47 protein-coding genes and 1 other RNA gene (2 of these 48 running past the window's edge) are annotated in these 57,671 nt (G+C 62.2%); 34 read left to right on the top strand and 14 right to left on the bottom strand.

Annotation, left to right across the window (positions count from 1 at the left end):
- Positions 1–1,433: the 5' portion of a penicillin-binding protein activator gene (locus FV139_RS02250; RefSeq protein WP_187276360.1), read on the bottom strand. 397 nt of this gene lie to the left of the window's left edge; the window shows 1,433 of its 1,830 coding nt (coding positions 1–1,433); it begins with the start codon at positions 1,431–1,433; its stop codon lies off the left edge, out of view.
- Positions 1,434–1,540: 107 nt separating this feature from the next.
- Between FV139_RS02250 and rsmI the strand changes: the two genes are divergently transcribed.
- From rsmI to mutT, 22 genes are all read left to right on the top strand, one after another.
- The gene (gene rsmI, locus FV139_RS02245) at positions 1,541–2,374 is read left to right on the top strand and encodes a 16S rRNA (cytidine(1402)-2'-O)-methyltransferase (RefSeq protein ID WP_148066606.1); all 834 of its coding nucleotides are present in this window, start codon (positions 1,541–1,543) and stop codon (positions 2,372–2,374) included.
- A 70-nt stretch (positions 2,375–2,444) separates the two neighbouring features.
- Positions 2,445–2,806: RNase P RNA component class A (gene rnpB, locus FV139_RS02240), an RNA gene on the top strand.
- A 345-nt stretch (positions 2,807–3,151) separates the two neighbouring features.
- Positions 3,152–3,607 (top strand): division/cell wall cluster transcriptional repressor MraZ, encoded by a 456-nt coding sequence (gene mraZ / locus FV139_RS02235; RefSeq protein WP_148066605.1) that lies wholly within the window; start codon positions 3,152–3,154, stop codon positions 3,605–3,607.
- A 9-nt stretch (positions 3,608–3,616) separates the two neighbouring features.
- Positions 3,617–4,534 (top strand): 16S rRNA (cytosine(1402)-N(4))-methyltransferase RsmH, encoded by a 918-nt coding sequence (gene rsmH / locus FV139_RS02230; RefSeq protein ID WP_148066604.1) that lies wholly within the window; start codon positions 3,617–3,619, stop codon positions 4,532–4,534.
- Positions 4,534–4,845: a cell division protein FtsL gene (gene ftsL / locus FV139_RS02225; RefSeq protein WP_148066603.1), complete on the top strand. Its 312-nt coding sequence runs from the start codon at positions 4,534–4,536 to the stop codon at positions 4,843–4,845. The genes rsmH and ftsL overlap by 1 nt, the downstream gene beginning before the upstream one ends.
- Positions 4,842–6,572, top strand: a complete 1,731-nt coding sequence (locus tag FV139_RS02220; RefSeq protein WP_148066602.1) for a peptidoglycan D,D-transpeptidase FtsI family protein — start codon at positions 4,842–4,844, stop codon at positions 6,570–6,572. Before ftsL ends, FV139_RS02220 begins: the two co-directional genes overlap by 4 nt.
- The gene (locus tag FV139_RS02215) at positions 6,572–8,062 is read left to right on the top strand and encodes a UDP-N-acetylmuramoyl-L-alanyl-D-glutamate--2,6-diaminopimelate ligase (protein WP_213003994.1); all 1,491 of its coding nucleotides are present in this window, start codon (positions 6,572–6,574) and stop codon (positions 8,060–8,062) included. The genes FV139_RS02220 and FV139_RS02215 overlap by 1 nt, the downstream gene beginning before the upstream one ends.
- Complete coding sequence (locus tag FV139_RS02210; RefSeq protein WP_148066601.1) at positions 8,059–9,426, top strand: UDP-N-acetylmuramoyl-tripeptide--D-alanyl-D-alanine ligase; 1,368 nt, start codon at positions 8,059–8,061, stop codon at positions 9,424–9,426. The genes FV139_RS02215 and FV139_RS02210 overlap by 4 nt, the downstream gene beginning before the upstream one ends.
- Positions 9,427–9,428: 2 nt before the next feature.
- Positions 9,429–10,511: a phospho-N-acetylmuramoyl-pentapeptide-transferase gene (gene mraY / locus FV139_RS02205; RefSeq protein WP_148066600.1), complete on the top strand. Its 1,083-nt coding sequence runs from the start codon at positions 9,429–9,431 to the stop codon at positions 10,509–10,511.
- Between the two features lie 40 nt (positions 10,512–10,551).
- Positions 10,552–11,907, top strand: a complete 1,356-nt coding sequence (murD, locus tag FV139_RS02200) for a UDP-N-acetylmuramoyl-L-alanine--D-glutamate ligase (RefSeq protein WP_235898491.1) — start codon at positions 10,552–10,554, stop codon at positions 11,905–11,907.
- A complete protein-coding gene (ftsW, locus tag FV139_RS02195) occupies positions 11,904–13,055 on the top strand; it encodes a putative lipid II flippase FtsW (protein WP_235898489.1) in 1,152 nt (383 codons plus the stop codon). Before murD ends, ftsW begins: the two co-directional genes overlap by 4 nt.
- Entirely contained in the window at positions 13,052–14,146 is a 1,095-nt protein-coding gene (gene murG / locus FV139_RS02190) for an undecaprenyldiphospho-muramoylpentapeptide beta-N-acetylglucosaminyltransferase (protein ID WP_148066598.1), read from the top strand. Before ftsW ends, murG begins: the two co-directional genes overlap by 4 nt.
- The gene (murC, locus tag FV139_RS02185) at positions 14,143–15,579 is read left to right on the top strand and encodes a UDP-N-acetylmuramate--L-alanine ligase (RefSeq protein ID WP_148066597.1); all 1,437 of its coding nucleotides are present in this window, start codon (positions 14,143–14,145) and stop codon (positions 15,577–15,579) included. The genes murG and murC overlap by 4 nt, the downstream gene beginning before the upstream one ends.
- Positions 15,576–16,517, top strand: coding sequence for a D-alanine--D-alanine ligase (locus tag FV139_RS02180; RefSeq protein WP_148066596.1), 942 nt, complete (start codon positions 15,576–15,578; stop codon positions 16,515–16,517). Before murC ends, FV139_RS02180 begins: the two co-directional genes overlap by 4 nt.
- 23 nt (positions 16,518–16,540) lie before the next feature.
- Positions 16,541–17,350 carry a cell division protein FtsQ/DivIB gene (locus tag FV139_RS02175; RefSeq protein WP_187276359.1) on the top strand — a complete coding sequence of 270 codons (810 nt, stop codon included), beginning with the start codon at positions 16,541–16,543 and terminating at the stop codon, positions 17,348–17,350.
- 22 nt (positions 17,351–17,372) lie between these two features.
- Positions 17,373–18,614 (top strand): cell division protein FtsA, encoded by a 1,242-nt coding sequence (ftsA, locus tag FV139_RS02170; RefSeq protein WP_148066594.1) that lies wholly within the window; start codon positions 17,373–17,375, stop codon positions 18,612–18,614.
- A gap of 106 nt (positions 18,615–18,720) precedes the next feature.
- The gene (ftsZ, locus tag FV139_RS02165) at positions 18,721–19,890 is read left to right on the top strand and encodes a cell division protein FtsZ (RefSeq protein WP_148066593.1); all 1,170 of its coding nucleotides are present in this window, start codon (positions 18,721–18,723) and stop codon (positions 19,888–19,890) included.
- A gap of 77 nt (positions 19,891–19,967) precedes the next feature.
- Positions 19,968–20,882, top strand: coding sequence for a UDP-3-O-acyl-N-acetylglucosamine deacetylase (gene lpxC / locus FV139_RS02160; protein WP_148066592.1), 915 nt, complete (start codon positions 19,968–19,970; stop codon positions 20,880–20,882).
- Between the two features lie 296 nt (positions 20,883–21,178).
- Positions 21,179–22,111 carry a M23 family metallopeptidase gene (locus FV139_RS02155; RefSeq protein WP_148066591.1) on the top strand — a complete coding sequence of 311 codons (933 nt, stop codon included), beginning with the start codon at positions 21,179–21,181 and terminating at the stop codon, positions 22,109–22,111.
- Positions 22,112–22,184: 73 nt separating this feature from the next.
- Positions 22,185–24,923, top strand: a complete 2,739-nt coding sequence (secA, locus tag FV139_RS02150; protein ID WP_148066590.1) for a preprotein translocase subunit SecA — start codon at positions 22,185–22,187, stop codon at positions 24,921–24,923.
- Positions 24,924–25,031: 108 nt separating this feature from the next.
- Positions 25,032–26,258, top strand: a complete 1,227-nt coding sequence (gene argJ, locus FV139_RS02145; RefSeq protein WP_148066589.1) for a bifunctional glutamate N-acetyltransferase/amino-acid acetyltransferase ArgJ — start codon at positions 25,032–25,034, stop codon at positions 26,256–26,258.
- A complete protein-coding gene (mutT, locus tag FV139_RS02140; RefSeq protein ID WP_148066588.1) occupies positions 26,258–26,659 on the top strand; it encodes an 8-oxo-dGTP diphosphatase MutT in 402 nt (133 codons plus the stop codon). Before argJ ends, mutT begins: the two co-directional genes overlap by 1 nt.
- A gap of 53 nt (positions 26,660–26,712) precedes the next feature.
- On the opposite strand, the gene coaE is transcribed toward mutT, so the two are convergent.
- The 4 genes from coaE to pilB all read right to left on the bottom strand — a co-directional run bounded on the left by coaE (position 26,713) and on the right by pilB (position 31,243).
- Complete coding sequence (coaE, locus tag FV139_RS02135; RefSeq protein ID WP_148066587.1) at positions 26,713–27,306, bottom strand: dephospho-CoA kinase; 594 nt, start codon at positions 27,304–27,306, stop codon at positions 26,713–26,715.
- A gap of 12 nt (positions 27,307–27,318) precedes the next feature.
- A complete protein-coding gene (locus FV139_RS02130; protein ID WP_148066586.1) occupies positions 27,319–28,185 on the bottom strand; it encodes a prepilin peptidase in 867 nt (288 codons plus the stop codon).
- Between the two features lie 23 nt (positions 28,186–28,208).
- On the bottom strand, positions 28,209–29,432 hold the full coding sequence (locus FV139_RS02125; RefSeq protein WP_148066585.1) for a type II secretion system F family protein: 1,224 nt from the start codon (positions 29,430–29,432) through the stop codon (positions 28,209–28,211).
- 95 nt (positions 29,433–29,527) lie between these two features.
- Positions 29,528–31,243, bottom strand: coding sequence for a type IV-A pilus assembly ATPase PilB (gene pilB, locus FV139_RS02120; protein WP_148066584.1), 1,716 nt, complete (start codon positions 31,241–31,243; stop codon positions 29,528–29,530).
- A gap of 413 nt (positions 31,244–31,656) precedes the next feature.
- Here pilB and FV139_RS02115 point away from each other — a divergent pair, with 413 nt between their 5' ends.
- The 4 genes from FV139_RS02115 (at position 31,657) to FV139_RS02100 (ending at position 37,012) form a co-directional block, all read left to right on the top strand.
- Positions 31,657–32,136: a pilin gene (locus tag FV139_RS02115; protein ID WP_148066583.1), complete on the top strand. Its 480-nt coding sequence runs from the start codon at positions 31,657–31,659 to the stop codon at positions 32,134–32,136.
- Positions 32,137–32,251: 115 nt separating this feature from the next.
- Complete coding sequence (locus tag FV139_RS02110; RefSeq protein ID WP_148066582.1) at positions 32,252–34,222, top strand: hypothetical protein; 1,971 nt, start codon at positions 32,252–32,254, stop codon at positions 34,220–34,222.
- The gene (locus FV139_RS02105; protein WP_148066581.1) at positions 34,219–36,132 is read left to right on the top strand and encodes a hypothetical protein; all 1,914 of its coding nucleotides are present in this window, start codon (positions 34,219–34,221) and stop codon (positions 36,130–36,132) included. Before FV139_RS02110 ends, FV139_RS02105 begins: the two co-directional genes overlap by 4 nt.
- 4 nt (positions 36,133–36,136) lie before the next feature.
- On the top strand, positions 36,137–37,012 hold the full coding sequence (locus tag FV139_RS02100) for a glycosyltransferase family 2 protein (protein ID WP_148066580.1): 876 nt from the start codon (positions 36,137–36,139) through the stop codon (positions 37,010–37,012).
- Between the two features lie 66 nt (positions 37,013–37,078).
- Here the strand turns inward: FV139_RS02100 and FV139_RS02095 are convergent, their stop codons facing one another.
- Complete coding sequence (locus FV139_RS02095; RefSeq protein WP_148066579.1) at positions 37,079–37,558, bottom strand: winged helix-turn-helix transcriptional regulator; 480 nt, start codon at positions 37,556–37,558, stop codon at positions 37,079–37,081.
- A 193-nt stretch (positions 37,559–37,751) separates the two neighbouring features.
- Between FV139_RS02095 and ald the strand changes: the two genes are divergently transcribed.
- Positions 37,752–38,891: an alanine dehydrogenase gene (gene ald, locus FV139_RS02090; protein ID WP_148066578.1), complete on the top strand. Its 1,140-nt coding sequence runs from the start codon at positions 37,752–37,754 to the stop codon at positions 38,889–38,891.
- 204 nt (positions 38,892–39,095) lie between these two features.
- Here ald and FV139_RS02085 read toward each other — a convergent pair whose 3' ends face one another.
- The 3 genes from FV139_RS02085 to FV139_RS02075 all read right to left on the bottom strand — a co-directional run bounded on the left by FV139_RS02085 (position 39,096) and on the right by FV139_RS02075 (position 44,695).
- Complete coding sequence (locus tag FV139_RS02085; RefSeq protein ID WP_148066577.1) at positions 39,096–41,276, bottom strand: malate synthase G; 2,181 nt, start codon at positions 41,274–41,276, stop codon at positions 39,096–39,098.
- Positions 41,277–41,442: 166 nt separating this feature from the next.
- Positions 41,443–42,555 carry a PepSY-associated TM helix domain-containing protein gene (locus tag FV139_RS02080; RefSeq protein WP_148066576.1) on the bottom strand — a complete coding sequence of 371 codons (1,113 nt, stop codon included), beginning with the start codon at positions 42,553–42,555 and terminating at the stop codon, positions 41,443–41,445.
- Positions 42,556–42,571: 16 nt separating this feature from the next.
- Positions 42,572–44,695, bottom strand: a complete 2,124-nt coding sequence (locus FV139_RS02075) for a TonB-dependent receptor (RefSeq protein WP_235898487.1) — start codon at positions 44,693–44,695, stop codon at positions 42,572–42,574.
- A gap of 311 nt (positions 44,696–45,006) precedes the next feature.
- Between FV139_RS02075 and FV139_RS02070 the strand changes: the two genes are divergently transcribed.
- A complete protein-coding gene (locus tag FV139_RS02070; RefSeq protein WP_148066575.1) occupies positions 45,007–46,602 on the top strand; it encodes an ABC-F family ATP-binding cassette domain-containing protein in 1,596 nt (531 codons plus the stop codon).
- 60 nt (positions 46,603–46,662) lie between these two features.
- On the opposite strand, the gene FV139_RS02065 is transcribed toward FV139_RS02070, so the two are convergent.
- A complete protein-coding gene (locus FV139_RS02065; protein ID WP_148066574.1) occupies positions 46,663–47,619 on the bottom strand; it encodes a LysR family transcriptional regulator in 957 nt (318 codons plus the stop codon).
- 159 nt (positions 47,620–47,778) lie between these two features.
- Between FV139_RS02065 and FV139_RS02060 the strand changes: the two genes are divergently transcribed.
- The gene (locus tag FV139_RS02060; protein ID WP_148066573.1) at positions 47,779–49,548 is read left to right on the top strand and encodes an acyl-CoA dehydrogenase; all 1,770 of its coding nucleotides are present in this window, start codon (positions 47,779–47,781) and stop codon (positions 49,546–49,548) included.
- 29 nt (positions 49,549–49,577) lie between these two features.
- Positions 49,578–50,054 (top strand): ribonuclease E activity regulator RraA, encoded by a 477-nt coding sequence (gene rraA, locus FV139_RS02055; RefSeq protein ID WP_148066572.1) that lies wholly within the window; start codon positions 49,578–49,580, stop codon positions 50,052–50,054.
- A gap of 17 nt (positions 50,055–50,071) precedes the next feature.
- Here rraA and nadC read toward each other — a convergent pair whose 3' ends face one another.
- On the bottom strand, positions 50,072–50,905 hold the full coding sequence (gene nadC / locus FV139_RS02050) for a carboxylating nicotinate-nucleotide diphosphorylase (RefSeq protein ID WP_148066571.1): 834 nt from the start codon (positions 50,903–50,905) through the stop codon (positions 50,072–50,074).
- A gap of 135 nt (positions 50,906–51,040) precedes the next feature.
- On the opposite strand from nadC, the gene ampD reads away from it, so the two are divergent.
- The 3 genes from ampD (at position 51,041) to FV139_RS02035 (ending at position 54,714) form a co-directional block, all read left to right on the top strand.
- Positions 51,041–51,589 carry a 1,6-anhydro-N-acetylmuramyl-L-alanine amidase AmpD gene (gene ampD, locus FV139_RS02045; RefSeq protein WP_235898486.1) on the top strand — a complete coding sequence of 183 codons (549 nt, stop codon included), beginning with the start codon at positions 51,041–51,043 and terminating at the stop codon, positions 51,587–51,589.
- A gap of 93 nt (positions 51,590–51,682) precedes the next feature.
- Positions 51,683–53,260, top strand: a complete 1,578-nt coding sequence (locus FV139_RS02040; protein WP_148066570.1) for a sigma-54-dependent transcriptional regulator — start codon at positions 51,683–51,685, stop codon at positions 53,258–53,260.
- A complete protein-coding gene (locus FV139_RS02035; protein WP_148066569.1) occupies positions 53,260–54,714 on the top strand; it encodes a serine/threonine-protein kinase in 1,455 nt (484 codons plus the stop codon). The genes FV139_RS02040 and FV139_RS02035 overlap by 1 nt, the downstream gene beginning before the upstream one ends.
- Before the next feature lie 52 nt (positions 54,715–54,766).
- Here FV139_RS02035 and FV139_RS02030 read toward each other — a convergent pair whose 3' ends face one another.
- A complete protein-coding gene (locus FV139_RS02030) occupies positions 54,767–55,657 on the bottom strand; it encodes a 2-dehydropantoate 2-reductase (protein WP_148066568.1) in 891 nt (296 codons plus the stop codon).
- A gap of 90 nt (positions 55,658–55,747) precedes the next feature.
- Here FV139_RS02030 and FV139_RS02025 point away from each other — a divergent pair, with 90 nt between their 5' ends.
- Positions 55,748–56,230 (top strand): YajQ family cyclic di-GMP-binding protein, encoded by a 483-nt coding sequence (locus tag FV139_RS02025; protein ID WP_148066567.1) that lies wholly within the window; start codon positions 55,748–55,750, stop codon positions 56,228–56,230.
- A gap of 411 nt (positions 56,231–56,641) precedes the next feature.
- Here FV139_RS02025 and FV139_RS02020 read toward each other — a convergent pair whose 3' ends face one another.
- Both FV139_RS02020 and pnuC read right to left on the bottom strand, forming a co-directional pair.
- Positions 56,642–57,535: a choline kinase family protein gene (locus FV139_RS02020; RefSeq protein ID WP_187276358.1), complete on the bottom strand. Its 894-nt coding sequence runs from the start codon at positions 57,533–57,535 to the stop codon at positions 56,642–56,644.
- A protein-coding gene (gene pnuC, locus FV139_RS02015; protein ID WP_187276357.1) for a nicotinamide riboside transporter PnuC crosses the window boundary here: on the bottom strand, positions 57,502–57,671 show its final stretch. 457 nt of this gene lie beyond the right edge of the window; the window shows 170 of its 627 coding nt (coding positions 458–627); its start codon lies beyond the right edge, outside the window; it ends in the stop codon at positions 57,502–57,504. The genes FV139_RS02020 and pnuC overlap by 34 nt, the downstream gene beginning before the upstream one ends.

Below are 57,671 nucleotides of genomic sequence, written 5' to 3'. Positions count from 1 at the left end.
CTGCCGGAGAGCAGGAAGATGGCGTCAAAATCCTGGCGCCGGCGGGCGGTTGCCTCGATGTTGGTGGCCAGCATGCTGCGGATTTCCCGCGCCCGCGCCTCACTGGCGTCGAGCTGGAAGGCCTGTTTGATGGTGTCGGAGTAGGCCTCGGCGCTGGCGTAGGTGGCGGTGGTGGCGATCTCGCCGCCCAGTGCCTGCCACTGCTGCCTCAATATCTGGTCGAGCTTGTCGCCCCACTCACCGCCGGGGCGGACGATCAGCGCCCGGCGGGCGCCACGGCCCCAGGCCTGCTCGACCAGGGTTTCCACCTCGTCCTCCGGCGACAGGGACAGCTGTACCAGGGCCGTGGGGCCGGGCGGGGCGGGTTCGTCACTGCGGTTCAGTGCCAGCACCGGTACCGTGCGCTCCTGCAGCTGACCGAGCTCCGCCACTGCCTGTTTGCTGAGGGGGCCCACCACCATGCTGGCGCCCTGGCGAACGGCGTCCTGGTAGGCGGCGATGGCATCCGGGTAGGCATTGGTGTCGAGCACCAGCAATTCCTGCCGTCGCTTGCCCGCGCTGGCCCGGTAGAACGCCGCCAGGTAGCCGTCGCGCACGGCTTTGGCCGCAGGTGCGAGACGCCCGCTCAGGGGCAATAGCAGGGCCACGGTGTCAAATTGCAGTGGCTGTTCCAGTAGTGCGTCGAGACCGCCGGGCAGGGGGTTGGCGGCGGGGTGTGCGGGGTGGTCGGCGCGCCAGTCCACCAGCGCCTGTTCCAGTTCATCCGCGGTGCCGGCTTCGGCGGTGATCCGGGCCAGCGTCAGCCAGGCATTCCAGTCGGGGTTGTCGGTATCCCCCTCGGCAATGGCCAGCTGCTCCGCCGGGACCCTTTCCAGGTCTCGCCAGATGCTGCGTTTAAGGGCCGCCGCGCCGGGCTGCATGGGGTCGTTGGACAGCAGTTGGCTGCCCTGGCGCGCACTGGCGAGGTAGTCGCCCTGCAGGTCGCCCATGTAGCGCTGGAAGTTGATGATTTTTTCCTGCAATGCCAGGGCGGTGCCCGGAGCGGGCAGCTCCACCAGCATCGCCGCGGCCTGCTGCGGCTGGCCGTGCTGCCAGGCGATACGGGCCTGCAGGTAACTCAGGTAGGCCCGGTCGTTGAGATCCAGTTCCTCCGGGAGTGTGCTCAGTACGTCCCCGGCGTGCAGCCAGTCGTTGTTCGCCAGCAGCGACTCCGCCTGGCTGAACTCGGCGGCGTAGATGCTGCCCGGCAGCTCGCGGTCGACGGTGGGCAGGTCGGGTACGGTGGTCGTGGGCGGCTCGATGGTCTCTGGCGGCGGCTCCACGCTGGTGGTCTGCACCGGGGTTTCGGCACAGCCGGCGAGTAGCAGAAGGCCGGCGAGCAGTGCGGTGGGAAGCGCGCGGCGAGCCGGCGGGGTTGTCAGGTAATCTGTCATGCTATCCTTCGTGGCTTTCTGATGACCCTTATGGCCCTCAGGGCCGCCACCGCGGTGAACGGTGGCGGCCATTATAGAGTGATTGTGTGGAAGGTGCTGGCTTGGAAATGGAATCCGGACTTTACGTGGTGGCTACCCCCATCGGCAACCTGGGAGACATTACCCAGCGTGCGCTCGATGTGCTGGCTGCGGCCGACCTGGTGGCTGCCGAAGATACCCGCACCACCCGCGGCCTGCTGGCGCGCTTCAATATCGACAATACCGTGTTCGCCTACCACGACCACTCAGATCCGCGGGCCGCACGGCGCATCGTCGACTGTGTGGCGGGTGGCGGCGTGGTGGCACTGGTGTCGGACGCGGGAACGCCGCTGATATCCGATCCCGGTTACCGCCTGGTGCGGGAACTGCAGGAAGCCGGGTTACCGGTGATCCCGGTGCCGGGCGCCTGCGCGGCGGTGGCGGCCCTGTGTGCTTCGGGCCTGCCCACCGACCGTTTCCTGTTCGAGGGTTTTCTGCCGGGTAAGGCGGCGGGCCGCCAGGCTCGCCTGCAGGCGCTGGCCGAGCGCCAGGAGACCCTGGTGTTCTACGAGGCGCCCCACCGGGTGCTGGACTGTGTGGGGGATATGCGCGCCGCGTTTGGCGACGCGCGCGAGGCCCTGCTGGCGCGGGAAGTCACCAAGGCCTTTGAAACCCTCCGCCGGGCCCCCCTGGCGGAGCTCGAGGCGTTCATCGCCGCCGATCCCAACCAGCAGCGCGGTGAGATCGTGCTGGTGGTCGCCGGACAGCGGGAGAAAGAGACGACGATCGACGCCGATACCGCCCGCCTGCTGCGCCGCCTCGCCGAGGAACTGCCGCCGAAACGGGCCGCGGCGGTGGTGGCGGAACACACGGGGCTGCGGAAGAAACAGCTCTATGACTTCCTCCTGCAGGATCAGGGCTAGCGCCCGAGCCTGTCATAACGGGCCTACTGTAGCGCTTGCCTTCCTGGCGGGCCGCGCGTAGTCTTGCCGCCGAGTCGGTCAGGCGATCGCTCTGCCATCGGTTTCGGTCGTTGGCGGGGAGGAAAGTCCGGGCTCCATAGGGCAGGGTGCCAGGTAACACCTGGGGGGCGCGAGCCTACGGAAAGTGCAACAGAAAGGAAACCGCCCGGCCGTTCACGCGGCCAGGTAAGGGTGAAATGGTGCGGTAAGAGCGCACCGCGCGGCTGGTAACAGGCGCGGCGATGGTAAACCCCACCCGGAGCAAGACCAAATAGGAATCCTGTAGCTGCGGCCCGCAGTGGATTCGGGTAGGTCGCTTCAGGCAGGCGGTGACGCCTGTCGCAGATGAATGATCGTCCACGACAGAACCCGGCTTATCGACCGACTCAACTTTCATCAAGGCCGGTGTTCGCCCAGAAGCGGGCACCGGCCTTCCTATATGCTTTTTCGGCCTTTTACCGACCACATTTCAGAAAAAAATAAACTGGAACTTAAAGTAAGTTCTTAGCATGTGTGGTTACGCTCATGTTTTCTGTCATTTTTTGAACTCGCTTCCTTTACAGATGCCCGCGTACCGAACTGCGAAACGGCGCTAATTTACTGAAATTACAACGTTTTTTAGAGAGGGCCTCGCTTGACACCCCCTTTGAGGCACACCTATAGTGTCGCAAAGTGGGAATAAGTGGATAAATCTGGCTTTTTGTGGAAAACAAAGTCGGATGAGTGGGGGAAATTGGCGTGTTTCGCGGAGTACAGCACATCAACATGGACGCGAAGGGGCGGCTGGCAATGCCAGCGCGCCAGCGCGAGCCATTGTTGGCGCTCTGCGAAGGACAAATTGTCGTTACCATTGATACCCAGACGCGCTGCCTGGTGATCTACCCCCTGCCCGAATGGGAAGTGATCGAAGAGAAGATCCAGTCCCTGCCCTCACTGAACAAGGCCACCAAGCGCTTCCAGCGCCTGCTGCTGGGTTATGCCACCGACATCGAGCTGGATGGCAATGGCCGCATGCTGTTGCCCCAGTCCCTGCGTGACTACGCCGGGCTGGAGAAAAAGCTGGTGCTGGTGGGGCAGGGCAAGAAGCTGGAGCTCTGGTCCGAGGCCCTGTGGCAGGCGGAATGCGAACAGGCGCTGGAGGAATCCGGGCCCGAGGCGGAACTGCCAGACGAATTGTTGTCGCTGACCCTGTAGGTGAGTGATATGCATCAAACGGTGATGTTACGAGAGGCGGTGGACGCTCTGGTGACGACAAGCAGTGGTTTTTACGTCGATGGCACCTTCGGACGCGGTGGGCACAGTCGCGCCGTGCTCGAGGCCCTTGACGAAAACGGCCGCCTGCTGGGGGTGGACAAGGATCCGACCGCCGTAGCAGAGGCCGAAAAGTTGGCGATGAGCGAACCCCGGTTCACCTTCTATCACGGGTCATTCGCTCAGCTTCCCCGTCAACTGCGTGGGATGGGGATCGACGCAGTTGACGGTATTCTCCTGGACCTGGGCGTTTCCAGCCCGCAGCTGGACGAGGCCGAACGCGGCTTCAGTTTTCAGCACGATGGTCCCCTCGACATGCGCATGGATACCAGTAGCGGCGAAACCGCCGCCCAGTGGCTGGCCCGTGCCGACGAGGCCGACATTGCCGATGTGCTCTACGACTACGGCGAAGAGCGCTTTTCCCGGCGTATCGCCCGGGCCATCGTTGCCCAGCGCGCTATCGATCCCATCACCACGACGGGTCGCCTGGCGTCGATCGTCTCCGAGGCCAACCCGCGCTGGGAAAAGCACAAGCACCCGGCTACCCGCTCTTTTCAGGCCATCCGGATTTATATCAACAGGGAACTGGAAGACCTCCAGGACCTGCTCGGCTCCGCCCTGGACCTGCTGGGTGAAGGCGGGCGCCTGGTGGTGATCAGTTTCCATTCGCTGGAAGACCGTATCGTCAAACGCTATATGCGGGATATGTCCCGGGGCGAACAGTTGCCCCGCGGCCTGCCAGTGCCCGACAGCGCCCTGAACCGGCGCATGAAACTGGTGGGCAAGGCGGTGCGTGCCGGCAAGGAGGAAGTTGCCGGCAACGTGCGTGCGCGCAGCGCCATACTGCGTGTAGCGGAGAAGATCGCCTGATGGCCGCTCGGGGTAACAGGCCTGCCGGGGCGCCTGCCGACGGGCGGGCCCTCAACCTGTTGTGCACTGCGGCCATGGTGGCGGTAGTGCTGTCGGCGTTTTTTGTTATCCACTCCTCCCACGCCTGTCGCCAGTTGTATGCTGAACTGCAGGGGCTGGAGGCAGACCAGTGGTTCCTGCAGGAAGATTACAGCCGCTTACTGCTCGAGGAGAGCGCCTGGGCTTCCCACCACCGGGTGGAGAAAGTCGCCACCGGTGAGCTCGATATGCATTCTCCGGCGATGCAGGAACTGAAAGTGGTGGCGCCATGAGCCGCAAGGTGCCAAGGGAGGCAGTCGCTCCGTGGCGCTTCTACGTGGTCGCCGCCCTGTTGCTGGCCCTGCTCGGCCTGTTGCTGGGGCGTATCCTGATGCTGCAGGTCATCAGCAGTGATCGCGGGCGCGAATTCCTGCAGGACCAGGGGGAAATGCGCGCCGTCCGCACGGCGGAGATACCCGCCTACCGCGGGGTGATCACCGATCGTCGCGGGGAGCCGCTGGCGGTGAGTACCCCGGTGATTTCCATCTGGGCCGATCCCACCCAGCTGGCGGGCTCCGAGCGCCTGCCGGAACTGGCCCTCGCGCTGGATATGCCCCTGTCGGAACTGGACGAGCGGCTGGAGCGATACGCGGGCAAGCGTTTCATGTACCTGCAGCGCCACCGGGTGCCCGGTGAGGCGCGGGAAATCCTGGCCCGGCGTTTCCCCGGGGTGTACGGTGAGCGCGAATACCAGCGCTATTACCCGGCGGGGGAAGTGGCTTCGCAACTGGTCGGCTTCACCAATGTCGATGGCGCGGGTATCGCCGGCCTGGAGCTGTCCTATGAGGACTGGCTGCGCGGAATACCCGGCAAAAAGCAGTACATCAAGGACCTGCACGGTGATGCGGTGCGCGATATCGGGGTACTGGAGCCGGCGCGCCCCGGCCGTGACCTGCGCCTGTCCATCGACCTGCGCCTGCAGGTACTGCAGCACCGGGAACTGCAGCGCGCCGTGGCCAAAACCGGTGCCGACTCCGGCACGGTGGTCACTCTGGACGCCCATACCGGTGAGGTATTGGCCATGGTCAACTACCCGGTCTACAACCCCAACAGTCGCAAGAAGATCGACCCGGGCAGCACTCGCAACCGGGCCATGACCGACGAGTATGAGCCCGGCTCGACCATGAAGCCACTGACCATGGTGGCGGCGCTGGAAAGTGGCAAGTACACCACCGATACCGTGATCGACACCTCCCCCGGCCGCATTCGCGTCGGCCGTAAGACCCTGCCCGACCCGCGCAATTACGGCGCGATCACCGTGTCCCGGGTGATCGAGAAGTCCAGCCAGGTCGGTGTGACGAAAATCGCCCTCGATATCGGCCACGAGCCGGTGTGGAACGTATTCCAGCGCATGGGCATCGGCCAACCACTGGGCACCGGCTTCCCCGGTGAGCAGAACGGCCTGCTGCCCAATCGCCCGCGCTGGCGCGCGATCGAGGAAGTGACCCTGGCCTTCGGTTACGGCCTGACGGTGACGCCGCTGCAACTGGCCCGGGCCTACAGCGCCTTCGCCAGCGGCGGCGTACTGCGCCCGGTATCACTGCTGGCGCTGGACGAAGTGCCCGAGGGGCAGCGGGTGATCTCCGCGAAAATTGCCGCCGATGTGCTCACCGTGCTGGAGCGGGTGACCGGTGAAAATGGTACCGCCCGTCGCGCCCGGGTCGATGGCTACGCCGTCGGTGGCAAAACCGGCACCGTGCGCCAGGTCGGCGCCCAGGGCTACATGGAAGACAAACACCGCGCCCTGTTTGCCGGGGTAGCCCCGGTGCATGATCCGCGCATCGTCACCGTGGTGGTCCTCAACGGACCCAAGGGTGACGAGTACGGTGGCGGGGCAGTGGCCGCACCGCTGTTCTCTCGCGTGGCCCAGGGCGCGCTGCGCCTGTTGAATGTGGTACCGGACGAGCCGGAGGCCGTGGTTGCCGCGACGCCGCCGGCGCGCCATGGAGGGGCTGTGTGATGATGGCCGCTTTAAAGCCCCCACAGAATGATTGCTCCCTGGCCTGGCTGCTGGAGCGCGAGTTGCCCGAGGATGCCCGGGTGAGCGGCATAACCCTGGACAGCCGCTCCGTGCGCCCGGGTGACCTGTTCCTGGCGCTGGCGGGGGAAGTACATGATGGGCGTACCTTTATCGAACAGGCGGTGGCCAGCGGCGCAGCTGCGGTGGTGGCGGAAGCCCCGGTGGCGGGCTTTGTCGACGCGCTGCCGGTGCCCCTGGTAGAGATACCCGATCTCGCTCACGAGGCGGGGGCGATCGCTGCCCGCTTCCACGGTGACCCCACCCGCACCATGCGCGTGGTGGGTGTCACCGGCACCAATGGCAAGACCACCACCTCGCGACTCGTGGCACAGTTACAGCGTGCTGTCGGGCATCCCTGTGGCGTCATAGGCACCCTCGGCGCCAGCCTGGATGACAGCGTGGCCAGCGCCGTCAATACCACGCCGGATCCGGTGGGGTTGCAGGCCTGCTTCGCCGACTGGCAGGGGCAGGGTGTGAATGACGTGGCGATGGAGGTCTCTTCCCACGCCCTGGTACAGGGCCGGGTCAACGCGGTGCACTTCGACACCGCTGTCTATACCAACCTGTCGCGGGATCACCTGGATTACCACGGCAACATGGAATCCTACGCCCGGGCCAAGCTGCGCCTGTTCGCGGTGGATGGCTTGCGCCATGCCCTGGTGAACCTGGATGACCCCTACGCCCCCATCGTGGTGGCCGCTGCTTCCCGACCCGGTTGCCAGGTATTGACCTATTCTGCCGCCGGCAGCGCCGACGCCGATATTCGCATCGACAATCTCGCCTTCAGTGCCGCCGGTGCCACAGGCCATCTTGTAAGCCCCTGGGGGGAAGGCGTGTTCTGCTCCCCCCTGCCGGGGGTCTTCAATGTGGCGAACCTGATGGCTGCCATAGCCTGCGCCGTTCTGGCGGGTACGCCGCTGGAGCGGGTACTGCAACAACTGCCCGCACTGCACTCGGTGCCGGGGCGTCTGCAAAGCGTGGCCAATGACTGTGGTTTGCAGGTGCTGGTGGATTACGCCCATACCCCCGATGCACTGGAGCATGTGTTGCGCGCCCTGCGTCCGAATGTGCAGGGGCGGCTGATCACCGTGGTGGGCTGTGGCGGCGATCGCGACCGCGGCAAGCGCCCGGTTATGGGCCGCCTGGCCTGTGAACTGTCGGACGAGGTGGTGATTACCAGCGACAATCCCCGCAGTGAAAACCCCGAGGCGATCATCGACGATATCGTGGCCGGCTGTACCGGACATTTCCAGCGCCAGGCGGATCGCGCCCTGGCGATTGAGCAGGCCATTGCCCTTGCGGAACAGGGCGACTGCGTCCTGATCGCCGGCAAAGGCCATGAGGACTACCAGATTATCGAGGGGCAGCGCTTGCACTTCTCCGATGTAGAAGAGGCAGAGCGCGCCCTGGCCAGGAGGGCGACATCATGATGCGCGCTTTTACACTGGCTGAACTCTGCGCCCCGCTGGGTGCCCGGCTGTGTGGCGATGATGCCCGGTTCACCGCGGTGTCCACCGACAGTCGCCGTGATCTGCAGGGGCAGCTCTTTGTCGCCCTCAGCGGCGAGCGCTTCGACGGTCACGATTACCTGTCAGTGGCGCGCGATGGCGGTGCTGTTGCGGCCCTGGTGAGTCGCGAGATTGACGCCGGCCTGCCCCTGCTGGTGGTGGAGGATACCCAGCGCGCCCTGGGGCTGTTGGGTGCCTGTAACCGCGACCTGTATCAGCACCCGCTGGTGGCGATCACCGGCAGTAGTGGCAAGACCACGGTCAAGAACCTGGTGAGCGCGGTGCTGGCGCAGCGTGGCAACACGCTGGCTACCGAGGGCAACCTGAACAACGAAATCGGTGTGCCCCAGACCCTGCTGCGGCTGGCGCCGGAGCACGAGTTTGCGGTGGTGGAAATGGGCGCGGCCAAAGCCGGCGATATTGCCTGGCTGTGTGAGTTGGGGCGCCCGGATGTGGCGGTGTTGCTCAACGCCATGCCGGCCCACCTGCAGGGATTTGGGTCGGTGAGTGACGTGGCCGACGCCAAGGGCGAGATTTACGACGGACTCGGTGGCAAGGGTGTGGCTGTCATCAACGCCGACCAGGAGTACGCCGGGCGCTGGCGCAAGCGCGCCGCGGGCGCCACGATCCTGGACTACGGCTTGCGCCAGCCCGCGGCGATCAGTGCCAACAATATCAGCAGCCGCGGCACCGCCGGCATCAGTTTTATTGCCAGCACCCCGGCGGGAGACGCCCCGGTGGCCCTGCGCCTGCCGGGCCTGCACAACGTTTCGAACGCCCTGGCAGCCATTGCGGTGGGCCTGGCCTGCGAGTTGAGCCTGTCGGAGATCACCGCCGGCCTGGCGTCGGTAAGCCCCGTACCCGGTCGCCTGGCGGTCAGCCATGGCCAGGGTGGCTGCACCCTGATCGACGACTGCTACAACGCCAACCCCGGTTCAGTGCGGGCCGCCATCGACCTGCTCGCCGATTGCGAAGGCCGGCGCACCCTGATGCTGGGGGTGATGCGTGAGCTGGGCGCGGAATCCGAGTCCCTGCACCGCCAGATAGGCGAGTACGCCCGGGAGCGCGGGCTCGACCGTTTCTGGGGGGTAGGGCCCGAACTGGCCCCCGCGGTAGAGGCCTTCGGCAAAGGCGGGCAGCACTTTGAGGATCGCCGCGCGGCCAGTGCCGCGCTACCAGGCGCCTTTGGCGCCGACGACACCGTATTAATCAAGGGATCCCGCGGCGCAGCCATGGAATTGCTGCTGGCACAATTGCAGGATCCGGAAGGGGAGGCGAGACGCTAACCATGTTGATCTTTCTCTCCGAATTCCTCACCCAGTATGCCGGTGGCTTCCAGGTCTTCAGTTACCTGACCCTGCGCGGCATCCTGGCGGCGGGTACCGCACTGGCCATCTCCCTGCTGGTGGGGCCGGTGATGATCCGCCGTCTCAATTACTACCAGGTAGGCCAAGCGGTGCGTGACGATGGCCCGCAATCCCACCTGAGTAAATCCGGTACTCCGACCATGGGCGGGGCGCTCATCCTGGTGGCCATTGCCATCAGTACCCTGTTGTGGGCGGACCTGCGCAACTCCTACATCTGGGTCGCGTTCATGGTCACCGGCGTGTTCGGCGCGGTGGGTTGGGTCGACGACTACCGCAAGGTCGTGGAAAAAGACTCCCGCGGGTTACCGGCGCGCTGGAAGTACTTCTGGCAGAGCGCCGCGGGTATCGCCGCCGCCCTGTACCTCTACCTGGCCTTCGACACCCCGGTTACCACCGAGTTGTACATCCCCTTCTTCAAGGACTTTGCCTGGAGCATGGGGCCGCTGTTCTTGGTGCTGGCCTACTTCGTCATTGTGGGCTCGAGCAATGCGGTCAACCTGACCGATGGCCTGGACGGCCTGGCCATTCTGCCGACGGTGATGGTGGGTACCGCGCTCGGCGTGATTGCCTACCTGACGGGGCACGTGGACTTTGCCAGCTACCTCCACATTCCCTACGTGGCGGGCAGTGGTGAACTGGCGGTGTTCTGTGGTGCCATCGCCGGGGCCGGCCTCGGTTTCCTCTGGTTCAACACCTATCCGGCCCAGGTGTTTATGGGCGACGTGGGAGCGCTGGCGCTGGGCGCCGCGCTGGGCACGGTGGCGGTGATTACCCGCCACGAGATCGTCTTTTTCATCATGGGCGGGATATTTGTGCTGGAGACGGTGTCCGTCATCCTGCAGGTCGCCTCGTTCAAACTGACCGGCAAACGCATCTTTCGCATGGCGCCGATCCATCACCACTTTGAACTCAAGGGCTGGCCCGAGCCGCGCGTGATTGTGCGGTTCTGGATTATCACCGTGATGCTGGTGCTGTTTGGCCTGGCAACACTGAAGCTGCGTTGAGGCGGAAGGTCGTAAAGGTAAATCGGGAGTGAGTACAGCAGTGGCACAGGATCTGATAGCAAGCACGGAGAACCGGGTCGTTTTTGGCCTCGGGGTGACCGGTTTGTCCTGTGCGCGCTTCCTGCACCGCAACGGGCTGGCCTTCAGCGTGGTCGACACCCGTGCCGAACCGCCGGGCCTGGATGTCCTGCAGCGGGAAATGCCCGAGGTTCCGGTGCTCGCCGGGGACATACCCCCGCAGGTGCTGGAAAGTGCCAGCGAGCTGATTGTGAGCCCAGGGATTGCCCTGGAGGCGCCGCTGGTGGCCGCCGCCGTGGCAGCGGGTGCGACAGTGCTGGGCGACATCGACCTGTTTGTCCGTGAGGCCCGTGCCCCGGTGGTTGGCATCACCGGTTCCAACGCCAAATCCACGGTCACCGAACTGGTCGGGGAGATGGCCCGCGCCGCCGGCTTGCGTGTGGGTGTGGGTGGCAATCTCGGCACCCCGGCGCTGGACTTGCTGGACGATGCCAGCGAGCTGTACGTGCTGGAGCTGTCCAGCTTCCAGCTGGAGCGGGCAGGCCAGCTCGACCTGCAGGTCGCCACGGTGCTCAATGTCAGCCCGGATCACCTCGACCGCCATGGCAGTATGCCGCGTTACCACCAGGCCAAGCACCGGATCTTTCGCGGCTGCCACAGTGCGGTGGTCAACCGGGATGACACCCTGACCATCCCGCTGGTGGGCGACGAGGTGGCGGTGATCAGCTGGCGCCTGCGAGAACCGGAGCTGAATGGCTTTGGCCTGCGGACCATCGACGGGGTGGAAACCCTGTGTCACGGCTTCGAGCCCCTGATGCCCACGGCCGACCTCCCCCTGGTGGGTCGTCACAACTGCGCCAATGTACTGGCCGCCCTTGCCATTGGTCACGCCGCGGGCCTGCCCATGGCGGCGATGCTCGACGCCGTGCGGGCTTTCCGCGGTCTGCCCCATCGCTGTCAGCTGGTGCGGGAGTATCGGGGTGTGCGGTATGTGAATGATTCCAAGGGCACCAATATTGGCGCCTGTGAGGCGGCGCTGGTTGGCCTGGGCGGTGAAGGTAACGTCATCCTGATCGCCGGCGGGCAGGGCAAGGGGGCGGATTTCAACCAGCTTCGCAAGGCGGTGAAACGCTACTGCCGCGGGGTGATCGTAATGGGCGAAGCGGCGGCAGAACTCGACAGTGCGCTGGCCGACATTGTGCCGGTCCAGCCGGTGACTGACATGCGGGCCGCAGTGGAGGCCGCGGCCGGCCTGGGCGAGGCGGGCGACCTGGTGCTGCTGTCGCCGGCCTGCGCCAGCTTTGACATGTTCCGCGGTTATGCTGACCGCGGTCACGCGTTCACCGCCGCGGTGGAGCAATTGGGGGAGGGCGCATGAACCTGTCTCCCGACTGGTTGCGCGCGCCGCGGATGGACCTGCCGCTGACCCTGCTGGGCCTGGCCCTGTTGCTGGTTGGCCTGGTCGCCATCGGCTCGGCGTCGATCGAGTTCGGTGACTGGAACTACGGCAGCCCCTGGTTTCACACCAAGCGACACCTGGTGTATATCGTGCTGGCCCTGGCGGCGGCCGCCATCGTCTACCGGGTGCCGACCAGCGTGTGGTTGCAAACCGGGTGGGTGTGGCTGTTTGCTGCCCTGGCGCTGCTGATCCTGGTGTTACTGCCCGGGATCGGCAAAGACGTCAACGGCAGCCAGCGCTGGTTGCCCCTCGGGCCCTTTACCCTGCAGCCCTCCGAATTCGCCAAGCTGGCGGTGGTGGTGTACCTGGCCGGCTACCTGGTGCGGCAGGCGGACACCGTGCGCGCCGACTGGCAGGGCTTTCTGCGGCCGATGGGGGTGCTGGGATTCGTAGCCCTGCTGCTGATGGTGGAGCCTGATTTCGGTGCCACCGTGATTGTGGTCGGCACTTCCTTTGGCATGCTGTTTCTCGCCGGCGTGCGGCTGATGCACTTCCTGGCAGTGCTCGGTGTTGCGCTGCTGGGCCTGGTGGCGCTGGTGTTCAGTGCCCCCTACCGGGTACAGCGGCTCACCGCCTATACGGACCCCTGGGCGGACCCCTACGGCAGTGGCTTCCAGTTGATCCAGTCCCTGATTGCCTACGGTCGCGGCGAGTGGCTGGGCGTGGGCCTCGGCAACAGCGTGCAGAAACTGTTCTACCTGCCGGAAGCGCACACCGACTTTGTCTTTTCCATCTGGGCCGAGGAAACCGGTTTTCTCGGCGCCAGCGTGGTGATCGGCCTGTACGCCGCCCTGGTGGCGCGCATCCTCTGGGTGGGCCGGCGCGCGGCGCGGGCCGGCGAGGACTTTGGCGCCTACCTCTGCTATGGCGTGGCCCTGATCTTCTCCGGCCAGGCTTTTGTGAACATGGGGGTGAGTTCCGGGCTGCTGCCCACCAAGGGCCTGACCCTGCCCTTTGTCAGCTATGGTGGCACCAGCCTTATCGTCTGTTGCTGCATGCTGGCCATGGTACTGCGGGTACAGGCAGAAGTGCCTGAGCCAAAAGCACCGCGGGGGGCCAAACGATGAGCCGTCCGTTGCGGGTTCTGGTGATGGCGGGGGGCACCGGTGGCCACGTGTACCCGGCACTGGCGGTGGCCCAGGAGTTGATTGGCCGCGGGCACAGCATCGACTGGGTGGGCACCGACCGCGGCCTCGAGGCGCGGGTGGTACCTTCTGCCGGCCTGCCGCTGCACACGCTGGCGGTTCGGGGCGTGCGGGGCAAGAATATTTTGCACACCCTGTGGGGGCTCGCTGCCCTGGCCTGGTCGCAACTGCAGGCGCTGGCACTGGTGTTGCGCCTGCGCCCGGACTGCGTGCTCGGTATGGGGGGCTACGCTTCGGGTCCCGCTGGCCTGGCGGCGTGGTTGTTGCGGCGTCCGCTGGTGGTCCACGAACAGAATGCGGTGGCGGGTACGACGAACCGCTTGCTGGCGCCCCTGGCCAGGCGCGTGGTCGCGGGCTTCGCCGGCGCCTTCAAGGACCGGGACGATGTGCTGGTACTGGGTAACCCGGTGCGCGCTGATTTGCTCGCCGCGGGTGAGGCCAAATCCTGGGACTACGATGGCAGCCGCCCCATGCGACTGTTGATCGTGGGTGGCAGCCTCGGGGCGAAACCAATCAACGACTTGTTGCCCGGAGTGATCCGCAAGCTGGTCAAGGACCGGGGTGACGAGATTCTGGAGGTGCTGCACCAGACCGGCAGCGCCCAGGCGGACCAGGTGAGCACGGCTTATGGTCGCCTGCTGAAATCCGCGGTGCGGGTACAGCCGTTTATCGAGGACATGGCCTCCGCCTACAGTTGGGCCGACCTAGTCATTTGTCGAGCCGGCGCCCTGACCGTCGCCGAACTGGCGGTGATGGGGCTCCCCGCATTGTTGATTCCACTGCCTCACGCCATCGACGATCACCAGACCGGCAATGCCCGCTCCCTGACCGATCGCGGCGCCGGCCTGCTGCTCAGGCAGTCGGAACTGAGCGCCCAGTCCCTGGGCACTACGCTCGGCAGTTATCTGGACCATCCCCAGCGCCTGGCTGCCATGGCGAAAGCGGCCCGCGCCGCGGCCCTGCCCGAGGCCACCCGGCAGGTCGCCGATTGCTGCGAGGAGGTGGCGCGATGAACGAACGCAATGTCTACAGTGTGCCGGAGATGCGTCGCATACGCCGGATTCACATGATCGGTGTGGGCGGCTCCGGCATGAGCGGTATCGCCGAAGTGCTGGTGAACCTGGGATACAAGGTCAGCGGCTCGGACCTGCGCCGCAGTCCGGTGACCGACCGCCTCGAGGGGCTGGGTGTCGAACTGCATGTCGGGCACGCCGCCGCCAATATCGGTAGCGCCGACGTGGTCGTGAGCTCCAGCGCCGTGAGCGAGGACAACCCGGAAGTGGCTGCGGCGCGTGACGCCCGCATACCGGTTGTGCCCCGGGCTGAGATGCTGGCAGAGCTTATGCGCTACCGCCACGGGATAGCCGTGGCGGGTACCCACGGCAAAACCACCACCACCAGCCTGATTGCCGCCCTGTTCGGTGAGGCCGGCCTCGACCCGACCTTTGTGATTGGCGGCCGGGTCAACAGTACCGGCAGCAACGCACAGCTTGGCGCCAGCCGCTTCCTGGTGGCGGAAGCCGATGAAAGCGACGCTTCCTTCCTGCACCTGCAACCGATGGTCACCGTGGTCACCAATATCGAGGCGGACCACATGGAGACCTACGGCGGTGACTTCAGCGTGTTGCGCCAGACCTTTCTCGATTTCCTGCACAACCTGCCGTTCTACGGCCTTGCGGTGCTGTGCGTGGATGACCCGGTGGTGGCGGACCTGCTCCCCGACGTGGCGCGCCAGACCCTGACCTACGGGTTTGACGAAGCTGCGGATTACCGTATCGCCGATATGGACAAGCAGGGGCTGGCGACAGATTTCACTGTGCATCGGCCCGGTGGTCAGCCGCCGCTGCGGGTGCGCCTGAACATGCCCGGTACGCACAACGTACTGAACGCCACAGCGGCCATCGCCGTGGCCAGCGATGAGGGGCTTTCCGACGATGCCATTGCGCGTGGCTTGGAAAACTTCGCCGGTGTCGGCCGCCGCTTTACCCAGCTCGGGGAGCTGCAGTTTGCCGGCGGCAGTGCGCTGCTGGTGGATGACTACGGCCACCACCCCACCGAGGTGAAGGCAACGCTGGAATCGGCCCGGCAGGCCTGGCCGGACCGCCGGGTAGTGATGATCTACCAGCCCCACCGTTTTTCGCGTACCCGCGACCTGTACGAGGATTTTGTTGCCGTGCTGTCACGCTGTGATGCCCTGTTGTTGCTGGATGTCTACCCGGCGGGAGAAAAGCCCATCCCCGGTGCAGACAGTCGCAGCCTGACCCGCAGTATCCGCCAGCGCGGCCAGGTAGAGCCGGTGTTCGTGGAGTCGGTGGACGCCGTCGCCGCGGTGCTGGCGGACATGCTGCAGGACGGTGACGTGGTCATTGCCCAGGGCGCGGGCAATATCGGCAAGCTGGCCCAGGACCTCATGACCGCGCCGCTGGTGCAGGGAGGTCAGCCATGAGCTGGGAACACATCAGCCGCCAGCCGATTGCTGTCCTGCAGGGCGGCACATCCGCTGAACGGGAAGTATCACTCAATTCCGGCGCCACCGTGATCGCCGCACTGGAATCACTGGGCTGCGATGTGCGCCCTGTGGACCCGGCAGAATCCGGGTGGATTGCCAGGCTGGACGGCGTGGGCAGCGTGTTCAATGCCCTGCACGGGCCGGGCGGCGAAGACGGTGTCATGCAGGGCGCGTTGACGGCGCTGGGCCTGCCCTACACCGGTTCGGGGGTGCTGGGTTCCGCCCTGGCGATGGACAAGCAGCGCAGCAAGCAATTGTGGCAGGGCATCCGTGTCTCCACCGGTGGTTTCGAATTGCTGGCAGCTGATACCGACTGGCAGGGGGTCATCGACCGCCTCGGCAAGGTGTTTGTGAAACCCGCCTGTGAGGGTTCCAGTATCGGCATGGCGCCGGCTTCTGATGCTACCGAACTCAGGGCGGCCTGGGAGGCTGCGGCGAAGTATGGTGACGCGGTGCTGGCGGAGCAGTTCATCGACGGCCCCGAATACACCGTGGCCATTCTCGGCGAGGAGGCGCTGCCCTCCATTCGCATGGAAACCGATAACACCTTTTACGACTACGAGGCCAAGTACCTGTCGGACGACACCCGCTATCACTGCCCCAGCGATCTCAATGCCGACGACGAGGCCGAGGCGGCCAGTCTCGCCCTGGCGGCGTTCCGCTCCCTAGGTTGCGCGGTCTGGGGCCGGGTCGACCTGATGCGCGACAGCGATGGCCGCTTCTACGTGCTGGAAGTGAACACCATTCCGGGGATGACCTCCCACTCCCTGGTGCCCATGGCGGCCAGGGTGGCGGGGCTGGACATTGCCGCGCTGGTGCGGCGGATTCTGGAGCTCAGCTGGGAGGCACGCGGCGCAGGGGGGCGCGGGGTATGACTGCGGTGCGCCAGGAACGAAAAGTGCTGAAGGAACAGAAGGCACAGAAGGTACGCAAGGGCGGTCGCGGCGCCACCCGCAAGGTGGCTGCGGCGCCGAAGGAGCGTCGGCAGTGGTCCTTCAACTGGCTCAATCGCCTGCTGATCCTGGTGGGGGGCGGCGCTGTGCTGGCGGCGGCCCTGCAGGGCTTCCTGATCCTGCAGGCCATTCCGGTAGAGCGCATCAGTGTGACCGGCAACCTGAAGAACACCCAGACCGAAGCCGTGCAGCAAATGGTGCAGCCGGCACTGATTGGCGGCTTTCTCAACGCGGACCTGGTGCAGATTCGCGAACAGCTGGAGGCACTGCCGTGGATCTACGAGGCCTCGGTACGTCGGCGCTGGCCGAACTCGCTGGAGATTCACGTCATTGAGCAATTACCCATTGCGCGCTGGGGCGAGGGAGGCTTTCTGAATCACGAGGGTACCGTGTTCCAGACCGCCAATGCAGACGCCTGGCAGCACCTGCCGCGTCTTGAAGGCCCCGAGGGCCAGCAGCAGGCGATGATGGCCAGCTACCAGCGCCTGGGTGACCTGCTGCAGCCGCTCGCATTGGAAGTGCAGGTGCTGACGATGGACGCTCGCGGCCAGATGGTAACCGTGTTGAGCAACGGTATTGAACTGCAATTGGGGAATGGGGCATTTCGCGAGCGGGTACAGCGATTCATCGCCATTTATCGCAGCGAGCTGGCACCGCGTGCCGCCGAGGTGGCGCGGGTGGATTTGCGCTACCAGAGCGGCCTGGCGGTTGCCTTTCATGAACCGGCCCAGGTGGCCGGCCTGACAAGCGAATAAGGGACGGGGGAGACACACTGCCATGGGCAGCGCACAGGAAAAGAGAATGATCGTCGGGCTGGATATCGGCACCTCCAAGGTGGTGGCCATCGTCGGTGAAATCGGCATGGACGGTGATATCGAGATCGTCGGCATTGGCTCCCATCCCTCCAAGGGCATGAAGAAGGGCGTGGTGGTGAATATCGAGTCCACCGTGCAGTCGATACAGCGGGCGGTGGAGGAGGCCGAGCTGATGGCCGGGTGCCAGATCCACTCGGTGTATGTGGGCATTGCCGGCAGCCATATCCGCAGCCTGAATTCCCACGGCATCGTGGCCATTCGCGATCGCGAAGTGTACTCGCTGGACCTGGAGCGGGTGATCGATGCCGCCCAGGCGGTGGCGATTCCCGCGGACCAGAAGATCCTCCACATTCTGCCCCAGGAGTACGTGATCGATAACCAGGAGGGCATCAAGGAGCCGCTGGGTATGTCCGGTGTGCGGCTCGAGGCCAAGGTGCACCTGGTGACCTGTGCGGTGAATGCGGCCCAGAACATCGAGAAGTGCATCCGCCGCTGTGGCCTGGACGTGGAGGACATCATTCTCGAGCAGCTGGCCTCCAGCTACGCAGTGCTGACCGAAGACGAGCGCGAACTCGGTGTGTGCCTGGTGGATATCGGTGGCGGGACGACGGACATCGCCATCTTTACCGAGGGCTCCATCCGGCATACGGGAGTGATCCCCATCGCCGGTGACCAGGTGACCAATGACATCGCCATGGCCCTGCGCACCCCGACCCAGCACGCGGAAGAGATCAAGATCAAGTACGCCTGCGCCCTGACCCAGCTGGCGGGGCCGGACGAAACCATCAAAGTGCCGAGCGTTGGCGAGCGACCCCCGCGGGACCTGTCGCGCCAGGCACTGGCCGAGGTAGTGGAGCCGCGTTACGACGAGCTGTTTACCCTGGTGCAGGCGGAAGTTCGCCGCAGTGGTTACGAAGACCTCGTTCCCGCCGGCATCGTATTGACGGGTGGTACCTCCAAGATGGAAGGCGTGGTGGAGCTGGCCGAGGAGATATTCCACATGCCGGTACGCGTGGGATATCCACAGGCGGTGAAGGGTTTGAACGACATTGTGCGCAATCCGATTTATTCCACCGGGGTGGGATTGTTGCAGTACGGTCTGCAGCAGCCGGATTCCGGCGGCAGTGCCGCCCGGGGTGATGCCGGTGGTGACGAGCCGGGCCTGATCGGCAGGATCAAGTCCTGGGTGCAGAGTAATTTCTGAACAACGGTCCGGCCGCCGGTCGGATCAATGAATTCGGGTGAGTGACACCCGGGTGTTGTAAACCGCCGCCGGTAGGGGCGGCAAACCAGTAAAGGGGAGTAAGACCATGTTTGAACTGATAGACAACGTTCCAGAAAACGCGGTGATAAAAGTCATTGGTGTCGGTGGTGGTGGCGGCAACGCCGTCAAGCACATGATCGAGAACCAGGTGGAAGGCGTGGATTTCATCTGCGCCAACACTGACGCCCAGGCGTTGAATGACATTCACTCCAAAACCATCCTGCAGCTCGGTGGCGAGATCACCAAGGGCCTGGGAGCGGGCGCCAACCCGGAAATCGGCCGCGCGGCCGCACTCGAGGATCGCGAGCGCATTGCCGACTCACTGCGCGGTGCCGACATGGTATTCATTACCGCTGGCATGGGTGGTGGTACCGGAACCGGCGGTGCGCCGGTGGTAGCGGAAGTGGCCCGTGAGCTGGGTATTCTGACCGTTGCCGTGGTGACCAGGCCCTTCCCTTTCGAAGGCAAAAAACGCCTGGCAATTGCCCACGAAGGGGTCCGTGAACTCGAGCAACACGTCGATTCCCTGATCACTATTCCCAACGAAAAGTTGCTTGAGGTGTTGGGAAAAAATACCAGTTTATTGGATGCCTTTAAGGAGGCCAATGATGTATTGTTGGGCGCAGTTCAGGGTATAGCCGACCTGATCATTCGCCCCGGCATGATAAACGTGGATTTTGCGGATGTTCGAACGGTGATGTCCGAGATGGGCATGGCAATGATGGGCACCGGCAGTGCCAAGGGCGAAAATCGCGCCCGGGAAGCCGCAGAACGCGCCATCAACAGCCCGCTGCTCGACGACATCGATATCAAGGGTGCACGCGGCATACTGGTGAATATCACCGCCGGCCTCGACCTGTCACTCGGAGAGTTTTCCGAAGTTGGCGACACAATCGAGGAATTTGCATCTGACGAAGCGACAGTTGTGGTAGGTACCGTTATCGATCCCGAGATGACGGATGAGCTCAAGGTTACCGTGGTTGCCACGGGCCTGGGTGGCGAGGTCGCCAAGGCGCCCTTGCAGGTGGTGGAAAGTACGGCCTCGCAGCAAACCGCGGAGCCCGACGCCGCCCCTAATTATAAGGAGTTTGATCGCCCTCCCCACATGCGCCGTGCGCGCGCAGCCGCGGGTGGGCAGGCAGCAGCTGTCGCAGCTGAAGCCGGCGGCGAGGAGTATTTCGATATTCCCGCGTTCTTGCGTCGCCAGGCAGACTAGCAAGGTTTACAACCCGGACCCGTTCCGGCGGCGCCTTGCGATCTCTTTGTGAGGCACAGGATACGGTTGGGAGTACTATGATTCGACAGCGGACTCTGCGAAATGCAATCAAGGCCACAGGTGTTGGCCTGCACACCGGGGAAAAGGTTTACCTGACCCTGAACCCGGCACCTGTGAATACCGGTATTGTATTTCGCCGGGTGGATCTCGATCCTGTGGTGGAAATTCCCGCCCGGGCCGAGAACGTTGGCGATACCACACTCTCAACCAGCCTGATGGCCGGCGGCGAACGCGTCTCCACGGTTGAACACCTGCTCTCGGCCATGGCGGGCCTGGGCATTGACAACGCCTTTGTGGATGTCAGTGCGCCGGAAGTGCCCATCATGGATGGCAGCGCGGGCCCCTTTGTGTTCCTGATCCAGTCCGCTGGCATCGAAGAGCAGAACGCGGCCAAGAAATTCATTCGTATCAAGCGCCCGGTGACGGTGGAAGACGGGGACAAGACAGCCAGCTTCCTCCCCTTTGATGGCTTCAAAGTCTCGTTTTCCATCGATTTCGATCACCCGGTGTTTCACGATCGCGCTGCCCATGCCGAAATCGACTTTTCCTCCACGTCCTTCGTGAAGGAAGTATCCCGCGCCCGGACCTTTGGCTTCATGCACGAGATCGAGTATCTCCGCTCCAAGGGGCTGGCTCGCGGCGGCTCCGTCGACAACGCCATCGTGGTCGACGAGTACCGTATCCTCAACCAGGACGGCCTGCGTTACGACGACGAGTTCGTCAAGCACAAGATCCTGGACGCCATCGGCGATGTCTACCTGCTGGGTTACAGCCTGATTGGCGAGTTCAAGGCCCACAAGTCCGGCCATGCTCTCAACAACGCCTCGCTGCGCTCACTGATGGCCCAGCCCGATGCCTGGGAAATGGTGACCTACGAGGACGAGGCCACCGCCCCGATCTCCTACAACCTGAACGCCGTCCCCGTCGCCTGAAGCGCCCCGCAATCCCTTGAAGGTCGAATGAATTCGACCCTACTGTAGGGCGGAATTCATTCCGCCAATACCGCCCCGAACGAAGCCCCCCGTGCGGCGGAATTCATTCCGCCAATACCACCCCGAACGAAGCCCCCCGTGCGGCGGAATTCATTCCGCCAATACCGCCCCGAACGAAGCCCCCCGTACGGCGGACTTCATTCCACCAATACCGCCCACCCATTTCCCGCCATTACGGCGTGACATGATGCGCGATTTTGTGGCATAGTTCGCTGCCGATTTCTGCCAAAGTGCCAATGAAAGTCATTGTCATCAACCGCAAGCATGGCGGCTCGCGCTCGTTTGAGTTAGGTCGTTGGTCCCGTGCCCTCCTCTCCCTGTGCTGTCTAGGACTGCCACTGGGGATGGTGGCGGTTGGCTATCTGGCCGGGATGGAACGCGAGGCCAGCTCCCTGCGCGGGCAGTCGGTCGATGCCATGGCCGACGAACTGGCCCAGCAGTCCGAAGATCTGGACGCTCTCAAAGACGAAGCCGAACTCAAGCTGCAGGCCCTGACCCACAGCCTGGCCGAGTTGCAGGCCCGAATGACCCGCCTCGACGCCCTCGGCGAACACCTCACCGCCATGGCGGAACTGGAAGAGGGCGAGTTTGATTTCAGCCAGCCGCCGGCCGTTGGTGGACCGCTGGGTGGCGAATTCAACGTCGATTACACCAGCACCGGCCTGAGCGGCGATATCGACGGCTTCTCCCGTCGCCTGTCCGACCGCGAACAGCAGCTGGCCATCCTTGAATCCCTGCTCAGTAACCGCAAGCTGGAAGATGAAGCCTGGTTGTCGGGCCGCCCCATCGAGAAGGGCTGGATTTCTTCCTACTACGGCAAGCGCAATGACCCCTTCACCGGGCGTCCGGCTTTCCACCACGGTATCGATTTTGCCGGCAAGGCGGGTTCCAACGTACTGGCCGTGGCCGGTGGCGTAGTGACCTGGGTGGGCGAGCGCAGCGGCTACGGCAACATGGTGGAAATCTCCCATGGCGACGGCCTGGTTTCCCGCTACGGCCACAACGAGGAAAACCTGGTTGAGCCGGGTGATGTGGTACGCAAGGGCGAGCCCATCGCGTTGATGGGATCCAGTGGGCGCTCAACCGGCGCCCACGTGCATTTTGAAGTCTACAAACACGGCCGCTCGGTCGACCCTTCCAGCTACGTTCGCCGCAACCGCCGGCGCTGACACAGTCCCACAGATTGAGCGCAACACCCCGATGTTCCGGGGTGGCTATGTCCCGTTCCCCAATGGCAAAAAAATGATTAGTTCAGCACTGAAAAAAGTCTTCGGTACCCGCAATGACCGCGAACTGAAGCGCATGCGTAAAGTGGTCAAGCAGATCAACGGCCTGGAAGAGGCCATGCAGGCCCTGTCCGACGAGCAGCTGCAGGCCAAGACCGCCGAGTTCCGCGGCCGGTTCAATGATGGCGAATCCCTCGACCGACTGCTGCCGGAGGCCTTTGCCGTCGCCCGTGAGGCCAGTGTGCGGATCATGGGCATGCGTCACTTCGACGTGCAGCTGATTGGTGGCATGGCCCTGCACGAGGGCAAGATCGCCGAGATGCGCACCGGTGAGGGCAAGACTCTGGTGGCGACGCTGCCGGCCTACCTCAACGCCATATCGGGCAAGAGCGTACACCTGATTACCGTGAACGATTACCTGGCCAGCCGCGACGCGGGCTGGATGGGGCCGCTGTACAATTTCCTCGGGGTGTCGGTTGGGGTCATCATGTCCGGGCAGGGCCCCGAGCAGAAGCGCCAGGCCTACCAGTGCGACATCATCTACGGCACCAACAACGAGTTTGGCTTCGACTACCTGCGCGACAACATGGCTTTCACCCTGCAGGACAAGCAGCAGGGCGAGCTGGCCTTTGCCATTGTCGACGAGGTGGACTCCATCCTGATCGATGAGGCGCGGACCCCGCTGATCATCTCCGGCGCGTCCGAAGACAGCTCCGAACTGTACCGCCGGATCAACAAGCTGGTGCCCCAGCTCAAGCCGGACACCGAAGGTGAAACCGGTCACTACACCGTGGACGAAAAGCAGCGCCAGGTGGAACTGACCGAGCTGGGCCACGAATTCATCGAAGACCTCCTGACCCGCGAGAAGCTGCTGGAAGAGGGCGACAGCCTGTACGCTGCGACCAACCTCAGCCTGCTGGGCCACGTCTACTCCGGCCTGCGCGCCCATCTCCTGTTCCACCGCGACGTGGAGTACATCGTGCAGGAAGACCAGGTGGTGCTGATCGACGAACACACCGGTCGCACCATGCCCGGGCGGCGCCTGTCGGAAGGCCTGCACCAGGCCATCGAAGCCAAGGAGGGGGTCAGAATCCAGAGCGAGAGCCAGACCCTCGCCTCCACCACCTTCCAGAACTACTTCCGCCTGTACGACAAGCTGGCGGGCATGACCGGTACCGCCGACACCGAGGCCTTCGAATTCCGCCAGATCTACGGCCTGGAAGTGCTGGTGATCCCCACCAACAAGCCGGCCCAGCGCCAGGACCTGAATGACCTGGTCTATCTGACCCGGGAGGAGAAGTTCGACGCCATTGTGGCGGATGTGAAGGACTGCATGGCCAACAATGCGCCGGTGCTGGTGGGTACGGCCTCTGTTGAAACCTCCGAGGAACTCTCGGCCCGTTTCCGCAAGGCGAAGATCGAGCACAAGGTACTGAACGCCAAGTACCACGCCCAGGAGGCGGAGATTATCGCCCAGGCGGGCCGCCCCGGCGTCGTCACCATCGCCACCAACATGGCCGGCCGCGGTACCGATATCGTGCTGGGGGGCAACCTGGAAGCCGAAATCGCCAGCTATGGCGACAGCATCACCGACGAGAAAAAGGCCGAGTTGACGGCAGCCTGGGAAGAGCGCCACAAACTGGTGCTGGAGTCCGGTGGCCTGCATATTCTGGGTACCGAGCGCCACGAATCCCGCCGTATCGACAACCAGTTGCGCGGCCGCGCTGGTCGCCAGGGCGACCCGGGTGTGTCCCGCTTCTACCTGTCGCTGGAAGACAACCTGATGCGCATCTTCGCCTCCGACCGGGTGAAGAGCTTCATGCAGGCCCTGGGCATGGAGAAGGGCGAGGCCATCGAGCACCGCATGGTCACCAACGCCATCGAGAAAGCCCAGCGCAAGGTGGAAGGCCGTAACTTCGACATCCGCAAGCAGTTGCTGGAATACGATGACGTGGCCAACGACCAGCGCCAGATCATCTACCAGCAGCGCAACGACCTGCTGGGCGAAGACGACATCGCCGACACCATCACCGCGATCCGCGAAGATGTGGTCAACGATGCCATCAACAGCTACATCCCGCCCATGAGTGTGGAAGAGCAGTGGGATATTCCAGGGCTGGAGAAGCAGCTCGAGGCCGAGTTCGCCATCTCCCTGCCGGTACAGAGCTGGCTGGAGTCTGATGAAAAACTGTACGAGGAAGCCCTGCGGGAGCGCGTCGTGCAGGAAATCCAGGCGGCCTACGACGCCAAGTGTGCCGACATCGGCCCCGACATGCGCAAGATCGAGAAACAGATCATGCTGCAGGTGCTGGACACCCTGTGGAAGGACCACCTGGCGACCATGGATCACCTGCGCCAGGGTATCCACCTGCGGGCCTATGCCCAGAAGAACCCCAAGCAGGAGTACAAGCGCGAGTCCTTCGCCCTGTTCGAGGAGCTGCTGAACAACCTCAAGTACGAGGTGGTGAAATTCCTCAGCCACGTGCAGATCCAGCGCCAGGACGAGTCCGCCCTGATCGAGGCCCGCCGCCGTGAGGAAGCCGAGCGCGAGAAGCTGGCCTTCCAGCACGCGGCGGCTACCGCCATGGCCGCCGAGGCTGCGGCGCAGCAGGCTGCGGCAGCGCCGGGCGAGCCCGGCGAAGCGCCAGCCACCCCCCAGACGGTGACCCGCGAGCAGCCCAAAGTGGGCCGCAACGAGCCCTGCCCCTGTGGTAGCGGGAAGAAGTTCAAGCAGTGTCATGGGAAGCTTGCCTGACGGTTCGGCCTTACTCCCACGCTTACAGGTATCCCCGCTGGTCTGAGACCGCGGGGATATTTTATTATGGCCCTGACCCATTCATTTTTTTGCGGATAACCCAGTCCCATGGCCACCGGCACCAACGAACTCCCTAGTCTCCACCCTGTTCCGGGCATCCGCCTTGCCACCGTTTCCGCCGGCATCAAAAAGCCCGGACGCAAGGACGTGGTACTGATTGAAGCAGCCGAAGGCACAACCTGCGCCGCCGTGTTCACCCGCAATGCCTTCTGCGCCGCTCCGGTGACCGTCGCACGCGAGCACTGGCAGGCCAGCGGGAAGAAAGCCCGCTACCTGCTGGTGAACACCGGCAATGCCAATGCCGGCACCGGCGCCCAGGGGCTCCAGAGTGCTCGCACTTCCTGTGAGCAGGTGGCCGAACTGGCCGGCGTCGACCCGGAGACGGTCTTGCCTTTCTCAACCGGCGTCATCGGAGAGCAGTTACCTGTCGAGAAAATCACTGCCGTTATTCCGGAGGCCCTGGCCGGGCTGACCGACGAGGGCTGGGCTGATGCCGCCAGCGGCATCATGACCACCGACACCCGCCCCAAAGGCTGCTCCGTGCGCTTTACCGCGGACGGTCGGGAGTACACCCTCACCGGCATCTCCAAGGGCGCGGGCATGATCCGTCCGAACATGGCCACCATGCTGGGCTATGTTGCTACCGATATGGCAGTAGAGGCTGAGGTACTGCAGCAGGCCCTGGCGGACGCTGTTGCTATCTCGTTCAACCGCGTCACCGTGGACGGGGATACCTCTACCAATGATGCCTGTGTGTTATTGGCCACAGGCGCGGCGGGCAACGATCCGGTGAGCGATCTCGGTAGCTCTGAAGGCATTGCCCTGCGCGACGCCCTCCAGGAAGTCTGCGTCACCCTGGCCCAGGCCCTGGTGCGCGACGGCGAAGGAGCCAGCAAATTTGTGACCGTGCAGGTGGACGGTGGCCGCGACGAGCAGGAGTGCCTGGACGTGGCCTTCACTATCGCCCATTCACCGTTGGTGAAAACCGCGCTGTTCGCCTCTGACCCCAACTGGGGCCGCTTGCTGGCCGCTATCGGGCGGGCAGGCTTGCAGGACCTCGACGTGGACAAAGTCGGTGTGTTCCTGAACGACGTCCTGATTGCCGAGAACGGCTGCCGTGCCGCCAGCTATACCGAGGAGCAGGGCGTTGCCGCCATGGCCCCGGAAGATATCGTCATCCGCGTGGAACTGAACCGCGGCAACAGCGGCGCTTCCGTCTGGACCACGGATTTTTCCTACGACTACGTCAAGATCAACGCCGAGTACCGCACCTGATGGATGAGGTGCATGTGGCCGTGGGCGTCATCCTCGACACCCAGCAGCGCATCCTCCTCACGCGCCGTGCCGCGGACGCTCACCAGGGCGGACTGTGGGAGTTCCCCGGTGGCAAGGTGGAGCAGGGTGAGGATGTACTGACCGCGCTGGATCGGGAACTACGGGAGGAACTGGCCATTTCTGTCGAACGCAGCTCACCCCTGATCGAGGTGCGGCACGATTACGGCGACAAAGCGGTTTTGCTGGATGTGCATCTGGTGTGGAATTTCAGCGGAGAGCCGAAGGGCCTTGAAGACCAGCCCATGACCTGGTGCGCGGCTGAGGCGCTGGGTGATTACGAGTTCCCCGCCGCCAACCTGCCCATTGTAGAAGCAGTTGTCACAGCACTCAGGAATCTCTAAGGGACGTTCCCAACCACGTCATCCCCGAATGCTTTTGTCGGGGATCCATTCTTTCATGCCAAGCTCAGCAATCGGGCGTGTAAAGCTTCCGCTTGCTTTTCCAAATCCCCCAACGACCCACTGTTATCCACCACAATATCCGCCTTCGCTAACCGCGCATCCCGATCCATCTGGGCCGCGATAATCCGCCTGACCTGCCCCTCGTCATTACTATCCCGGCTCATAGTGCGCGCCACTTGAACCTCCACCGGCACATCCACCACCACGACCATATCCACCATCTCTGACTGACTGCCCTCCAGGAGCAGGGGAGAGCTGAGCACGGTATAAGCAGAATCCGACGCAGCGATCTGTCGTTGAATCTCTTCACCAATCAATGGGTGGGTCAGCTTCTCCAGCCAGATTCGTTCATTGGAATCAGCAAATACCACCTTGCGCAACGCCGCCCGGTCCAGGCTGCCATCAGCCTGCAAGATATCGCGACCAAAGTGATCTGCAATGGCTTCGAGCGCCGGGCGCCCGGGCTCAACCACTACCCGCGCCACGACATCAGCATCCACAATGGTGATGCCCTGTGATGCCAGATAGTTCGTCAAGGCGGACTTGCCACTGCCGATGCCACCCGTAATCCCGACCACCAATCCCATCGCTCTTCCGTCTCAGTTCAGACCGGTTGCTTGCAGGTAGCGCGTGGTGAGTTGGTCACCCCACACCAGAGCAAGCCAGCCAGCTGCAGCCAGGTAGGGGCCAAAAGGAATGGGTACATCGCGACCCCGCTTGCGTACTACGATCAGGATGATGCCCACCGCAGCGCCAACCAAAGACGACAGCAGAATAATCATAGGCAGCGCCTGCCAGCCCATAAAGGCCCCCAGGGCGGCAAGCAGCTTGAAATCACCGTAGCCCATTCCCTCCTTGCCAGTGAGCAGCTTGAACAGCCAATAAACCGACCACAGGCTCAGATAGCCAGCCATGGCGCCAATAACAGCGTCCTGGAGGGAGACGAACACCTCGAACACATTGAACAAAAGGCCGAGCCAAAGCAGGGGGAGCGTGATGTTGTCCGGCAGCAACTGATGGTCGAAGTCGATAAGCGTCAGAGCGATCAACGCCCAGGTCAGCAGTACCGAGCCCACCAATGTCCAGGTTGGCCCGAATTGCAGGGCAAGGAACAGGCAGGCCGCCCCGGAGATCGCCTCCACAATCGGGTAGCGGATCGAGATGGGTGCCTTGCAGCTACCACACCGCCCGCCTAACAGGACGTAACTGAGGACCGGGATATTCTGCCTCGGCTTCACTGGTGCCTTGCAGTGCGGGCAGTGAGAGTTTGGTACCGCCAGACTGAGCGCAGGCGTCTCCGCGGAGACGTCCACCTCAAGAAGCTCGCAGCAATCCCGCCGCCACCCTGCTTCCATCATGAGAGGGAGCCGGTAGATCACCACATTCAGAAAGCTACCCACCACCAGCCCAAGCATGAGCAAAACAAAAGGCAGGAACCAGCTGTGCTGGTTCGCAACGTCGAGCATGGAGAAACCTCTGAGTTAGCTGCCTAGATAACCGAGCCGAGCATGAAGATGGGCAGGTACATTGCAATCATTAGTCCTCCGACGAGCACGCCGAGGATGGACATAATCATTGGTTCCATTAGGGAGCTGAGGCTGTCGACTGCGTTGTCGACGGCTTCTTCGTAGTGATTTGCCACCTTGTCCAGCATATCGTCGAGAGCACCGGATTCCTCGCCGATGGAGACCATCTGTAGGAGCAGGTTGGGGAATAGCCCTGTGGTTTTGATGGCGTTGTAGAGGGTGGTGCCGGTGGTGACGTCGTCGCGGATTTGGCGGATGGCTTTGGCGTATACAGCATTGCCGGCGGCTCCGGCAGTGGAATTCAAGGCGTCGACTAGTGGCACGCCGGCAGCAAATGTGGTCGAGAGAGTACGAGAAAAGCGTGCCACCACCGAGTCGTGCACAATGCTTCCCACTACGGGCATCTTCAGCGCTACTTTGTCGAGCCATTCAGCAAACTTTACCGACCGAAACTTAGCCTCGCGAAAGGCAAAAACGGCAGCGACCATTCCGGCCAGAATCACAAACCACCATTTCTGTGCGAAGTTTGATATGGACAGTACGAACAGGGTGAAGGACGGGAGGTCCGAGCCGAAGCTGCGAAATGTCTCGGCAAACTGGGGGACCACCTTGATAAGCAAGATCGCCGTGACCACGATCGCTACAACTACGACAGCGGTCGGGTAGGTTAGCGCTTTACGAATTTTAGCCTTGAGTTGCTCGGTTTTTTCTTTATAGGTTGCAACGCGATCGAGCATTACTTCCAAGGTGCCGGAGCCCTCACCTGACGCTACCAAGCTGCAAAAGAGGTCGTCAAAATGGCGCGGATGTTTGGCCAGTGAGGGAGCGAGCCCGCTACCGGACGCGACATCGTTCTTGATGCTGTAGACCATGTCGCGCATGGTCTGCTTTTCCAGGCCCTCGCCGACAATATCGAAGCTCTGAACCAGTGGTACACCTGCCTTCATCATGGTAGCCAACTGGCGGGTGAAAACGGCGATATCCGCCGGCTTGATCGGCTTGCCCTTGCCGCTCCCAAACAAGGGCTTGGGTTTTTTCTTGACGGATTTGGTTTTAATTCCCTGGCGACGCAATTGTGCTTTGGCCATCGAGGAACTGGTGGCTGAGATTTCGCCCTTAGTGGTGCGACCGGTCTTGTCTACGCCGCTCCAGATGAAGACATCACTGCGTGCTGCACTGGTAGCCATACTGTTTCCCCGCTTCACTCGTCAAGGCTTGTTAAAACAGCCTCTTTGTATTCGTGGTATTCGTGTGCCTTAAAAAGCTTGCAGTCCGGTGGAGCCTAGTCCGTCGTCACCCGGTTTACCTCTTCCAAGCTGGTCAAGCCTTGTGCGACCTTGCGCAGGGCGGACATGCGCAGGTCGTTAAAACCTTCAGCGCGGGCCTGTTGGTGGATGTCCATGGAATTGCCTTCTTCCATTATGAGGCGGGCAATGGACGGTGTCACCCGCACCACTTCATACACACCCACCCGGCCCTTGTAGCCGTCCTTGCAGTTTTCACAGCCCATGGGGTGCATCAGGGTAGCGGTTTTGAGCATCTCCTCGGTAAAGCCTTCCTTGATAAGCGTTTCATGCGGAATATCATCCGCTGGCACTGCACATTCCTTGCACAAACGGCGCGCCAGGCGCTGGGCGATAATGAGATCCACCGAGGTGGCGAGATTGAAGGCCGGTACACCCATATTCAGCATCCGGGTGATGGTCTCAGCGGCGCTATTGGTGTGCAGGGTGGACAGCACCAGGTGACCGGTCTGGGCGGCCTTGATGGCAATTTCCGCCGTTTCCAGATCTCGAATCTCACCTACCATAATCACGTCAGGGTCCTGTCGGAGAAAGGAGCGTAAGGCTTCCGCGAAGTTCAGCCCCACCTTGGGGTTGACGTGAACCTGGTTGACTCCCGCCATATTGATCTCCACCGGATCTTCCGCGGTGGAGATATTCCGCTCTGGCTGGTTCAGCAGGTTCAGGCCGGTATACAGCGACACGGTTTTACCGGAACCTGTTGGGCCGGTCACCAGGATCATCCCCTGTGGTTTCTTCAGGGCCTTGAGATAAAGTTCCTTCTGTTCTTCCTCATAACCTAGCGCATCAATGCCCATCTGGGCGCTGCTGGGGTCGAGGATGCGCAACACAATCTTTTCGCCGAACAGGGTGGGCAAGGTGTTGACCCGGAAGTCGATGGCGCGGTTGCGCGATAACTTCATCTGAATGCGGCCATCCTGGGGAATTCGCCGTTCGGAGATGTCCATCTGGGACATGACTTTGAGACGAGCGGCCAGTCGGGCTGAGAGATTGCGGGGCGGCTGAACCACCTCACGCAGAATTCCGTCAGTACGAAATCTGACCCGGTAAGTGTGCTCATAGGGCTCGAAGTGGATATCGGACGCGCCCTGTTTGATGGCATCCACCAGAACTTTGTTCACAAACCTTACGATGGGGGTTTCATCGACGCCCTCGGCCCCGTCCTCGTCGTCCCCCCGGTTTTCTTCGATATCAATGTTCTCAAGGTCTTCGGCATCGATTTCGGCCAGGCCTTTGCCAAGATCGTCCTGGGCTTCTACCCACTGGTCGATAATTTTGGAAAGGACTTTCTCCTCGACCAGGACTGGGTCGGTATTGATCCCGGTATGGAACTTGATTTCGTCAATGGCCGCTAGGTTGGTCGGGTCGGACACGGCGATAAAGAGGCGGTTGCCACGACGGAATAAAGGCAGGGCGTGATGTTTGCTGACGAGATTGGTGTCCACTAGGCCGCTGGGTAATTGATCGGGATTAAAGGCGCGGATGTCGAACAGTGGCACACCGAATTCGGTTGACGCTATTTCCGCCAGTCGCTGGCTATCCACATCCAGTGTGTTCACGAGGTAGGTGACCAGCGGAATACGCTCCAGCGCCGCCTGCCGTTGCGCCTCTTGGGCCTGTTCGCTACTGATCAAATCCTCCGCCGCGAGTCGCCCAGCGAGACCACTGATTTGGCCTGATACCTTATTATTCATCAACTTGCGTCATTGTGAGTCCTGCGAACTACTGGCCCCCCAAATGGGCTGGGTCAGTTTACATCCCCCTGAGTATACGAATTTGCAGGTAAGGGATACAGCTCTCAAGTGATAATCCCCTGATTTATTGGGCTTTTTGTGACTGTATGCATATTTGTCTGTGATAAGCACCTTACCACCAGTTTTCGAGTTGGGGTGACAGAAATTGTCACCTGTCGACTTCTAGTGTCAGGTGTGGACGGCTGGAGAGTCTGGCTAGGCCTTTTGAATCTTGAAAAACCATCGGAAGATACAGGGATTGGGTAATAGATTCTGTGTTGGCACATTGGTTGCTTGGAAATGTATTGCGACAGGCTCGACTACTTGGGTCGGCAATTCGAAAGCATCCTCAGGGGATTTGAAGGAGTAGGGAAATGACTGTACAAAAACGTGTTCAACAGGGTTTTACCTTGATCGAACTGATGATTGTAATTGCGATCGTCGGGATTCTGGCAGCGATTGCGCTTCCGGCCTACCAGGACTACACCGTGCGGGCGAAGATGTCTGAGCCCATGGCGAAGCTGGCAGAGAGTAAAACAACTATCGCAGAATATTTTGTTACGAACAGCGTAGTTCCAGCTACACTGGCTGTGGCAGGTATTGAAGGACAAGAATCTATTATTGCAACGGAAATCGTCCGTGACATGACATACGATGTAAACAGCGGTGGTCCGATCGTGAATATTTTTGTTCACGCGTCCGTTCTTCCCGGTGAAACAAATGACCTAGCTTTCCAACTGTCTGGTATCACTCGCGACGATGGTTCCATTACTTGGGTATGTCAACCGGGTGATGGTGCTTCACAGGCTACGCCGATGAAGACCAAGTGGCTGCCCGCGAACTGTCGCGGTTGATAAATGCTTTAAGCACGGTCTAAATCCAAATGAGCCCGGTTTACACCCGGGCTTTTTTGTATAATTCAAAGATTGACTTTGGTCTGCACCTCCCTTTCTTGGGAGCTAGATTAGTTTGAAATTATTACGTTTTCCATCTGGCTCATCGATAACCCCAATATTTCTTGGTTACTCGTTCTTATTGATTTTGACAGCCTTTGTCTATGCGAACGGTGTTTCAGGGCCTTGGCTGTTTGATGATCACCCAAACCTGCTACAAAACTCATTACTCAGAATGGATGGCTCAACCTTTGACAATTGGCGAGCCGCTACTTTTAGTTCCGGAGCGGGGCCGCTTCGGCGGCCCATAGCTATGTTCAGTTTTGCTGTCAATTACGTTGCTAGCGGTGAACTGAATCCTGTCACAGTGAAAGCAACCAATACTGTTATTCATTTATTGACGGGGTTGCTGGTTGGACTGCTTGCCTACCTTGTTTGTAGAACTCCTGCGTTATCTTGGCGCCGTTCCGGTAACGGGGTTGTTGTGGGTATGCTGGCGAGCATGCTGTGGTTGCTCAGCCCCCTGCACGTTTCTACCGTGCTCTATGCAATACAGCGAATGGCGCAGCTTTCAGCACTATTTGTAATGACTGGCCTGTGCATTTTCTTGACCTATCGATTGCGCTGGGCCAGAGATGGTGCATCTCCCGGAGAGTTGCTGGGGGCTGGGTTGTGGCTAGGGCTGATGTACATGCTCGCGGTACTGTCCAAAGAAAATGGGGCGTTGTTGCCCTGGCTTATTGTGGTTCTCGAAGTTGCTTTATTCCGGGGGCAATGGAATGGCAAATTCCATATCTCGCTACATCGAACTGCGTTGGCGATTCTGATTCTGCCGCTGGTATCGATGATAGTGGTCCTCGCCGTTTGGCCGCAGTCGATCCTTGGTGGCTACCAGGGGCGTGACTTTACGTTCCTGGAGCGCTTGCTGACCCAGGCCAGATTACTCTGGCAATATGCATACTGGACAGTGGTACCTGACATCGGGTCGATGGGCCTTCATCATGACGACATTCCGCTGTCACGCAGCTTTTTTCAGCCTTCGACAACCGCCGCTAGTTTGCTGGGTTGGCTTTTTGTGGCGATTATTGCTTTCCTTTTGCGCAAACGCTTCCCGGTCCTGTTGTTTGCCGTCTTGTTTTATCTAGTGGCTCACAGTATGGAGTCCACTGTACTTCCTCTGGAAATGGTTTTCGAGCACAGAAACTATCTTCCGAGTGTTGGCATCTGCATTCTTCTGGGCTGCGTTGTAGTCGTTGCTGCTGATCGTCTGAGGTTAAATGTCCTTTTGCTCGGCGGCGCACTGGGAATGATTGCTGCGGTATTTCTCTTCATCCGCGTTATGACCTGGTCTGACGAGGTGCGTCTGGCGCAGGTGAATATGGTCAATCATCCGCAATCGATGCGGGCGCAACAAACCTATTCCAATGTTCTCTTGGAGCACTTCCTGAATGAGGGGGGGGCAGGGAATGAAGATGAAAGGCCATACCAGTTACTGTCCGCAGCACGGCAAAACTATCAACGGAGCCTCCAGCTTGATCCCGGTAATCTCGCTTCGCTGGTAATGCTATATCAGGTGGATACGGCTTATTACCCTGGCCTGGCAGCACCGGAAGATCGGTTATTGGCGATAAAACGGCAGTTGGAGTCATCAGTCTTGCTACCGACAGATATTTCTGCCTTGGAAACCTTGATGCGTTGTCTTGGTGGCGGCTCATGTCGTGTTGATAGTGATACCGTATCCGAGCAATTACTTGGGCTACTTAGATCCCGATTTCCTGGTGGCGAGCGCGTATATCAACTGGAATACGAATATTTGACGGCGAGCAACGCCCCTTCTGAAAAGCGTAGAGCCCTTTTGCGGGAGGCGATTGACGCAAACCCTTCATCAGGGCGTCTGTATTTGCAACTTATCTCGGAACTCGCCCGTGAAGGCCGATTAGGGGAGGTATACGAACTGGTAGCGCAATATCTTCAGGTAGACCGTCCACGCCGTCAACTTCCCGCTGTGATGCAGTTGTTCAAGTTGCCAGCATCGGAGGCGGGGTGATCAAATTCTTTGGCAGAGCGGTTAGTTTAACCTGGACAGTTGCAACCGTCTCACTGGCGTTTTTGGTTGTGCTCTGGATCTACTGGCCGGGGCATTATGGGCCTCCATTGCTGGATGATCGATCCAGTGTCCTGGTCATCACTAATTTGAAGGACAATCCGCAGCGGGTTGTCGATTATATTTTTGGTGATGGCTCGGGTATGTTGGGTAGGCCAGTCTCTATGGCTACATTTGTATTGGAAAGGCTTTTGTTTGGTGACAGCCTTGGCGTCAGTAAGCTCTTCAATATCTATCTCCACTTGCTTAATGCACTGTTGTTCACGCTATTGCTGTCGAACCTACTGCGCTCACAGCACTACCGGGGGGCAGGTGGATTAGCAGTTTGTCTGGGTTTATGTTGGACTCTTGCTCCATTGCATGTCAGTACGGTGCTTTATGCCGTCCAGCGTATGGCAATGTTGAGTACCACTTTCATGCTGCTCGCTCTGCTTTCCTATACTTGGTGGCGGGGTCGTCTAAGCAGTGGCGACCCTTCCACGCTACCTTTGATCCTGGGCGCACTGTGTATCGTCGCCGGGTTGTTCGCTAAGGAGAACGCAATCGTCGTAATCCCCACCCTATTTCTGTTGGAATCACTTTGGTTCCAGTGGAGGGACAGCAAGGGGCGAGTAATTCACCGACTGAAACTGATCTCATTGGGCGGAATTGCGATAGGTGGTATTGGCCTTGGAATAACTTTGTTGTTTAAGTACGAGGCGCTTTCAGCCTCTTTCGAGGTGCGGAACTTTACACTTCATGAGCGGCTGCTGACTGAGTCGCGAGTGCTGTGGGATTATCTTGGGCAACTCCTTTGGCCAGATTTGATGCGCCTTGGCCTCTACCATGATGATTTCCTCGTTTCGAAGAGCCTGATCTCACCATTGTCAACATTGTATGCGGTGCTTGGCTGGGTGCTGGTTCTGTTGGTGGGTGCGGTACTCCTTCGGTGGCCGTGGGGGCGAAGGCTTGCGATTGGGCCGGCTTGGTACCTGGTGGGGCATTCAGTAGAATCCTCTGTACTTGCGCTGGAACTCTACTTTGAGCATCGAAATTATTTTCCTGTCATGGGGTTTTACCTTTCGGCGGGTGCTCTGTTTGGTATGTGGTTTCGGAAGCTGCCTGAGCTGCAAAAACCAGTGCTTGCCTATGTTTTGGGGTTCGCTTTTTTGCTGGCTTTGCAGACCAGTTCCCAAGTTCAAATTTGGTCGCAGCGTGAACTTCTGGTGTTTAATCATCTTAATGGACATCCGACTTCTCCACGAGCCAATACCGATATGGCGGTATTGATGGCTGATGTGGGTGATTACGCGCGCGCGCGCGAATATTCTCGAGTAGCGTTCGAGAATAATCGTGGTGAGAGGCAGGCTGACTTCCAGATTCGCGATATTGCGCTCAGTTGTATCGCTGGAGACGCAGTATCGGAGGCGCAGATAGATGATTTGGGAAAAGTGAATCCGGAACGTCCAGTAAGTTCAGTTACTACCCTGTTAACTTTGGTCAGAATGCAACAAGACGGTTTATGCCCGGATTTCCGCTGGATTGCTGTGGCTGATCGCATGGTAGATTTGTTTCTTGTGGATGACTTTCGACATAAGGCCGCCCCAAATGTTTATTCAACGCTCGCTACGTTGGAGAATTCACTAGGGCGTTTTGAGGTTGCTTATCGGTACATGCAGCAATATCTTGCGATGTTACCCAGCGACACCCGGGGGCAGTTTATGCAACTGCATTTCACCACAGCTCTGGGAAGGGTGGACGAAGCGGCCGAATTGAGGAATCTGCTGGCGGAAAAACAAAGCCGTGGTGAGCTCACCGTAGCCGAACAAGAAAATCTGGCGTTGTACACAGGGGCGCCGCCGTTGACGGAGTAGTAGTGTGGATATTTCCATTGTGATTCCCGCCAAAAATGAAGAGGAGGGGCTCAGGAAAACACTTCCAAAATTAGTAGAGGCATATCCAGAGGCTGAGCTGATTGTCATCGACGATGGCTCTACTGATGGGACTAAGCAGGTCTGCCAGCAACACGGAGCCAAGGTAATTTCCCACTCCTACTCCAAAGGCAACGGCGCCGCCATCAAATCCGGCGCCCGCGCCGCCACTGGCGACATCATCGTCTTCATGGACGGCGACGGCCAGCACGATCCCGAGGACATTGCCCGTCTGCTCGAGAAAATGGACGAAGGCTACGACATGGTCGTCGGCGCCCGTGGCGGGTTGTCGGACCAAGCCAGCGTAGCGCGTTGGGGGGCTAACAGTGTGTATAACCGCCTCGCCAGTTGGATGGTCAACAAGGAAATCCCCGACCTGACCTCCGGTTTCCGCGCTGTGCGCCGCAAAAAGTTTCTGAGCTTTCTTTACCTGCTGCCCAATGGCTTCAGCTATCCAACCACCTCAACGATGGCGTTTTTCAGGGCGGGTTATTCGGTCGGCTTCATTCCCATCAAGGTTTTCCAGCGCGTGGGCAAAAGCCACATCAATCTGGTGCGCGACGGGGTTCGTTTTTTCCTGATTATCTTCAAGATTGGTACTCTCTATTCGCCACTAAAGGTCTACTTCCCCACGGCCGTGGGAGTAGCTGGGATTGGATTTCTGAATTATCTGTTGGCGTGGGCCACTTCAGGCTCGCTGCGTTTCACCAATATGAGCAGCGTGTTGGTGTTGGCGGGGATGATCATCTTCCTGATGGGCTTGCTCTCGGAGCAGCTCACTAATCTTCAGTATAAGGATGTTGATTCGGACCCCGAAGACTGAACAGTGGATTCCCGCCTGCGCGGGAATGACTCACGGGAAATATTGGTCTTTACGGAAGGGTGCAAACTAATAAGGCACCTTCAACGCCAACGTCTCCTTCACCTGCTCCATCACCACATAACTGGTTGATTCCAGTACCCCCGGCAGGGTCAGCAGCGTCTCCCCCAGAAACTCCCGGTAGGCCGTCATGTCGGCCACTCGCGCCTTGATCAGGTAGTCGAAGTTACCCGATACCAGGTAGCACTCCTGCACCTCCGGCAGGTCAAAGGCGTTGTTCTTGAACTCCTCAAAAATATCCTGGGCGGTGCGATTCAGGCGGATCTGCACGAACACGACCAGGCCGGCGTCCAGGTACTCGGGGTTGAGGATGGCCTGGTAGCCGCGGATTACGCCCTCGCGTTCGAGGCGTTTCACCCTCTCTTTACACGGGGTGGGTGACAGCCCCACTTCCTTGGCGAGGTCGACGTAGCTCATGCGGGCGTCAGCCTGCAGCAGTCTCAGGATTTTGCGATCGATGCGGCTCAGGGTGTGGGCGCGGCGTTCCATGGTGTTCCTGCAGAATTTGGTTATATCAACCGGTGATTGTCATGTTTACAGAGTTTGATCTAGCTGAGAACGCTGTTTTATAGGAAATACGTCAATTAAATCCTGTCTATAGGGTGAAAATACAGCGAAAACCCTCGTAAAGCTCCCCTAAACTGTACTTTTACCACATTCCCTATAGAGAGGAGCCCACGCAATGTTGATCGGTGTACCCAAGGAAATTAAGAATCACGAGTACCGCATTGGCTTGACGCCCGCTGGTGTCAAAGAGTTTGTCCAGCAGGGCCACAGCGTGCTGGTGGAAAAGGACGGTGGGTTGGCGATCGGCTTTGACGACGCACAGTATCAGTCTGCGGGTGCCGAGATCGTGGCGACGGCCGACGAGATCTTCGCCCGTGCGGAAATGGTCATCAAGGTGAAAGAACCCCAGCCCGAAGAGTGCCGCAAGCTGCGCCCCGGTCAGCTGCTGTTCACCTACCTGCACCTGGCGCCCGATCCCGAGCAGACCCGTCTGCTGCTGGATTCCGGCACCACGGCGATTGCCTATGAAACCGTCACTTCCGATGGCGCGGGCCTGCCCCTGCTGGCGCCGATGAGTGAAGTGGCTGGCCGCATGGCCATTCAGGCCGGTGCCCACAACCTGGAGAAAGCCCAGGGTGGCAACGGCATGCTGCTGGGTGGTGTGCCCGGTGTTGAGCCGGCGCGGGTACTGGTCATTGGTGGTGGCGTGGTCGGCATCAATGCGGCGCGCATGGCCATGGGCCTGGGTGCGGATGTCACCATCCTCGACAAGTCGCTGGACCGCCTGAAAGAGCTGGACATGATCTTTGGCGGCCGCCTGAAGTGCATCTATTCCACTGCCGATGCCATTGAGCGCCACGCGCTGGAAGCTGACCTGGTTGTAGGTGCAGTACTGATACCTGGAGCGGCTGCGCCCAAGCTGATCAGCCGCGATCTGGTAAGCCGCATGAAGCCGGGCTCGGTGCTGGTGGATGTGGCCATCGACCAGGGCGGTTGTTTCGAAACCAGCCGTGCCACTACGCACCAGGATCCGACCTACGTAGTCGACGGTGTGGTCCACTACTGTGTGGCCAATATGCCGGGCGGCGTCGCCCGTACCTCCACCATGGCGCTGACCAACGCGACCCTGCCCTACGCGCTGAAACTGGCCAACCTGGGTGTTGAAGCCGCACTGGAGCGCGATGTGCACCTGCGCAACGGTCTGAACGTCCACGCCGGCATGATTACCTGCGAAGCGGTGGCTGAGGCGCTGGATTATGATTATGTGGAGCCGATGACGGCGCTTGGGCGTACGGCGCTGCAGCAGTCGGCTTGAGGTTCGGGCGGGGTCGTCGCTGGTGGGGAGGCCGAATGAATTCGGCCCTACACGCCAGGGCTACCCCCCTGTAGGGCCGAATTCATTCGGCCGTCAATCCGCCCGGGGCAATCCCTCCCGTAGGGCCGAATTCATTCGGCCGTCAATCCGCCCGCGGCAATCCCTCCTGTATGGCCGAATTTATTCGGCCGATACAACCGCTCCTCAGTCCCCGTACTTCGCCTTGGCCTCCCGCCGACGGCGATGCAACACCGGCTCGGTGTAACCATTGGGCTGGGCACAACCCTCGAACACCAGTTCACAGGCCGCCTGGAAGGCGACCGAATCAGCGAAGTCGGGTGCCATCCTACGATAGGCGGGGTCGGCCGCGTTCTGCTGGTCCACCACCGCGGCCATGCGCTCCAGCGTTTCCCGTACCTGGGCCTCGGAGCACACCCCGTGGCGCAGCCAGTTGGCGATGTGTTGGCTGGAGATTCGCAGGGTGGCGCGGTCTTCCATCAGGCCGACGTTATTGATGTCGGGGACCTTGGAGCAGCCCACGCCCTGGTCGATCCAGCGCACCACGTAGCCGAGAATGCCCTGGGCGTTGTTGTCCAGTTCGCGCTGGATGTCCTCGGGGCTCAGCCCCGCTGCACCCCTCAGGGGGATGCTCAGGATGTCATCCAGCGAGGCGCGTTCACGGCTGGCCAATTCCTCCTGACGCGCAGCCACGTTCACCGTGTGATAGTGGGTGGCGTGCAGGGTCGCCGCGGTGGGCGAGGGTACCCAGGCGGTGTTGGCGCCGGCCTGTGGGTGACCGATCTTGGCCTTGAGCATGTCCGCCATCAGGTCCGGCATGGCCCACATGCCCTTGCCGATCTGGGCGCGCCCCTGCAGGCCGCAGGCCAGGCCGGTGTCCACGTTCCAGTCCTCGTAGGCGTTAATCCAGGGTTCCTGCTTCATGGCACCCTTGGGCGTCATGGCGCCGGCTTCCATGCTGGTGTGAATCTCGTCACCGGTGCGATCGAGGAAGCCGGTGTTGATGAACACGACCCGCTCGGCGGCGCAACGGATGCATTCCTTGAGGTTGATGGTGGTGCGGCGCTCTTCGTCCATGATGCCGAGCTTCAGGGTATTGCGTGGCAGGCCGAGCGCTTCCTCGATGCGGTCGAACAGCTCGCAGGTAAAGCCCACTTCCTCCGGCCCGTGCATCTTCGGCTTCACGATGTAGACGCTGCCCTGGCGGGAATTGCGTGGCTGGCTGCTGTCCTTTTTCAGGTCGTGCAGGGCGATCAGGGAAGTAAACATCCCATCCATGATGCCTTCGGGAATTTCCTTGCCCTCGGCATCCAGGATCGCCTCATTGGTCATCAGGTGTCCCACGTTGCGAATGAACATCAGGCTGCGTCCCGGTAGGACCAGCTCCGAGCCATCGGCGGCGGTGAAGGTTCGGTCAGGGTTGAGGCGGCGCGCCAGGGTTTTGCCGCCCTTGCTGAAGGACTCGCTCAGGTCACCCCGCATCAGGCCCAGCCAGTTGCGGTAGACCACGGCCTTGTCTTCGGCGTCGACGGCGGCCACGGAGTCCTCGCAGTCCTGGATGGTGGTCAGGGCGGCCTCGAGCACAACGTCTTTCACGCCGGCGGCGTCAGTGGCGCCAATCGGGTGGGTGGCGTCGATCTGGATGTCGATGTGCAGGCCGTTGTGGCGCAGCAGTACGTTGGTGGGCGCATTGGTCTCGCCGGCGTAGCCGCGGAACTGACCGGGGTCGGCGAGGGAGGCGATCTGGCCGCCCTTGAGTACCACCTGCAGGGCGCCGCCAACCACGGTGTAGGCCTTGGCCTGGCTGTGATCGCCGGTGGACAGGGGGCAGTGGCTGTTGAGGAAGTCCCGGGCCCAGGCTATCACGCGATCGCCGCGAACCGGGTTGTAGCCGCCGGCTTTTTCCGCGCCGCCGTCTTCGGGGATCACATCGGTGCCATAGAGGGCGTCGTAGAGGCTGCCCCAGCGCGCATTGGCTGCATTCAGGGCATAGCGGGCGTTCATTACCGGCACCACCAGCTGGGGGCCGGCCAGGGTGGCGATCTCTGCGTCCACGTTCTCGGTGGCGATGCTGACGGCGCCGGGTTCGGGGAGCAGATAGCCGATATCCTGAAGGAACGCCTTGTAGGCAGCGCGATCGTAGTCGGCGCCGGGTTGGTCGCGATGCCAGGCATCAATGCGGGCCTGGATGGCATCCCGCTCGGCGAGCAATTCGCGATTCCGTGGTCCGAGGTCTGTCACGATGGCCTCCAGCGCTGCCCAGAATTCGTCCGGGGACACGCCGGTGCCCGGTGCAATCTCCTGCTCCAGCATGTCGTGCAGCACGGCGGCTATTTGCAGGCCGCCTTTCTGGATTCGCTCGCTCATGGTGTACATCCTTTGGTGGCCGCCGTTGGCGGCGGTGAAATACAAGGTGGTGAATTAGAAAGTAAAGCGGAATTCTAGGAGGGTACCCAAAATTTAGCTAATTTATCGTTTTTATCGCGAGCATTCCGGGCTTGAATGTGGGCTGGACTGTCGCTGATGCCCGGCCTCAGGCGGCCGACGAGTGTCGGCGGTTTCGCCGGTGGCGCCAGCGGGTGTAGTAATGGCTGCCACCGGTATAGGCCAGCCATGCCAGGGCGAGGCTCGTTACCAGCATCAGCGCGCGGTAGCCGCCGGGCATGCCGTATCCGGAATGCAGGGGATATAACTGGTTCACCAGGCGCCGTGCGTTGCTCGATTGGTCGGAGCGCTCGCTGATCACCAGTTCACCGGTGTCGCTGTTGACGACAACGGAGGTCCGTCCGTTTAGGTGCCATTCGCCGGGAAGGCGAAAACGCACTTTCGTGTAGGTGCTGTCCTGCTCCTGGTAGGTACGGATGTAGGTGGGCCAGCCGTCGGGTACGGCAGCCTGCGCAGCCCGATAATCCCGGGCGATGCCGGGTACGCCAGCGGGCATGGCGGCTATCTGCCGGATTTCTGTGGCTACCGGCGGTAGCAGCGGTGCGACCAGCTTCTGCCACAGCATGACCGAGCCGGTAAGGAATGCCAGTAAAAGCAGTGGACTGACCAGTGCACCGGCATGGCGGTGGTACTGCAGGCTACGTGAGGCGGTGTAGTTGCGCGGAATGACCCAGCGCCAGCGAAACGCGCGGCGTCCGGGCCACCACAACAGCAGGCCGCTCACGGTCAGGAACAGGGCCAGTATCCCGCAGAGCAATAACAGGCTCTGCCCCCAGCGACCGGTGAGCAAATCGACATGGAACTCGCGCAGCAGGGTCAGCAGGGCCAGGATGCCCAGGTTGTCCTGGTAGGTATCCAGCGTGGCAAGTTCCAGTAGTTCAAGCGCGTGACCGTGGCGTACCGTCCAGTAGGGCTCACCCGGGTTGGGGGCCTTGAGGCTGATGGGAGAGCCGGCGCCGCGCTGAAACTCCAGTTGTTGCAACTGGCTGGCGATTGCGCCGTGGCTGTAGTCCGGCGGCAGGGTTGCATGGGGCGTTACCGTCAGGCGGATTAACTCCTTCTGGTATACCAGCACGCCGCCGCTGATGGCGCTGGCCAGCAGGACAAGCAGTGCCGCCAGCCCCGCCCACAAATGCCAGCGCCACAGCCCACCCGGGCGTGGCCTGGGTGGGCGACGGCCGCCTGTTGCCCCTGCAGTCACGCTCCGCTCAGGGCAATCAGAAGTAGCGCTGGTAAGACAAACCGAAGCTGCGGCCCACGCCCTTGAAGTTGCGCAGGTCGTTGGGGCTGCTCTGGGAATAATAGGTGTAGTAGTCCTCGTTGCCGAGGTTCTGGACCGAGGCACTGACCACCCCGCCGAAGATTTCCAGATCGGCCATCAGGTCCACGGTGGTGTAGCCGTCGAAGGAGTTGACGGTCACGTCCTCGCTATCCCGCACCTTGCGGTCGAACAGGTGGTTAAGCTGCAACCGGGTGTTCAGCGTGCCGGTCCAGCGATGTTCCCAGCTCAGGTTCAGGCGGTCGGGGGAGATATTGGTGCCGCCCAGGTCCGAGTCCACTTTACCGTCCTGGTCGGAGTCGAAACGCCCTTCGGCCTCAGCGTAGCGCAGCCCAAATACATCGGCCTCGGTGAAAGCCCAGTCGGCACGGAATTCCAGGCCGTCAACGTCGGTCTTTTCCCGCTTGACGGTGTAGATGCCGTCGTCGCCCCGTTGCAGGCGCTGGCCGAAGTCCGAGTTGGAGGTGTAGTAACTCAGCTGGGCGCTGAGCGTGCCGTTGTCGAACTCCAGGCCAATTTCCGAGTTCTCGGTGAGAATCGGAGTCAGGTCCAGAAAGGTCTCGACATCCTGCCCCGGCTCGTTGATGCCGCGAAGGACCCGGCCCACGTCGGGCATGGAGAAGGCCTCGGCATAGTTGGCAAATACCCGCCAGCTGTCGGTGAACTGGTATGTCCCCCCAGCGTTATACAGGGTTTCAGAAAAGTCGGGGTTACCGCCGCGCACGAACTGGCTACCGTATCGGTACAAGGTCGTGAAATCGTCCACCTCCAGTTCCGACTGCTCATGGCGAACACCGGCCGTCAACGTGACCCGCTCGATGCCGCTGTATTCCAGTTGCAGGTAGGGCGCCAGGTTGTCGTACTTTGTTTCCGGTACCCAGGTGCGGCCGGTCTGGATCAGCGCCTGCCAGGTTTCGTCCTGCAGCACGTCCAACCCGTACACCAGCGACAGCGGCAGGCCGCCGATCTCGTCTGCGAACAGGGTCAGCTTGAGGCCGATTTTTTCCGAGTTATTCTGGGACTGGTCGATCAGGTCGGGCCCGTAAGCCGGGTCCTGGAAGGTGGCGATGGGGGTGATCTGGGCGCCGTAGGTGGCCTCGAAATCCTGGCGAAACGCCTGCAGGCGTAGTTCCTGGCCGAACCACTCGGCGTTACGGTAATCGAGGCTGACGGTCGTGACCTTGTTGCGGGCTCCTTCTGCCGGCAGGTCGCCCTTGACGGCGCCGCTGGGGATGTCGGCATCCACATCGCCCGGTACCGAGATCCACTTGTGGTTGCTCTCGATGTCGTAGCGGTTAACCATCAGCTCGATGCGCTGGTCATCCCAGTCGTAGCCGGTTTTCAGGAACAGATCCAGCGACTCCGAATCCATGGTGTCGCCCTGGGTGTTGTCGACTCCGATGACGTCGCCGTTGGCATCGTAGGCCATGCCGGTGCTGCGGTAGCTCACGCCCGCCAGCACATCCGCGGCGTCGAAGCTGTTGGACAGGCTGTATCTGAGTCCGTAGTCCCCGCTCTCGCCAATATCCTCACTCTGGAAGGCGCTATCCACGCGAAGATGTTGTTCGAAGGTCTTGCTGGGTCGCTTGGTAATCAGGTTGATGATGCCGCCGGCGGCACCCAGGCCGTGAATCGCGTTGGCACCGTGCAGTACCTCCACGCGCTCCAGCAAAGTGGGGTCGACGGTGTGGCCGTCCCGGCCGCCGTTGCGGAGCGGGTTGGACTGGGGGACGCCGTCAATCAGGTACAGCGGTTTGCGGCCGCGCAGGGTTTCACCGGCGTTGGTCATTTTCTGGCGAGCCGGGGAGAAGCTGGGCACCAGATTGCCCAGCACCGTGGAGATGTCGTTGTGGATGGACAGCTGGCGCTCCAGTGAAGCCTGGTCTATGACGGTCACGGTATTGGGAATGGTGCTGAGGGGCTTGTCCACCCGGCTCGAAGTCACGATCACTTCCTCGATTTGTCCGGTCGCCATCAGTGGCGTGGCGACCGTTGCCGTGACCAGCAAAGCCGGCAGGCGCAAGGCAGTGAGCTTGAGAGAGAGGGGCGTTGAGGTGTTCATTGCGCGTCCTTACGACTGGTGCGGGGCGCCTCTTCAGGGGTGCCCGCTGAGTTTCAAAAGTGGTTGAGAAGTATATTGATATTAAGAATCATTATCAATAAGTGCGGGCTGGGATTGATGTCAGCAAGGCCCTTTCATCGGTAAGGGCAGGGCTATAAAATGCCCGGCAGCGCGGGTTGTGGTTGCCCACGCTTCCCCTTGACCCACTGCAGAGGAGTGCATCGACATGGATTACGCAGTTTTCGCCGTATCGCGGCCTGTTGCGCAATTTGTTGATGTCACCTGTTCCTCACGAGGGGGAATTCCAGACCATGCCTGCACTTTCTACCAAACGTTACACAATCACACTCCACGACCTCTCTGCTGCCACGCCTGAGGGGCGTCCACTTTTTTCCAGCCTCAACCTTGGCTTCGGGCCCGAACGAACCGGTCTGGTCGGCGCCAATGGTGTGGGTAAATCCACCCTGCTGCGGCTAATCGCCGGAGATTTACAGCCCATAGCCGGTGCCATTGATGTCCAGGCTCGCTGTGCCTGGTTGCGGCAGGGGCTGAATGTCGACGCCCAACAGACGGTGGCGGACCTGTTCGGGTTGCGTGAACCCCTGCAGTGCCTGGCGCGCATCGAGCGGGGCGAGGGCAGCGAGCGGGATTTTTCCCAGGCCGACTGGACTCTCCCCGCCCGGCTGGCCCAGGCGCTGGAGCAGACGGGGCTCAGCCTGTCTGCAGATACCTTGCTGGGACACCTGTCCGGGGGGCAGCGTACCCGGGTCGCCCTGGCCGCTTTGCTGTTCCAGCGTGCGGACTTCCTGTTGCTGGACGAGCCCACTAACGACCTCGACCGCGAGGGGCGACAAGCGGTGGCGGAACTACTCGATCAATGGCGCGGCGGTGCCCTGGTGGTCAGTCACGACCGCAGCCTGCTGCAGCGGATGGACAGTATCGTCGAGTTGACCTCCCTCGGCGCCACCCGTTACGGCGGTAACTGGGAGCACTTCCAGGCGCGCAAATTCGTGGAGCGGGCTGCCGCGGAGCGGGAACTGATGGATGCCCGCAAGACGCTGGCGTCGGTGAGCCACAGCGCGCAGGTCACGGCTGAACGCAAGGCTCGTCGCGATGGCGCCGGGCGGCGCAAGCGAGCCAGGGGAGATGCTCCCAAAGTGCTGCTGGACAAGCGCAAGGAACGCAGCGAAACGACCGGTGGAGGCAATGCCCGGCTGGCCGAGGCCCGGCGAGCCCAGGCCGAAGAGGCGCTGGCTGCCGCCAGAGGCAAAGTGGAGGCGACCCGTTCCCTGACGGTGGCGCTGGCCTCCACCGGGCTGGCAACGGGCAAGGCGATGCTGCGCCTGGACGGGGTCTGCGCCGGGTATGCAGCCCGAGGGCCTGTTCTCGAAGCGGTATCGCTGGCGATAAACGGGCCTGAGCGGGTGGCCGTCACCGGGGCCAACGGCAGCGGTAAATCTACCTTGCTGGCGGTGATGGCCGGTGAATTGACACCCTCTGCCGGGATGGTGGAACGCCCCGTGGCCTGTGCCCGCCTGGACCAGAGCGCTGGTTTGCTCGACAACGCCTCCTCGGTGTTGCAGAACTTCACCCGGCTGAATCCGGGGGAGGGCGAGGAGGCTTGTCGTGCCGCGCTTGCCCGGCTGGGCTTCCGGGCGGCCGCCGCACTGCAGTTGGTGTCGAGCCTGAGTGGGGGCGAGCGCCTGCGAGCGGCCCTGGCCTGTGTGCTGGGAGGGGTTGCGCCGCCGCCTTTGCTGCTACTGGACGAGCCCACCAACCACCTCGACCTGGAGGCCATCGCCGCCGTCGAGGCCGGACTCAATGCCTACGATGGCGCCCTGGTGGTGGTGAGCCACGATGACACGTTTTTGCGCAATATTGGCATCACCCGGCGAATAGAGCTCTGATACCCGGGTGGGGCACGGCTTGCTCTGCCCCCGGGTAATGGCGTTTGCAGCGAACGACGATCAGGGCAATGGCGCCTGCCCGTCCATTTCCCTGGCGGTGTCGGCAATCAGCTTGCGCAGCCACTTGTTGGCGGGGTTGTGTTGCAGCAGGGGGCTCCAGGCCATTTTCAGTTCCAGCGGCGGGATATCCAGGGGTGGCTCCCGCAGGACCACGCGGGGGTTATCGCGCTTGAGCATGGCGGCGCGGGTGGGCAGGGTGACCACCAGGTCGTTTTGTTCGGCCAGGGTCATCGCGGCCTGGTAGTGGCGGGTGAAAACGCGTATCTGGCGCTTCTTGCCCAGCTTGGCGAGGGCCGTGTCCACCCAGCCCAGGCGCTGGACATCGTCCGGGTCCACCCCGACGCCCACACCCATGCCGGTCTTACTGACCCAGATGTGTTTCGCCGCGAGGTAACTGTCGAGAGTGAAGTCGTCGAGCAGGGGGTTTTCCGGGCTCAGCAGGCAGGAAAAGCTGTCGTTCCACAGATGAATCTGGTGGAAGGACTGGGGCATGGAGTCAAAGCGGTTGATCACCATGTCGACCTTGCCCCGCTCCACGTCGAGAAAGCTCACGTCCGAGGGGGTCATGATGTCCAGGGTCAACCCGGGGGCCTGGTTGCGCAGTTTGCCGAGCACCGTGGGCAGCAGGGTCGATTCGGCGTAGTCGCTGGCCATGATCCGGAAGACGCGGCTGGCTTTCTCCGGTTCGAAGGCGGAGCGCGGTTGCACTGCGCGGTCGATTTCCGTGAGCACGTCGCGCACCAGCGGTTCCAGTTCCAGGGCCCGCTCGGTGGGCGTCATGCCGTCAGAGGTGCGCACCAGCAGCGGGTCGTCGAACAGTTCCCGCAGGCGGCGCAGGCCATTGCTCATGGCGGGCTGGGACAGGTTGAGCTGGTTGGCGGCCTGGGTCACATTGCGCTCGCGCAGCAGGGCGTCCAGGTAAACGAGCAGGTTGAGGTCGACGCGGTTCAGGTTCACAGGCGCTCCGGGCAGTTATCCATTCATCTTATTCAGCCGGTGAATGTTTGGGATGCCGGCTATTGATTGGGAAAATTATACGCGCCCGGCTACAATTGCCAATGTGCTCCGTTCGGAGTCACGTCGCTTCATTCATCCCACTGCTATTTCGGAAACACCATGGCTAACTATCGCGCCCCCCTTGAAGATATGTCCTTCCTGATTGACGAGCTCCTCGACGCCGGTACCCGGCTCGGTGAACTCCCTGCCTACGCCGAACTCGGTGTGGGAGCAGAGCTGACCACTGCCCTGCTGGACGAGGCGGCCAAGCTGGCGGGCGATGTCATTTCCCCCCTGCGCCGGGTGGGCGACGAGCAGCCGGCCACCTGTGAAAACGGCGTGGTGACCATCTCCCCCGGCTACGCCGAGGCCCTGCAACAACTGGGTCAGGGTGGCTGGCAGGGTATTTCGGCCGACCCGGAGCACGGTGGCCAGGGCCTGCCGGAACTCTATTCCACCGCGGCGTTTGAAATGTGGAACAGCGCCGACATGGCCTTCGCCCTGCAGCCCATGCTGAGTGCCGGAGCCGCGCTCGCCATTGCCGCCCACGGCAGCGAGGAACAAAAGCAGGCCTGGCTGCCGAAGATGTACAGCGGTGAGTGGGCCGGCACCATGAACCTGACCGAGGCCGGCGCCGGATCCGACCTCGGCGTGATGAAAGCGCGGGCGGTGCCCGAGGGCGACCACTACCGCGTCTACGGCCAGAAAATCTTTATCACCTGGGGCGATCACGAGGCCTGCGACAACATCGTGCACCTGGTGCTGGCCAAGCTGCCCGACGCGCCGGAGGGTAGCCGCGGTATCTCCCTCTTTATCGTGCCCAAATTCCTGGTGAATGCCGATGGCAGCCCGGGTGAGCGCAATGACGTGTACCCGGTATCCGTCGAACACAAGCTGGGCATTCATGGCAGCCCCACCTGCGTGATGGCCTTTGGCGACAGTGAGGGCGCCATCGGCTACCTGCTGGGTGAGGAGAATCGCGGCCTGGCCTGCATGTTCACCATGATGAACGAGGCGCGCCTCAAGGTCGGTATGCAGGGCCTGGGCATGTCCGTGGGCGCCTACCAGGAGGCGGTGGAGTACGCCCGGGAGCGGGTGCAGGGCGGGGTGCCCATCATCCAGCACCCGGACGTGCGCCGGATGTTGCTGACCATGAAGTCCCTCAACGAGGCCATGCGCGCGCTGGTGTACACCGAGGCACTCAGCATGGACCTGGCCCACGCCGGCCCCGAGGACGAGCGCGCAGCTGCGCAAGTGCGGGTCGACCTGATGATCCCGATCATCAAGGGTTGGATGACCGAAGTGGGCCAGGAGCTGACTTCCCTCGGCGTGCAGGTGCACGGCGGTATGGGGTATGTAGAGGAGACCGGTGTGGCCCAGTTCATGCGCGACGTGCGCATCGCGGCGATCTACGAGGGCACCAACGGTATTCAGGCCGCTGACCTGGTCGGGCGCAAGCTGGGCCGCGATGGCGGCGGCGCCATGCAGGACATCCTGGCGCAGGTAGCCGACACAGTCAGCGCACTGCGAGCGGCCGACAATGAGGACCTGACGGCGATTGCCGGGCCCCTGGCCAGCGCACTGGCGGGGCTGGAGGCAACCACCACACAGATTGTGGCCAGCCTGAAGGAAGACCCTGCGGTCGCCATGGGCGCGTCCTTCGACTACATGATGCAGGCCGGTTACCTGCTGGGTGGCTGGCACCTGGCGCGCTCGGCACTGCTGTGCCAGCAGCGGATCGCCGAGGGCACTGAGCGGGACTTTTACGCCCGCAAGATAGCCACCGCGGCGTTCTACGCCGAGGTTATCCTGCCCCGCTGTGAAAGCCATGCCAGTGCCCAGGGCGGCGCCGGCGGCCAGCTGCGTCACTACCGCGAAGACTGGCTCTGAAACCCTCTCAACAGGAGATCGACGTCATTATGCTGTCCACACCTGACCTTTCCGACGCCGCCCCCGAGGCCCTGGCGATCGAGTTGCCCTTCAACAACTACGGGGCGCACAAGCACTTTAGCGGTCGCGCGGTCACCATCAAGTGTTTCGAGGATAACTCCCTGGTCAAGGCCCTGGTGGAGGAGCCGGGGCAGGGCAGGGTGATCGTGGTGGACGGCGGCGGTTCCCGCCGCCGTGCCCTGCTTGGCGACATGCTCGCGGAAAAGGCGGCTGCCAATGGCTGGGCCGGGCTGGTGATCTACGGTGTGATCCGCGACGTGGACGAGATCGGGCAAACTGCCCTGGGTGTTCAGGCCCTGGGCACGATTCCGCTCAAAACCGACAAGCGCGGCGAAGGCCAGCGGGACATTCTCCTGCACTTTGGCGGGGTGCTCATTGCACCCGGAGATTACATCTACGCCGACAATAACGGTGTGTTGGTGAGCAAGGTGCCGCTCACCGTCTGACGGCAGTCTGCGCCGGGTCAGTCCAGGCGCATGGACAGGTCCATGGCCTTGCAGTCCTTGGTGAGGGCGCCGATGGAGATGAAGTCCACGCCGGTTTCCGCCACCGGGCGCAGGGTGACGTCGGTGATGTTGCCGGAGGCTTCCAGCTCCGCCCGGCCTTTTGCCAGGGTGACCGCCTCGCGCATTTTTTCCAGGCCGAAGTTGTCGAGCATGATGCGGTCGGCACCGGCCTCCAGGGCCTGGGCCAGTTCATCCATGGTTTCCACCTCCACTTCCACCGGCTTGCCGGGGGCGACCCTGTGTGCCTGCTCCACCGCCCTGGCGATACCGCCGCAGGCATTGATGTGGTTTTCCTTGATCAGGAAGGCGTCGTAGAGGCCGATGCGGTGGTTGTGACAGCCGCCGCAACTCACCGCGTATTTCTGGGCGATACGCAGGCCGGGGATGGTTTTGCGGGTGTCCAGCAGGCGCACCCCGGTGCCCTCGACCTGGTCGGCGTAGCGGCGGCAGGCCGTAGCCGTGCCGCTGAGCATCTGCAGGAAATTGAGGGCGGCGCGCTCCGCGGTCAGCAGGGCGCGGGCGGGGCCGGAGAAGGTGAACAGGGTGTCATTGGCAGCCACTGCGTCGCCGTCGGCCTTCAACCACTCGACCTGGATGCCTGTATCCACGGCACTGAAGACCGCGTCCACCCATGGGCGGCCACAGAGAATGCCCGCCTCGCGGGTGATGACCTGGCCGCTGGCCCGGGTGTCGGCTGCGATCAGCTCGGCGGTGATATCGCCAGGGCCGATGTCTTCGGCCAGGGCGGCTTCCACGTTCTGGCGGATAACGTCTGCGGGCAGCTGAAGCATGGGAGAAACTCGAATCTGTGCGGGAGGGCGATTCTAGCAGTTAGGCTCCCGGGCGTCAGTGCCGACCATTGAGCCCCCGCTCATTGAGCCAGGCGAGCGGCCTCAATTATGATGGGGCCGGTATCAGGAGAACCCATGCCCTACCAGATCGAGCAGGGCTGGCTGCGGCCGGCACGCATTGTCCCTTCCCCCAATTTCGGCCCGCGTCCGGAAGGCGTGGCGGTGGATTTACTGGTCATCCACAATATTTCCCTGCCCCCGGGAGAGTTTGGCGGCGACGGCGTCGAGCGGCTGTTCACCAACTGCCTGGACTGGGACGCCCACCCCTTCTTTGCTGAAATTCGCGGCCTGGAGGTGTCCTCCCACCTGCTGATTCGTCGCTGCGGCCAGGTGCTGCAGTTCGTCAACCTGCTGCAGCGCGCCTGGCACGCGGGGCTTTCCAGCTACGCGGGACGCGACAATTGCAACGATTTCAGCGTCGGCATCGAGCTTGAAGGCACTGACGACACAGCCTATACCGAGGCCCAGTACCGGGAGCTCGCTGCGGTTACGGATTGCCTGCTGGCCACCTATTCCTCGATGTCTGCCCAGCGGATTGCCGGCCATTGCGATATTGCGCCGGGGCGCAAGACCGACCCGGGGCCGGCCTTCGACTGGCAGCGCTACCGGCGCCTGCTGGGGTAACCCCGGATTCGCAGTGTGCAGTGGCGCCCCCTGAGCTGACTGCTAAACTGCAGGAAAGAGCAAAAATTGTTCAGGGGCCTCCTCCACTCGGTAATGTCGGACTCATCACGCACGGAAGCGACTCTCCCCACTCTGGCTGCCAGCTTGTCGGCGGATTCCGGCCAGTCGGTGCTGAGCCTGACGATTTTATTCCACCCGGATCCCGAGCGCATCGGGGACTACTGGGAAGGCGAGCTGAAGTCCCGCCGCCGCAGCCTTCAACTCGGTCGTCACCAACCCGAATTCACCGGCCCCAGGGGTAGCCCCCGGGGGCTGGATGACGATCACGTATCACGCCAGTCCCTGCAGTTGAGTTTTGGCCGCGACGGCCTGCAATTACGCCGGCATACCAACGCCTGTCGCTGCCGTCTCAATGGCCACGTCCTTGGTGGGCAGGACCTGGGTGGTGAGTCCCCCGGCGGTGACGCTATCTTCCTGGAGCCGGCACAACTGGCCGAAGGCTGTGTGGTGCAACTCGCCCACACGGTGGTGCTGTGGTTGCATACCGGCCCACCGCGGGGCGCCAACCCTACCGGTGTGGCGCAGTCACTGTTGGGGCGCAGCGCGGGGATGTGCGCGTTGCGCCGCGAGATAGCCCGACTCGGGGCCACCGACTTCGATGTCCTGGTGCTGGGGGAAACCGGTGCCGGCAAGGAAGAGGTGGCCAGGGCCCTGCACCGCGCCAGTCCCCGCTCGGGACGCGCTCTGGTGCCCGTGAATATGGCGGCAATCCCCGAGACCCTGGCACCTTCGCTGCTGTTTGGCAGCGCCCGCGGCGCCTTCACCGGTGCCGGTGCCGCCAGCCGGGGCTTTTTTCGCCAGGCCGAGGGCGGCACCCTGTTCATGGACGAGATCGGGGCCGTCCCTCCCGCTATCCAGCCGCAGTTACTGCGGGCCCTGCAACAGCGGGAAATACAGGTGGTCGGCGGCGATCTGGTTGCGGTGGATGTGCGCGTTATCGCCGCCACGGACAGCCCGCTGGATGCCGGAGACTGCAATTTCAGTTCGGCCCTCCGGCACCGGCTGGGCAGCCTGGAGATCCGGGTGCCTTCATTGCGCTCCCACCGGGAGGATCTCGGCCTGTTGCTGTGGCACTTCCTGCGGACCGAGGCTCCCGGGCTCGGCAGTGAATCCCTGTTGCCCGGAGTACAGGGCGACCCGCTTGCCGTGGCTCGCTGGGCGGAACTGTTTCAGCGCTTTGCGCTTTATAGCTGGCCGGGGAATATTCGGGAGCTGGCGAACGCGGCCCGGCAATTGCTGGTTGCGAGCGAGCGCCAGCTGGTAATGCCTCCGGGTCTGGAAAGTCGGATGCGGGCGGATACGGGGGAGGTGGATGCGCCGGCTGAGACTTTGCCGGAGCGCCCGAGAGTGGATGAGGCCATGTTCAGGCGAGCTCATATCGACAGCGAATACGAGGCGGCGGCCACTGCCCGCAGCCTGTCGATTTCCCGGCAGGCGGTGTACCGCCTGATCGAAGACTCCGGGGAGTTTCGCCTCGCCTCCGACGTGCCCGAAAAGGAGCTGGAAACGGCGCTGGCCGAGGCGGAAGGTGATGTGCGCCAGGCCGCCCTCACCCTGAGGGTTTCCTACCAGGGGCTGCGCGCCCGCATGCGTCAACGCGGGTCCCGGTAGTGGCGCGACCCCAGCTGTCCGGGCCGCGCATCGGCCCCTATCGTGTGCTGCGCCTGATTCGCCAGGGTGGCCAGGGGAGTGTGTATCTGGGCTACGACTCCCGCCTGCAGCGCCGGGTGGCCATCAAGCTCTACCACCTTCCTGCGGCGACGCGGGCTGAGCGCCGCAAAGTGGTGAACGAGGCGCGGATCATTGCCGGCATCGACAGCGAGCGGGTGGTCAAGATTCACGACGTCATTCTCGCCGGTGACTACCTGGCCATGATCATGGCCTATGTGCCGGGCATCGATCTCGAAGAACTGCTGCAGCAGGGCCCACCCAGCCTCAATGCCCTGCTCAACGTGGGTATCGATGTTGCAGCCGCGCTGGCAGCCATCCGCCAGCAACGCATTGTTCACGGCGACCTCAAGGCCAGCAATGTGCTGGTTTCGGATAACGGCCGCGCACTGCTCAGTGACTTCGGCATCGCAAGGGCCCCCGGTCGCTACCCCGTGGTGCAGGGTGCCGCCAGCGAGAGCGCCCTGTGCCCGGAGCATTTCAGCGGCGAGCCACTGGATGTGCGCTCGGACCTGTTTGCCCTGGGCAGCCTGCTGCATCGCATGGTGAGTGGCGAGCACCCTTTTATCAGCGAGGGCAAGTTGGACCTGCAGCGGCTGCGCGAAGGAGCACCGCCGGCTTTGCCTGACACCCTGGCCGATGGCACCCCGGTGCCGCCAGGGTTGCGCGAGTTGGTCGAACGCCTCTTGCAAAAGCGGCCCGGAGACCGCCCGGACAATACCCACCGGGTGCGCCAGATACTGCGGCAACTGGCCCATGAGCAACCCCAGGCCATGCAGCGCATGCCGCTGGCGGGCGTACGCTCCGATTTACGTCGGGAGTCCGACGATGAGTTGCCTCCGGCACTGCCGCAGGAGTTCAGGCAGCAGGGTCGTTCACAACTGGCAGACTGGCGCGGCTTTGATCAGCTCACGCGGGCTGACCTGCGTAAATTGCTGGGCACGCGTCGGGTGCAGGCCGGGTTGGGCGGTCTGGCCCTGGCGGTCGCGTTGGTGGCGACCTTCATCGTGCCGCGCGCCCACCGCGTCGACATGGCGATGCCGACTGTCGACGTGGGGCAGGGCGTTATCCTGCCCGAGGGGTTGTCAGTGCAGTGGCTGCAGGAGGCCACCTGCCGTGCGGCCCTGGTCAGCAACCGCCATCTGCGCTTCTACAATGCCCCGCCTGCGTGCCCCCTCGCTGGCGAGGGCGTAGCCAACAACCGGCAGCCTCCCCCGGCCCACGAGCAGTTGCAGATAGGCTTGCGCTGTCGTGGTGATATCTGCCTGTTGGGACTCACCCGCCGCGGCGCGACGAATGAACACTACCGGCAGGTTACGCTGCTGCCTGAAATGCCCCTAAGCCGCTGGCAATCGCTGCTGGAACAGCTGGTTGAGACAAGCTTCGACGCTCGCTAGGTGAGGTCGGGGTGGTCTCGATCAGTGCGGCAAGTAGTAAGGGGAGGCGTCGTCATGGCGCGGTCAGGTCCCGGACCGCGTGCCAAAGTGCTTCATTGAGCGGCGCAGGCACCGCCAGCTGTCGGGCCTGGCGCACCAGGTAGCCATTGATGTAGTCGATTTCCGTGCGTTGTCCGCGGCTGACATCCTGCAACATCGAGGAGCGGTTGTCCGCGGTGGCATCGATCACGCTAAAGACCCGGGATTCCAGGTCCGGGAGCACCTGCCCTGCCGCCTCGGCCACCTCCGCAATTTCCCCGCACACATCACGAACCTTTTGCGCCAGGTGTGGGTCGCGTGCCAGCTCGCCGTTGCGGCAGTTGTGCAGTGAGGTCAGCGGGTTGATGGCGCAGTTGACGGCCAGCTTCTGCCACAGGGCCATGCTGATGTCGGCTTCCCATTCGCAGTCGGGCAGCGCCTGCCCGAGGGGGCTGAACCAGGCCGGCGCATCGATCACTCCCGGCATACCCACACGTGTACTCCCGAGACCGGCGTGATGCACCTTGCCGTCCACGGTGCGGTGGGCACCCTGGGTGCTGGTGCCGAAGGCGAGACTCAGGCCCGGCAGCCGGGCCGCTATTTCTTCCGCGTAACCCATGCCATTCGCCATCAGCACGACCTGACTTTGCGGCGTCAGGCGTCGCGCTACACTGCCGATTGCTGCGGCGACATCGTAGGCCTTGGTCAACACCAGCAGCCTGTCGATGGGCGCACTGGCCTCTGGCGCCTGCCACGGAAGCGCATGCCGGCTCGTGCTCAGGCCACAGATCTCCAGCTGCAGCGGCCCACCACCAGGCGGTGTGCTGCGCGGGAGCATGATTACCGATTCGCCCGCCCGGTCCAGTTGGGCCGCGTGCAGGCTGCCCATGGCGCCGCAACCGAGAATGTACCAGGGTAGGGACAACGATCAGCCTCTGATGTTGGGGATTGTAAACTGCGGGGGGCGCATTACCATGTGCTCCTCATTGTTTCTATAAAGGGTCGCGAGGGCACTATGCCATCATTCGACGTGGTATCGGAAGTGGATCTGCATCAACTCACCAACGCGGTGGATCAGGCTTCCCGAATCGTAAAGAATCGCTTTGACTTCAAGGGCGTCAGCGCGTCTTTTGAACGCGAGGAGCGCAGTGTCGTCATCACGGCGGAAGCGGAAATTCAGGTCGCACAAATGGAGGACATGCTGCGCGCAGCACTGATCAAGTGCGACATCGATCCGGCGGCAATGGACTGTGGCGAGCCGGTTACCTCCGGCAAGCAGGTGCGGGAAACCGTTACCCTCCGTCACGGCCTCGACAGTATGCAGTGCAAGCAGCTGGTGAAAAAAATCAAGGACGCCAAGCTCAAGGTACAGGCCCAGATTCAGGGCGACCAGGTGCGGGTCACCGGCAAGAAGCGGGACGACCTGCAGCAGGTGATCGCGCTGTTGCGGGAGATGGAGTTCGAGCAGCCGCTGCAGTTCAGTAATTTTCGGGATTAGGCGGGCAAGGTGCTACCTGGCTAGTGGTACTCCGTAGGCCGGGCGCGATCCGGGCGTACGCCTTTCCGGACACGCTACAAGCACGTCCATGTGCGCTCGGCAACCGGGGCGCCGGACCGTGCCCTCCATGGCCGTTGACGGTCCGGAAAGGCGCACCCCCGGCTCGCGCCCTGCCTCAGAGTGGAATTCCCGCCAGTAAGATTCGAAGTCGTAAATCTGAATATACGACTGGGAGAGCACGTGCGGCGCGCGGAGCCCTTCCGGGACCGTGTGCGACATGGATGTCGCACTCGAGCCTACAGGGACGTATTTACGGCGAGTCCCGGAAGGGTTCCGGGTGCCGTGCGCGCGGTTTCAGTGCTCAATCTGGCCGGGTTTGGAAGGTCCAGAGGCAAGATTCAGGCTGTTGCGTTAGGGTAAACCATTCGATTTCACCCGTTCCGCCGTAGTCCGCAGTGCCCCAGATTTGTTCCTCCACTCCATATTCTCCGGGCTGGTCGCCGCATACCACAGCATCTCGATGTACCGGTATAGCAGGCTGTAGGCGGCCAGGTACTGCCGGTCTCCGGACTCCGGTGCGCGTTGCAAATAAGAATACAACAGCCGTTCGACGTTCTCCGGCGCCAGTTCATCCCCACAACACACCACCGCCAGATCAAACCAGCGCGATCCCATGGCGCAGTACTCCCAGTCCAGCGCGTACAGCTTGCCGCCTGAGTACAGCCTGTTGGCCGCCAGCAGATCGTTATGGCAGAGGCAGCGATCGTTCTGGGTGCGCTGCCAGGCGAGGACCTCGTCCACCGTTGCCGTCAGGCTGCGTAACAGGGCATCCGTAGCGCTATCCATCGTTCCGGTATGGCGGCGGTAGCGGATCGTGCGTTCCTGCAGGTCGAGCCGGTGGTGCAGGGCGGGCAGGGCGTGAATGCGGCGCAGTAGCTGTGCCACATCTTCGAGGTCATCCCGGCTGTCCTCGTCTTCGGGCAGGTAGTGGCACACCAATGCCCCCAGGTCCGGGTTGAAGTAACAGGGTTGTGCCGTCAGTCCAGCCTCAAAGGCACTGTGCAGGGCGTGCCATTCCGCCTGCCGGCTGATGCCGTGGTGGGCCGGGTCCACCCCGTCCAGGCGCACCACAAACTGGCGGCCGTCGTCGCTGGTGACGCGGTAACTGGCATTACTGAAACCTGCGCTGAGCTCGCCCTGAACAGTGGGTTCGGCGCCCAGGGCCGGCAGGCAGCTCCAGTGCCGCCACTGGCCCAGCACCTGGGCCAGCCTCAGCTGGCGGTCGCGCGGTAGTGGTGTAACCACTGCCAGAATCCTGCCACAACGATGACCAGGTAAACCGTAAACAGCAGCGAGAACAGGTACAGCTCCCGGTCGATATAGAGGTAGATGGAGGCGCCGTCGATGACCAGCCAGTAGATCCAGTTTTCCAGCACCTTGC

The organism is Parahaliea maris, assembly GCF_008064665.1.
In the GTDB taxonomy this organism is placed as follows: domain Bacteria; phylum Pseudomonadota; class Gammaproteobacteria; order Pseudomonadales; family Halieaceae; genus Parahaliea; species Parahaliea maris.
This window is presented reverse-complemented; position numbering and strand designations above follow the sequence as displayed.

Bases quoted from the DNA above. Each gene is read 5' to 3' on its own strand.
- nadC (WP_148066571.1), bottom strand. From the start codon at position 50,905: ATGCTTCAGCTGCCCGCAGACGTTATCCGCCAGAACGTGGAAGCCGCC.
- ftsZ (WP_148066593.1), top strand. From the start codon at position 18,721: ATGTTTGAACTGATAGACAACGTTCCAGAAAACGCGGTGATAAAAGTC.
- rsmI (WP_148066606.1), top strand. From the start codon at position 1,541: ATGGAATCCGGACTTTACGTGGTGGCTACCCCCATCGGCAACCTGGGA.
- FV139_RS02180 (WP_148066596.1), top strand. From the start codon at position 15,576: ATGAGCTGGGAACACATCAGCCGCCAGCCGATTGCTGTCCTGCAGGGC.
- FV139_RS02060 (WP_148066573.1), top strand. From the start codon at position 47,779: ATGGCTAACTATCGCGCCCCCCTTGAAGATATGTCCTTCCTGATTGAC.
- FV139_RS02085 (WP_148066577.1), bottom strand. From the start codon at position 41,276: ATGAGCGAGCGAATCCAGAAAGGCGGCCTGCAAATAGCCGCCGTGCTG.
- ald (WP_148066578.1), top strand. From the start codon at position 37,752: ATGTTGATCGGTGTACCCAAGGAAATTAAGAATCACGAGTACCGCATT.
- FV139_RS02210 (WP_148066601.1), top strand. From the start codon at position 8,059: ATGATGCGCGCTTTTACACTGGCTGAACTCTGCGCCCCGCTGGGTGCC.
- ftsA (WP_148066594.1), top strand. From the start codon at position 17,373: ATGGGCAGCGCACAGGAAAAGAGAATGATCGTCGGGCTGGATATCGGC.
- FV139_RS02025 (WP_148066567.1), top strand. From the start codon at position 55,748: ATGCCATCATTCGACGTGGTATCGGAAGTGGATCTGCATCAACTCACC.
- FV139_RS02115 (WP_148066583.1), top strand. From the start codon at position 31,657: ATGACTGTACAAAAACGTGTTCAACAGGGTTTTACCTTGATCGAACTG.
- FV139_RS02125 (WP_148066585.1), bottom strand. From the start codon at position 29,432: ATGGCTACCAGTGCAGCACGCAGTGATGTCTTCATCTGGAGCGGCGTA.
- FV139_RS02070 (WP_148066575.1), top strand. From the start codon at position 45,007: ATGCCTGCACTTTCTACCAAACGTTACACAATCACACTCCACGACCTC.
- FV139_RS02130 (WP_148066586.1), bottom strand. From the start codon at position 28,185: ATGCTCGACGTTGCGAACCAGCACAGCTGGTTCCTGCCTTTTGTTTTG.
- mraY (WP_148066600.1), top strand. From the start codon at position 9,429: ATGTTGATCTTTCTCTCCGAATTCCTCACCCAGTATGCCGGTGGCTTC.
- FV139_RS02155 (WP_148066591.1), top strand. From the start codon at position 21,179: ATGAAAGTCATTGTCATCAACCGCAAGCATGGCGGCTCGCGCTCGTTT.
- ampD (WP_235898486.1), top strand. From the start codon at position 51,041: ATGCCCTACCAGATCGAGCAGGGCTGGCTGCGGCCGGCACGCATTGTC.
- murC (WP_148066597.1), top strand. From the start codon at position 14,143: ATGAACGAACGCAATGTCTACAGTGTGCCGGAGATGCGTCGCATACGC.
- ftsW (WP_235898489.1), top strand. From the start codon at position 11,904: ATGAACCTGTCTCCCGACTGGTTGCGCGCGCCGCGGATGGACCTGCCG.
- mutT (WP_148066588.1), top strand. From the start codon at position 26,258: ATGGATGAGGTGCATGTGGCCGTGGGCGTCATCCTCGACACCCAGCAG.
- rraA (WP_148066572.1), top strand. From the start codon at position 49,578: ATGCTGTCCACACCTGACCTTTCCGACGCCGCCCCCGAGGCCCTGGCG.
- FV139_RS02095 (WP_148066579.1), bottom strand. From the start codon at position 37,558: ATGGAACGCCGCGCCCACACCCTGAGCCGCATCGATCGCAAAATCCTG.
- ftsL (WP_148066603.1), top strand. From the start codon at position 4,534: ATGGCCGCTCGGGGTAACAGGCCTGCCGGGGCGCCTGCCGACGGGCGG.
- FV139_RS02075 (WP_235898487.1), bottom strand. From the start codon at position 44,695: ATGAACACCTCAACGCCCCTCTCTCTCAAGCTCACTGCCTTGCGCCTG.
- FV139_RS02215 (WP_213003994.1), top strand. From the start codon at position 6,572: ATGATGGCCGCTTTAAAGCCCCCACAGAATGATTGCTCCCTGGCCTGG.
- pilB (WP_148066584.1), bottom strand. From the start codon at position 31,243: ATGAATAATAAGGTATCAGGCCAAATCAGTGGTCTCGCTGGGCGACTC.
- secA (WP_148066590.1), top strand. From the start codon at position 22,185: ATGATTAGTTCAGCACTGAAAAAAGTCTTCGGTACCCGCAATGACCGC.
- murG (WP_148066598.1), top strand. From the start codon at position 13,052: ATGAGCCGTCCGTTGCGGGTTCTGGTGATGGCGGGGGGCACCGGTGGC.
- FV139_RS02040 (WP_148066570.1), top strand. From the start codon at position 51,683: ATGTCGGACTCATCACGCACGGAAGCGACTCTCCCCACTCTGGCTGCC.
- coaE (WP_148066587.1), bottom strand. From the start codon at position 27,306: ATGGGATTGGTGGTCGGGATTACGGGTGGCATCGGCAGTGGCAAGTCC.
- rsmH (WP_148066604.1), top strand. From the start codon at position 3,617: ATGCATCAAACGGTGATGTTACGAGAGGCGGTGGACGCTCTGGTGACG.
- FV139_RS02220 (WP_148066602.1), top strand. From the start codon at position 4,842: ATGAGCCGCAAGGTGCCAAGGGAGGCAGTCGCTCCGTGGCGCTTCTAC.
- lpxC (WP_148066592.1), top strand. From the start codon at position 19,968: ATGATTCGACAGCGGACTCTGCGAAATGCAATCAAGGCCACAGGTGTT.
- argJ (WP_148066589.1), top strand. From the start codon at position 25,032: ATGGCCACCGGCACCAACGAACTCCCTAGTCTCCACCCTGTTCCGGGC.